Raw genomic sequence first — 56,251 nt, 5'->3', positions numbered from 1 at the left:
CGTTCAACGACCACAAGCAGTGGCGAGGGATCGCAACCCGCTACGACAAGCTCGCCGCCGTCTACCGAGGAGCCGTTGTCCTACGCGCCATCACCATCTGGCTCGCGACTTAGGAGACACGCCCTAGTCGTACCAGGCCAGAAGGGTGGTAACCGTCTGCTGCCCGCCGGCCGCGGCATTCGCGTCTGATGCTTAGCGGGCGGGTCTCGACAGGGGTGTGCCGAGGGTGAGATCTACGCTTCGCGCCGCCTCCCACACGGGGGCCGGCCGTGCACCGATCGCCCCGTCGGCAGCGACGACCGTCAGCACGTAGCGCCCGTTCGCGGGCCGCGGCATCTCGTAGCGACCGTCGTGGTCGCTGCGGGAAGCCAGGACGGTCTCGCCGGTGTTGCGGGTGAGGACGACGAGCGCGTTGCTGACCGCTTGACCCTCGGCGTCGGTGATCGTCCCTGTGAGAGTGAGTCGGTCGCGGAGCACGATCGGCGGTAGGGGAGCTTCGCTGTCGAGGTGGAGCAGTTGTGAGCGAGGTTGCCAGCCGTCCGCGGCGGTCACCACCAGGTAGTCCGCGCTGGCCGGGATGGCGGCTCTGAACCGGCCCTCGGAGTCGGCTTGTCCCCAGTCGACCTGCTTGCCGTCGGGGGCGAGGATCGTGACGACGGCGCGGGAGATCGGGTGGGAGGACGGCGAGAGCACTTGGCCGCGGACGACCTTCGAAGGTCGACCCGTGGTCGCCGTGCCCCCGCGGTCGGCATCGGCCTCGAAGTCGCGCATGCGCAGCATGGGAATGCCGAGTAGCGCTGCGCCGAGAGCGGTGCCAGCGGAGAGCCACAGCAGCAGGGTGATCCCTTGACTGCTGGGCAGGACCTGCCCGCCGACGGCGACGATCGAGGCGCCCGCGACGGCGGCGACACTCGCGCTGGCGGTAGAGGTGCCGAGGGTACGAAGCAGGACGTTGAGCCCGTTCGCCGCAGCGGTCTCGGTGACGGGGACAGCGCGCATGATCAGCATCGGCAGCGCGCCGAACACCATCGCTGTGCCGATGCTCACGACGACAGCGCCGATGACAACCTGGGCCAGGTCATCGCTGAAGAAGACCCGGCCGACGTAGGCGGCGGACATGACTGCGGCACCGCTGAGCATCGTGACCTGGGGGCCGAACCGACGTGTGAGCAAGGCTGACACCGGTGCCATCAGGCCGAAGGCCGCTGCGTTCGGGGTCATCCAGAGACCGGTGGCAAGGATGTCGAGCCCGAGGCCGTAGCCAGACTTGGTCGGTAGCTGGAGGAACAGCATCGTGAGGAGCATGTTGGCGAACATCGCGAACCCGGAAAGAGCGGACGCGGCGTTGACGAGCAGGACAGCGCGGCGCCCGGCCACCCGTAGATCGACCAGAGGGTTCGGCGTGCGGAGCTCCACTGGCCCCCAGACCGCGAGGAGCACGAGCCCGGCAGCCCCCAAGCCGAGGGTTCTCGGCGATCCCCACCCCCATTGGCCTCCCTTGGAGAGCACCAGCAAGACGGCGGTGAGCGCGACTGAGAGGAGTACGGCGCCGCGCACGTCGAAGGTGCCCCGGGTCCGGACCGGCGACTCGGGAAGGACAGCGAGGGTGACGAGTAGCAGCAGGATGCCGACGACGCCGGTGAGCCAGAAGATGGCGTGCCAGTCCAAGTGCTCGGCGATCAGGCCGGACAAGGGTGGGCCGGCGCCAGCGCCGATAGCGAGGGTGGCGCTCATGAGGGCGACGCCGAGGGGGAGGCGCTCGCGCGGCAGCTCGTCGCGCATGATCGCGATGCCCACGGGGATCAGCGCCATGCCGACGCCCTGCAGCGCACGAGCGCCCAGGAGCAGCGGCAGCGCCGTGCTCAAGGCTCCCACCAAAGAGCCGAGCACCGACACCGCCAACGCGATCACCATCATCCGCCGCTTGCCGTACATGTCGGCCAGCCGCGAGATCGTCGGGGTTGCGATCGCCCCGGTCAACAGGGTGGCCGTCACCAACCAGGAGGCGGTGTCCGCCGTGGTGTCGAGGAGGCGGGGCAAGAGAGGCAGCAGCGGCAGGAGCAGGGTTTGCTGCAGCGCGACCACGATGCCGCACAGCGAGAGGGTCGTGACAACCAGAGCCGAGTTGATCGTGGGAGCCTCGGGTTGCGGCTGCGAGGCGCTCAGCGGTACGGCGGTCGGAGCGACCACCCCATCACCTCCGTTGGCCGAGACTCGGTGAAATCGACCCAGCGCCAGTGCGACCATTCGAACGCGTCGGCCTGTCGCCATGGGCAGCCTCGTAGTCCCGACAAGCACTCGGCGAGCTGGCACTCTCAAGCGAGGCCAGACCTCATGACCTCGTGACCCTCAGGTGCTCACTGTAGGCCATCCGCAGAGATTGCCGAAGATTTGTCCGAATATTTGGACGATTATCTGTTCAGAACCCGCGAACTCCCGTAGGGTCGTGGCAGATCAGAACGACAACGATCTGGTCCGATGGGCGCCCACGTAGTGGTCGTTCTGTTGTGGTGCTCGTGGTGTCGGCGGGCACTTCGGTGTCGTGAGTCGAGCGACCGCGAGCCGTCCGACGTAGGGGCTCTCGAAGTCCCGCCGCCTCACGCGTCGCCGTCCACCTGATCCGAAGGAGACCTCTCATGAATGCCTCTCTCAGCATTGCCGTGGTGGGGGGGACCGGACCTCAGGGTCGCGGTCTCGCGTACCGGTTCGCCCTCGCGGGCCACGATGTCGTGCTGGGGTCGCGCGATGCAGGGCGAGCTTCGGAGAAGGCCGACGAGATCAACGACAAGATCGGCTCGCCGGGTGTCGTCGGTGCCGACAATGCTGCGGCGGTCGACAAGGCGTCCGTGGTCCTGCTCGCCGTGCCGTGGGAGGGTCATGCCAACCTGGTCACCGGCCTGGCCGGTGGGCTGGAAGGCAAGATCGTCATCAGCTGTGTGAACCCGTTGGGATTCGACGCGGGCGGGCCGTACGGGCTGGTCCTGGAGGAGTCGGCGGCGCAGGAGACGCAGCGCCTGGTGCCGACGGCCCGGGTGGTGGGTGCCTTCCACCACGTGGCTGCGCTGTCCTTGTGGAAGACCCCCGACCCGCTGCATCACGAGGACGTGCTGGTGTGCGGGGACGACTCGGAAGCCAAGTCCGTCGTGCAGGACCTGGCGGTGTCCGTCACAGGCAAACGCGGCATCGATGCGGGCGCGCTGCGCCTCGCGCGGCAGCTGGAGCCGCTGACCGCAGTGCTGATCAGCATGAACAAGCGGTACAGGACCCGATCGGGTGTCGCGATCACCGGCGTGGACCAGGGCTGACCTGTGGCCACCGATCCCGGCTGGGCAGCACCACCCGCGACCGTATTCGAGCAGTCAGCGTGAGAGGAACGGCGATGCAGATCGGCATCCCCCGCGAGTCCAAGCCCGGGGAAACCCTGGTCGCCGCGACCGCGAAGACCGTGTCGCAGCTGGTTGGCCTCGGCTACGAGGTGGTCGTGGAGACCGGCGCTGGCGAGGCGGCGGACCAGGCCGACGACGCCTTCAAGGGGGCCGGTGCCCGGATCGGCACCTGTGAGGACGCGTGGGAAGCCGACGTCGTGGTGAAAGTCAACGCTCCCACCGACGACGAGATCGAGCGGCTGCACAAGGGTGCGACCGTGATCGCGATGATGGCGCCCGCGCGCAGCCCGGAGCTCGTCGAGAAGCTGCAGGCGCAGGGCGTCACCGCGCTCGCGATGGACGCGGTGCCGCGGATCTCACGCGCGCAGTCGCTGGACGTGCTGTCCTCGATGGCGAACGTCGCCGGCTACCGCGCGGTGGTGGAGTCCGCCCATGAGTTCGGCCGGATGTTCACCGGCCAGGTGACCGCTGCGGGCAAGATCCCGCCGGCAAGGGTGTTCGTGGTGGGTGCGGGCGTGGCAGGCCTCGCGGCGATCGGCGCGGCGTCTGCGATGGGGGCCATCGTCCGCGCCTTCGACGTCCGTCCCGAGGTGGCCGAGCAGGTCGAGTCGATGGGGGCGGCGTTCGCGCAGGTCGAGTTCGAGGCCGAGGTCAGCGCCGACGGCTACGCCAAGGAGATGACGGCCGAGCAGGAGGCCGCGACGGCAGCGATGTACGACGAGGAGGCCCGTCAGGCCGACATCGTGATCACCACCGCGTTGATCCCGGGCAAGCCGGCGCCGAAGCTGATCCGCGCCGAGACGATCGCCAACATGCGTCCGGGCAGCGTGATTGTCGACATGGCCGCGGCCAACGGTGGCAACTGCGAAGGAACCGTCACTGGCGAGCGGACGGTCACCGACAACGGGGTGACGATCCTCGGCTACACGGACCTCCCCGGTCGGCTGCCGGCGCAGACCTCGCAGCTCTACGGCACCAACGTCGTCAACCTGCTCAGGCTGCTGACCCCGGAGAAGGACGGGCAGCTCACCCTCGACATGGACGACGTGGTGCAGCGCGGCCTGACCGCGGTCAAGGACGGCGAGAGCATGTGGCCGCCGCCGCCGGTGCAGGTGTCCGCGCAACCGCAGGTCGCACAGAAGGCGGCGCCGGAGCCGGAGGCACCGAAACCGCCGCCCGACCCGAGGCGGAAGTACGCCGCCGCCGGGCTAGCCGCGGGCCTGTTCGCGCTGGCCGCCGCCTACTCGCCGTCGGAGTTCCTCAACCACTTCACCGTGTTCGTGCTCGCGGTGTTCGTGGGTTACTACGTGATCTCCAACGTGGCGCACGCGCTGCACACGCCGCTGATGTCGGAGACCAACGCGATCTCCGGGATCATCCTCGTCGGCGGGATCCTCCAGGTCGGCAGCGCCAACGCGGTCACAACCGCGCTGGCCGCGGTCGCCGTACTGATCGCGAGCATCAACATCTTCGGCGGCTTCCTGGTGACACTGCGCATGCTCGAGATGTTCCGGAAGGACTGACGACCAATGAGCGACTTCCTGACCTCCGACCGGCTGCCCGGCCTGATCCAGGCGGCGTACATCATCGCGGCGGTCTGCTTCATCGCCGCCCTCGCCGGGCTCTCGAAGCACGAGACGGCCAAGCGCGGCAACATCGCCGGGATGGTGGGGATGGGCATCGCCCTGCTCGCCACCTTCGTGCTCGCCGCGCGGAACGCCGACCTCGGCTACGGCCGCGGGCTCGGCGTGACGCTGGTGATCATCTTGGTGGCGATGGCCGTCGGCGCGGTCGTCGGCGCGTGGAGGGCGCGCACCGTCGAGATGACCGGCATGCCGGAGCTGATCGCGATGCTGCACAGCTTCGTAGGTCTCGCCGCCATTCTCGTGGGCTTCAACTCCTTCCTCGACCACGGCCCTGGTCACGACGCCCTTGGCACCATCCACGACGTCGAGGTCTACGTGGGCGTCTTCATCGGCGCGGTGACCTTCACCGGCTCGATCGTGGCGAACCTGAAGCTCAGCGCGCGGATGAAGTCCTCGCCGCTGATGCTGCCGGGCCGGCACCTGCTCAACCTCGCGATCATCGTGGTCTCGGTGGCCCTCGGTGTCTGGTTCGTCGGCGATGAGGCGACGTTCGGCGACGGCGAGATCGGCGCCGGCATCGTCCCGCTGCTGGTCATGACCGCCCTCGCCTTGCTGCTCGGCTTCCACCTGGTGGCCGCGATCGGCGGCGGCGACATGCCGGTCGTGGTGTCGATGCTCAACAGCTACTCCGGATGGGCCGCGGCCGCGGCCGGCTTCATGCTCGGCAATGACCTGCTGATCGTCATCGGCGCCCTGGTCGGCTCCTCGGGTGCGATCCTGAGCTACATCATGTGCAAGGCGATGAACCGCTCCTTCATCTCGGTCATCGCCGGCGGCTTCGGCCAGGGCGCGACCGCGGTTGACGACACCGACTACGGCGAGCACCGCGAGATCACCGCCGACGAGTGCGCCGAGCTCCTCGCCGACGCGCGATCGGTGATCATCACGCCGGGCTACGGCATGGCGGTGGCGCAGGCTCAGTACCCGGTCGCCGAGCTCACTGCCCAGCTGCGCGCCAGGGGTGTCGACGTGCGGTTCGGGATCCACCCGGTCGCCGGCCGGCTGCCCGGCCACATGAACGTGCTGCTGGCCGAGGCCAAGGTGCCCTACGACATCGTGCTCGAGATGGACGAGATCAACGAGGACTTCCCCGAGATCGACATCGTCCTCGTCATCGGCGCCAATGACACCGTCAACCCCGCCGCTGCTGAGGACCCCACCAGCCCGATCGCCGGCATGCCGGTGCTTGAGGTCTGGCGCGCCCACGAGGTCGTGGTATTCAAGCGGTCCATGGCCACCGGCTACGCCGGCGTCCAGAACCCCCTGTTCTTCCGCGACAACACCCGGATGCTCTTCGGCGACGCCAAGGCCAAGGTCGACGAGATCATCCACCATCTCCCCGCCGGCCGGGGGCATGACGATCACATGAGGCAGCCTCAGGTCTCCAGGTAGCTCGCCAGCTCCCTCAGGAGCAGGTCGTCGGCCGCGGCGCCGCAGAGCGCGGGAGCGACGATCGCCTCCATTCCACGACACCCGAGGACCTCCGCTGCCCCGACCGCGACGGCGGTGGCGATCGCGGTGTCGGTGCCCAGGGGCAGGTGCGGACCGTGTTGCTCGCAGACTTCGAGCGTGCTGTGAACCGACACGTCCGCAGTCCGCAAATGGTCCGCAAGAGGTCCAGCCGCGACCGGCTCTCGCCAACAACCACCGGCCAGCCGGCGAGTGTGTTTGCGCAGGTCAGGCCGCTTCTTCCGGCGGTGACCATCGATGGCCATCAACTGCCCGTCCTCCGCGGCAACGTTCCCCTGGTACTGCCTGGGAAGGTCCGAACGGCAAACTGGATGACTGACACCAGGATCTACAGGGGTACAGCGCCCCCTGCGTCGCGCGACCTCGATTCGGGGGCCGCGTCCCGTCTGTGTCCCGTCTCAGTTCCGTTGACGACCAACGACGCCCAGCGCTTGCAACGGCGCTACACCCCATCTGACCTGCGGTTTCGTCGGATCTCAACGCCAGTCGACGACCGCCGTCAGGCCACGGAACGCCCTGTCACGGCGGAGGCCGCGGGTTCGAGTCCCGTCGGGGTCGCAGGAGACAGGACAAGCCCGGATCATCGATCCGGGCTTGTCCTCGTTTTGCGGACGTCGGTCAGGCGTTGGTCGGTACGCCGCGCTGCTGCTCGTCCGTCAGCCGTGCCTCCTCGACGGCCTGGTGCTCGAGCGCGAGGCGCACCCGGTTCCACTCCTCCGGCGAGGACGCGAGCGACTTGGTGCCGCCCTGGATCCGTTCGATCGCGCGCCGGGCGTAGACCTGCTGCTCGGTGACGGCCCGCTCCGCCCGCCCGCGGCCGAGGAAGCTGACAGCCCAGTGCCCGAGCGCCGTGAGCCGGTTCTTGAAGCCGGTCAGGTAGACGAGGTGCAGGGCGAGCCACATCAGCCAGGCCAGGAATCCCGACACCCGGAGCTTCTTGACGAGCACCACGGCGCTGAACCGGGAGATGGTGGCCATCGAGCCCTTGTCGAAGTACTTGAAGGGCTTGAGCGGGTCCTTGCCGTCGATCCGGCGGGTGATCGTCTTCGCGGAGTACTTGGCGCCCTGGATCGCGACCTGGGCGACACCGGGCAGGTTGTCGAGCGCCATCATGTCGCCGATCACGAAGATCTCCGGGTAGCCCGGCAGCGTCAGGTCCGGGTTGACGCTGATCCGCCCGGCCCGGTCCAGCGGTGCGCCGGTCTGGTCGGAGAGGGTCTGGGTGAGCGCATTCGCCTGGACGCCGGCTGCCCAGACCTTGCAGGCGCTCTCGACCCGCTGCGTCGTACCGTCCTTGAACGCGAGAGTCACGCCGCGCTCATCCAGCTCGGTGACCATCGCCCCCAGCACGACCTCGACGCCGTGCTTCTCCAGCGACTTCTTGGCCACCTCGCCGAGCTTGGACCCGAAGGGCGGCAGCACCTGCGGTGCGGCGTCGACGAGCAGCACCCGGGCCTCGCGGGTGTTGATGGCGCGGAAGTCGTGCCGCAGCACCCGCTGGGCGAGCTCGGCGATCTGGCCGGCCATCTCGACACCGGTGGGACCCGCGCCCACCACGACGAACGTCAGCTGCCGGGTGATCTCGTCCTCGGTCTCGGCGACCTCGGCGAGCTCGAACGTCCCGAAGATCCGGCCGCGCAGCTCCAGCGCGTCGTCGATGCTCTTCATCCCGGGGGCGAACTCGGCGAACTGGTCGTTGCCGAAGTAGGACTGGCCGGCCCCGGCCGCGACCACCAGGGAGTCGTACTTGGTGATGGTCATCCGGCCGCTGATGTGGGAGGTGACGGTCTGCGCGTTGACGTCGATCGCGTCGACGGTGCCCAGGATGACCCGGACGTTCTTCTGGCGCGCGAGGACCTCCCGCGTGGGTGGCGCGATCTCGCCCTGCGACAGGATCCCCGTGGCCACCTGGTAGAGCAGCGGCTGGAAGAGGTGGTGCGTCGTCTTCGAGATGAGGGTGACGTCGACATCGGCGCGTCTGAGCGCCTTCGCGGTGAATAGACCGCCGAATCCCGATCCGATGACGACGACGTGGTGCCTGGCCATGTGAGTCCTTCCGCCGGTGCCTCGATGGCAGTCTGCCGAATTCTCACCGCCCGCGGGGCGTGGCTCGGAGTCTGGCGCGTCACCTGCCAGGATCGGGGGCGAGGAGGCGTGCTGAATGCCCGTGGAGATGAGCCCGGAGGACTTCGAGGCGCTGGTCGAGAACGCGCTGGACGCGATTCCCGACGAGATCGCCGTGCTGGTGCGCAACGTGGTCGTCCTGGTCGAGGAGGAACCGCCCGAGGACGAGCCCGACGACCTGCTCGGCCTCTACGACGGGGTGGCGCTCACCGAGCGCGACCAGTCGTTCCTCCCCGAGCTGCCCGACCGGATCTTCCTCTTCCGGGGCCCGCTGCTCGACATGTGCGAGGACGAGGCCGAGCTCGTCGAGGAGATCCGGATCACCGTGGTGCACGAGATCGCCCACCACTTCGGGATCGACGACGACCGCCTGCACGATCTCGGCTACGCCTAGGCCGCCAGCCAGAAGCCGAGCGCGGCGGCGGCCAGGCCCAGGACGAGCGTGAGGGCGGCGTACGCCGTACCGGCGCGGGCGCCGAGGTCCCGTGTCTGGACGGCGAAGGAGGAGTACGTCGACAGCCCGCCGCAGAAGCCGGTGGCGACCAGGGCGAACGCCGCCCCGTCGACGGACCAGCCGACGCACAGCCCGAGCAGCAGGGAGGCGCCGGTGTTGGCCGCCAGGGTGCCGGTGTGGAACCGCCCGTCGAAGAGCTTGCCGAGCGTGAACCGCAGGGGTACGCCGAACGCCGCGCCGAGCGCCACCCAGAGGACCGTCACAGCTCGTCCTCCTCGGGCAGCGGCGGCGCGTAGCGCCCGACGACCGTGACGACGAGCAGGCAGACAGCCAGCGTCCCCAGCAGGTAGCAGCCTGCGAGCGCGGTGTCCCCGGCGGCGAGCAGCGACCTGCCCTGCTCGCTCGTCGCCGAGAACGTGGTGAAGCCGCCGAGGACGCCCGGGCCGAGCGCGGCCGCCCAGGTGGCGGACCGCCGGGCGATCGGGAGCAGCTCGAGACCGGCGAGGAGCGCGCAGCCGACGACGTTGATCGCGAAGGTGGTCCACGGGAAGCCAGGGCCGTCGGGCGCGAGCTCGCCCGCCCCGTGCCGGAGTACGGCGCCCACCACCCCGCCGGCCGCCACCGCGAACAGGAGTCGCGGCGCAGGGATCACGAACGGATCGTAGGACGCGGGTCCGTGCTGCCGGACCACGGCTGCGGTGCGGCGCCCGCGGCCTGGCGGCGGAACTCGCTGAGGAACCAGATCTGGAAGGACCGCTGCTCGGGGGTGCGCGGCGCGGTGAGCAGCCGCTCGGCGCGGCTGAAGTCGTCGGCGGCGTCGAGCAGGTCGATCAGCTCACCGATCTGGCGGGCCACCAGCGGGGGCATCCGCAGCCGCAGGTCGATCGTCTCCTCGCCGGCCTCGAGCGCGTCGTCCACCTGCTCCCGGCCCATCCCGGACCGCAGCGGCATCTCGAGCGCGTTGAAGTGCTCGGACAGGACCTTCGCCAGCGGGTAGTCGTCCTCGTGCGCGAGCGCGAGGAGCCGGATCTCGCGCCGGAGGTCGCGGTAGTGCCGCTGGAAGCGCGAGAACGCGTGCACCGGCACCCCCTTGATCTGGATCGCGACCTCGCCCATCCGGGTGCGCGCCTCACCGGTGTCCGGCGGCGCCATCAGCTGGAAGTCCGGGCCCGCGTCGTCGGTGAAACCGGCAGCGGGCTCGAACCACACCGTCTTGCCGTCGTCCTCGATGACCGCGCCCCAGGCCGCGGACGCTCGGGCGACGATGTCGAGGCCGCGCCCGAAGCCGCTGAGCTCGGTGACGTCGAAGTCGTCGGCCGCCCCGGAGTCGAACGCGTCGAGGTCGAACGCGTCGAGGTCGATGCCGCCGGCACGCGAGCCGGGCTGCGGCGGCACGACGGACGCGTCGGACACCTCGATCCGGGGGTGCTCGGGGGTGCCCCGCAGCTGGAGCCGGACCGGAGGGTCGGCGTGGAGGAGGGCGTTGGTCACCAGCTCGGAGACGCCGAGCTCCGCGCACTCGGCGAGGTCGTCACGTGCGATGGCCTCACAGGTCCGTACGGCCCACCGGCGCGCCTCTTGCACGCTCCGTGGACCGGAGGTCAGGGTCAGGACCTGCCGGTGCGGCAAAGGGAACCCCTTCCATGTGCCTTGCGATGGGGTGGGTCGGTGGGCCTGCCGAGCCAGGAATCCAGGGTCAAGTACCCCGGTCTTGCGAGGTCAAACATTCAATTTCGACCCAGATTCTGGCACGCCGGCCTGTGATCGAGCAGACAGGCGCGGGGTGGGGTCGGGCTTTTGGGAGCGACCGGTCCGTCACGGGAGAATGGGACCCATGACAGAGGGGACAGCGACCGACACGTCGACGCCGGAGCGGGCGCTGGTCCCGCGCTCGGACCGGCACCAGGTGGTCGTGATCGGGTCCGGCTTCGGGGGCCTGTTCGGCACCAAGGCCCTCAAGAACGCCGACGTCGACGTGACCATGATCGCGAGGACGACCCACCACCTGTTCCAGCCACTGCTGTACCAGGTCGCGACGGGCATCCTCTCCGAGGGCGAGATCGCGCCCCCGACCCGCGAGGTGCTGGCCCGGCAGAAGAACGCCCAGGTGCTGCTCGGCGAGGTCACGGCGATCGATCTCGCGAGCAGGACCGTCACCTCGCAGGTGCTCGGACGCGAGCTGACGACGCCGTACGACTCGCTCATCGTCGCTGCCGGTGCCGGCCAGTCCTACTTCGGCAACGACCACTTCGCGGAGTTCGCTCCCGGCATGAAGAGCATCGACGACGCGCTGGAGCTGCGCGGCCGGATCTTCGGCGCGTTCGAGATGGCCGAGCTCGGCGCCGCCCGCGGCGAGAACGTCGACCACCTGCTGACCTTCGTGGTCGTCGGCGCGGGCCCGACCGGTGTCGAGATGGCCGGCCAGATCGCCGAGCTCGCGCACCGGACCCTGACCCGCGACTTCCGCGCGATCAAGACCCACCAGGCCCGGGTGATCCTGGTCGACGCCGCCCCGCAGGTGCTGCCGCCGTTCGGGGCCAAGCTCGGCGCCTGGACCAAGAAGAAGCTCGAGGACCTCGGGGTCGAGGTGATGCTTGGAGCGCTCGTCTCGGCCGTGGACGAGCGGGGTCTCGTCGTGAAGTACAAGGACGGCAGCGAGGAGCGCATCGCCGCGGTCACCAAGGTGTGGGCCGCCGGCGTCCAGGCGAGCGCGCTCGGCCGCACCCTCTCGGACCAGACCGGTGCACCGCTCGACCGCTCGGGCCGGATCGCGGTCAACCCGGACCTGACCCTGCCCGGCTATCCCGAGGTGTTCGTCGTCGGCGACATGATCGCGCTCGACAACCTCCCCGGCGTCGCCCAGGTCGCGATCCAGGGCGCCAAGTACGCCGCCAAGGAGATCGACGGCCGGCTCAACGGCAAGGCTCCTCAGCGGCCGTTCAAGTACTTCGACAAGGGCTCGATGGCCATCGTCAGCCGCTTCCGCGCGGTCGCCCTCGTGGGCAAGCTGCGGTTGACCGGCTTCCTCGCCTGGCTGATGTGGCTGGCGGTGCACCTCTTCTACATCACCGGCTTCAAGAACCGGCTGACCGCCGTCCTGCACTGGCTGATCTCGTTCCTCGGCCGCGGGCGCTCCGAGCGGACGTCGACCGAGCAGCAGATCTTCGCGCGCGTCGCGCTGCAGCGCCTCGGCCGCGGCGCGGCCGACCTGGTCTCGCAGCCGGGGGAGTACGACGCCGAGGCCGAGCGCCGTCGCCGCGAGGAGCTCGAGCGCCAGGCGCTCGAGGAGGTCCGGCTCACCGACGAGCAGGCTCGCGGCGTCCGGGTCTGACCGGGTCTGACCGGGTCTGACCGGCTCGAGGACTACTCGAGCTCGAACCCGGACTCGGTCGCCTCGGCGGCCGCGCGGAACCGGTCGAGGTTGCGGGCCCACTTCGGCAGGATGAAGACGCCCTCGGCCTCCGCCGTCACCTCGCCGTCGGCCGTCAGCATCCGCCCCTTGCCCCACGTCTTGATGCCGTCGCGCCGGTCTACCCAGGCCTCGCAGCGCAGGTCGCCCAGCGGCGTGCCCTGGCGGTAGACGATGGTCAGCGTGCCGGTCATGCCGGGCCGGCCACTGGTGCTGACCGCGTGGCCGAGCACCTGGTCGAGGATCAGTGCGATCACCCCGCCGTGGGTGAGGCCCGGAGGGCCCTCGTACGCCGCGCCGAGCCTGAAGTCGCTCCACGCCCGGCCGTCGCCGTCGCTCTTGACCTCCAGCGGGGGAGCGATCGGGTTGCGCAGGCCCATCACGGCATTGCCCCAGTTGCGGGCGCGGCTGCCGTCGGCGCGGAACCGCACGCCGTACGCCCCGTCGATCTGCTTCTTCCGAAGTCGCTCGACGATCGCCTCGACCGCGGCCTGGGCAGCGCGGATCTCGTCCTCGTCGACCTCGGTGCGGATGGTGACGTCGACCAGCTCGCGGACCGCGTTGGTGAACGGCGCGTAGAGGGCCGCCTCCCGCGCGATCTCGTCGTCGGTGGCGGTCTCTGCCTGGAACCGGCTCATGCGATCACAGTAGAACAAGTTCTCGCGTAGAAAACGTGATGCGACGAGCGTCACTCGTTGGTCGAATAGGACCATGGCCGCGCTCGTGCTGCCCGACCTCCGGTGGTTCCCCAGCTGGGCCGCGACCGTGACGGACTTCGGCGACGGCGTTATGCACGGGTCCGGCTCCTGGAACCTCGACCACCCGATCGAGCCGACCGAGGCCTCGTGCCGGGAGCTCGTCGACGTGCTGGCCGAGCGGGTCGCGGGCGACCCGGAGATCGGCCGGGTCGCGTCGACGTACTTCTGGATCACGGCGGGTGACGGTGGTCCGGGCGACGAGGTCATCGGCTTCCTCAACCTCCGGCACGACCTCAACGACTGGCTGCTCGAGGAGGGTGGCCACATCGGCTACTCCGTGCGGCCCGCGCGCCGCCGGCAGGGCCACGCGACGCGCGCGCTGGCTCTCGGCGTACGACGAGCGGGCGAGCTCGGCATCGAACGCGTGCTTGTCACGTGCGACACCGACAACGCGGCGTCGGCGCGCACGATCGAGGCGGGCGGCGGCGTCTTCGAGGACGTCCGCAAGGACAAGCGGCGCTACTGGATCACGGTGCCGGTTGCGGCCGCAGGTCCGGGCGGAGCCGGTGCAGCACGGCGGTGAACTCCTCGGGGTCGACGATGCTGCGATCGAGCACGAGGAGCGGCTGGTCGTGCCGTTCGATCAGCACCCGCCAGCTGCGTTGTCCCGGCCGGCCCTCGACCAGCACCGGCGTGTAGGGGCTGGCCAGGTCGATGACCTCGAACCTGCCGTTGCGGATCATCTCCAGCTGGCCGCGGATCACGGCGAGTTCCGTCACGCTGGTGCTGGCGCGGACGCCGAACACCACGAGGGTCAGCAGCGCCAGGAGCGCGACCAGGCCGTAATTGACCGTCGTGCGCTCCTGGGAGAGCCGGTAGCCGGCCGCGACCGTCAGCAGGGCGACGACGATCAGCACTGCCGTGATCGCGTACAGGTAGCCGGACCGCGGCTTGAAGACGGCGTTCGTCGAGCCGGACGCGGTCAGCTCGCCCTCGCGCTCCGGCGTCGAGGCGTACGGCGAGCGCGTGCCCGGCGTCGTCCCGGTCCGCGGCGGGGGCGTGGGGAACCCCTTGTCGGCCGGCGCGGTCGCCCCGTCCGCAGCCGGGTCGACCGGCTCCTTGACGGCGGGCTGGTAGGGGGTCGGCCACTTCGCGGCGACCGGCGGCTCGGGCGCCACGAGCGCGTCGAGCACGTCCTGCCCGGCATCGCGCGTGTTGGGCACGCTCAGGCGCCGTGGATCGACCGTCCCTGGCGGGTCGACCCGGTGCTTGCCACCCCGGACGGGGTCGCCGACCTCGTCGGCGTACGTCGCGCGCTTCTCCAGCCACTTCCGGATGGCGTCGGTGTCCGCGCCGAAATCCATCTCGTCAAGCTCCCCCATGACGAGGCCTCCCTTCCTCCCGGCGTGAATGTACGCCTGTTCGGGCGGCCGCGTGACCGGTTCGCGCCGGTCCGGCGGTAGATTGAGACTGACTCTCAATCGGAGGTGGGAGATGTCCGAGTCCTCGACGCTGCGACCGACGCGTCAGCGGCGCGCGATCACCGAGGCGCTGGCGGGCGCGTCCGACTTCCAGAGCGCCCAGGACATCCACGACTCACTGCGGCAGGCGGGCGAGAAGGTCGGCCTGGCCACCGTCTACCGCACGCTGCAGGCGATGGCCGACGCAGGCGAGGTCGACGTGCTCCAGGGGAGCGGCGGGGAGTCGGCCTACCGCCGTTGCAGCACCCACCACCATCATCACCTGGTCTGCCGGTCGTGTGGCCGGACGGTCGAGGTGACCGGCCCGGCGGTCGAGTCCTGGGCCGAGGCGGTCGCCCGCGACCACGACTTCGCCGAGGTCAGCCACAGCCTCGAGCTGTTCGGCATCTGCGCGGACTGCCGTCAGCAGTAGCGGTGCACGCCGCCCGGCGTGAGGGCGAGATCGCGACGCACGACCGGCCACCGGTCGCCGTACGCCGCGCAGGTGCGGCGGAACGCGCGCCGGCGGTACTCGATGGCCAGCACCTGGTCGCCGTACGACGCCGCGTAGCGCCGGCACTCGCGCCACTGGCCGCACTCCTCCGCGACGGCGAAGTCGAACCCGATCGTCGTCCCGTCCCACTCCGCGAGGTTCTTCTGCCCGACGGGCAGCCCCGCGGCGTGACCGCGGCGGACGAGCAGCCGGGCGTAGGCGAGCGCCTGACGGCGCTTGATCAGCCGGTGGCTGCGGGTGAACGAGTCGAGGTTGTCGAACTCGACGGCGTCGAACCCGTCCGCCGCGCACCGCTCCGTCCACCGCCCGACGATGCGGGCGAGCGCCCGGCGCTTGGCGCGGGTGCGGGTGTCGAGGAGCCACTCGCCCCACACCTCGTCCACCACGGCTCGGCCGTCGTCCTTGAGCACGAGCCGCCAGTGGTGGCGCCGCCAGAACCTCCGGTCGTCGGGCTGCGTCTGGAAGCCGTTGACGTAGCAGACGTTGTACCGGCCGCCGAGCGGCTCGGCCTTCCGGTCGCGTACGACGATCCCGACCCGGTCCGGCAGGCGGTCCCGCGTGCCGCCGAGCTGGTAGTCGACGTCGGAGCTCGGGTCGAACAGCGGACCTGGCACGGCGACGGCCGGGCCGGTGACCGTCATCGCAGTCAGGAGGGCCGCGGCGATCGCCAGGAACCTACGCATCTCGGAAGCGTAGGTCGGTCGGTAGGCCGCGTGGGACTCGAACCCACAACCTAAGGATTAAAAGTCCTCAGCTCTGCCAATTGAGCTAGCGGCCCGTGGTCGCGCGGGCGCACCCCGTGACCGGAGTGAAGTATCGCAGGCCGGGTCAGTCACCGAGCAGCGACTTCATCTGCTCGACCTGGTCCTGCTGGGTGGTCACGACCGCCCGGGCGAGGTCGAGGGCGGGGGAGAAGCGGCCCGCGTCGCTCTCCTCCTCGGCGATCTCGATCGCGCCCTCGTGGTGGGCGACCATGAGCTCGAGCCAGCGCTGCTCGAACTCCGGCCCGTCCAGCTCCTCGAGCGCCTCGAGCTCGGCGTGGTCCGGCATCCCGGGGAGGTCGTCGCCGGGGACCTCCACGACCTCGCCCCGTTCATCGGCGTGCGCGTTCGCGTGGTCCCGGATGGTCTCGGGAGCCGGCTGGTCCCAGTCGGTCAGCCACGTGGTCAGGGACTGGATCTCCGGCCCCTGGGCCGCCAGGATCTCGTCGGCGATCGCGGTGAGCCCGGGCGACACGTTCCTTCCCCGGGTCAGGTCGACCAGGGTCAGCGACAGGGCGTGGTGCTGGACCAGATCCGAGGCGAACGACGCGTCGGCGTCGTTGTAGACGTCGCCGTTGGCGGCCGTGTGGACGGCCGGCTTCGGATCCGGCTCGCTGTCGTCGGAGCAGCCGGTGAGCGCGACCAGGAGGAGTACGGCGGTCGCGACTGGGGCAAGGGTGGTGCGTGCGGACATCCAACGGAGTCTAGGCGTGGGCCGGCGCGCGGTTTCCCGCCGCGTCATGCCGGTGTAGCGCAACCTTCACGCTGTTCCTCGAGATGCCTGCATCCTCAGGGGTTCCAGCGCGGGACAGGCTTGATAGTGTCACTCGTGCAGCGGATGCAAGTTCCTCAAAGGTTTGACGCCTGCGGAGTCTGTGGCCGACGGCATATCTGGTTTGTGGTGCACCAATCACGGGTCGGAGCGACGTGTCATCGCATCTGCTGCGGGTCGCCGAAGTGGCGGCTCTCGCCCCGACAATAGGAGTAACGAGCACAATGGCTCAGGGCACCGTGAAGTGGTTCAGCGCAGAGAAGGGCTTCGGTTTCATCGAGCAGGAGGGCGGCGGCGACGACGTCTTCGTTCACTACTCGGCGATCCAGACCTCCGGCTACAAGTCCCTCGAGGACAACCAGAAGGTCGAGTTCGACGTCACCCAGGGCCCGAAGGGTCCCCAGGCGGAGAACGTTCGCGCTCTCTGATTCGCAACAACTGTCCCGGGGCCTGTGGGCCCCGGGCATCTCGGGAGACATCAGTCTTCGGGCGAGGCCCTGCCGGCAATCGGCAGGGCCTCGTCAAATTTTTCTGGAACTTCAGGTTTCGAGCGTGTTGAGTTGGGCAGTATGAACCGGATGGCACCGGTGTGCCCCGGACACGAAGGAGTGGGGGACGACCAGTCGTCCACACTCGGGAGGCGGAAGTAGTCGTGGCGGACCCGTTCGACGTGGCGCTCGAGGACTCCGACCTGCTCAGGGAGGTCGAGCTGACCACCAACCTGATCATCGCCGCCACCGCCTCGGACGGCCCGCTTCCGGCCGAGGAGATCGACCGGATCCTCGGCGTCGTCCCCGACGACGACGTGGCCTGAGCGGCCGATCAGCAGGTCGCGAAGAGGACCGGCCCGGTCGCCATGTCGGACATGACGTAGTTACCGGGGACCGGCTCGAGCTCCATCGTCACGACCTTCCCCTCCGCGGTCACCTCGCCGAGGTCGAACCGGTCGGGGAACGAGCCGCCCTGGCCGGGGGCCGGACCGGACGCGAGAACCGCACGGGTGTCGGCGTTGGTCCGCGCCTGATCCTCGGACTCGAACGCCATGGCGACGCGGACGTCGCCACCCGGCACGGTCGCGATGGCGTACGCGTGGAGCGGGCTGATCGCGCCGGCGGCGTCGATCAGCTCGGCAGCGCGGACCCGGTCGGAGTCGGCGGCCTCGGTCATGGCCAGCGCGGTGCACACGTAGTCGCCGTCGTAGACCGCCGTCGACAGGGCACCCTCCATCTCGTTCGTGACGCCGGCGACGCTGTCGTCGAGGTCGACGCCCCGTTGGTCGTCGCGCCAGGACTCGACGGACTTGCTCTGGTCGCTGGCCACCAGCACCCGGCGATCCCGGTCGAGTGTGATGAAGGCGAGCTCCTGGGTCACCGTGCCGAGCTGCCCCAGCAGGTCGTGGCCGCCGAGCCAGACGCCGTCGTCGTCGCTGGGCCGCTGGTAGCCGACCTCCTCGATCGTGTCCTCGAGCTGGTCGAGGTCCAGCGACTCCGGCAGGCCGAGGATGAGAACGGCGCCCTCCGTGCTCTGCGCGAAGAGCTCCCAGTCGACGGTGGCGGGGGAGAAGCCGTACTGCTCCTGGAGGACCTGCGCCGACGCGACCAGGGCGGAGGTCGAGGTGAGGTCCGCCGAGAATCCCTCGTCGAGGAACGCCTGGACGTCCGCGGCCTGCGAGCTTGCCGAGAGATCGGCGTCGAGCTCGTCGCGGACACCTGACCAGTCCGTCCACCCGATCCGGGCGCTCGCCTCGGGTGCCAGCCCCAACGCCGTCGCCAACCGCCCGGGCTCCTCGTCGTCGCCGCGCGAGGTGAGCACCCAGGCAAGGGCACCGGCCGCGACCAGCAGGAGCACCACGCCGACAGCGATCAGGCGGCGGCGCGGTTTCAACATGGAAGCGGTGTCTCCTCTCGGGGCCGGTCAGGTGTGACACTAACGCCGTGACCAGGAGCTTGCTCGCGTCGCCCCCGGACATCCGCGCGGCCGGGGTGGTGACGTTCCGGCCGGGCCGGGAGGTGCTGCTCGTGCACCGCCCCAAGTACGACGACTGGTCGTTCCCGAAGGGCAAGCTCGAGCGCTGGGAGCACCCGACCGCGGCAGCGGTCCGTGAGGTCGCCGAGGAGACCGGCCTGCACGTGCGGCTCGGGCCACCGCTGACGCCGCAGCGCTATCCGACGGGTCGCCGGATGAAGGCGGTCGACTACTGGACCGGGCGAGTGGTCGGCGACGACGACGTGAGCCTCTACCGGCCCAACCACGAGATCGACCAGGTCGCCTGGGTCCGCATCGACAAGGCCGAGGGGATGCTCACCTACGCCTACGACCGGCAGACCCTCGCCGAGGCACTGAAGGTACGCCGCCGCACCCACGCGATCGTCGTACTCCGGCACGGACGAGCGCGGTCGCGGAAGACCTGGCGGGAGGACGACCGGCTGCGGCCCCTCCTCAAGACGGGCGCCGTGGAGGCGGACCGTCTCGTACCCCTGCTTGCGGCGTACGACGTGACGCGGGTGATCTCCTCGCCCAGCGTCCGGTGCCTGCAGACGGTTGTGCCGTACTCCGAGACGACCGGCTGGGAGGTCGAGACCCGGCGCCGGCTCAGCGAGGAGCTGGCCACCGCCAAGGGCATCCAGAAGATCGTCGACGACCTGCTCGAGGGCGGCCAGGGTGGCGTGATCTGCACACACCGACCCGTGCTGCCGGTGGTGTACGACGCCCTCGGCCTGCGCAAGGGGCAGCGGGGCGAGGAGCTCGAGACCGCCGAGATGCTGGTGGTGCACGTGCGCAAGGGCGCCGTCGTCGCGGTGGAGCGCCACGGGGTCTGAGCGTGTGACGTGGGTCGCGGGCGCCCCACGATGCTTTCTCCCCTGTTCACCGTGCGTTCAGACGCGTCCGAAGCTTGCGTTACCCGGCGTCCCTAGCGTCGCTGACGTCCGACAACACACGGGGGTGCAGGAACTTGGGTGCCCCCTCATGTCCCGAGAGGCAACACTCTTGAACCCCAACAACTTCCGACGCGGCGCGATGGCAACGCTCACCGCCCTGGCGCTCGCCGGCAGCCTCGCAGCGTGCGGCTCCGACGCGGACGCCGACGGCGAGGCCGCCGAGGCGTCGATCACCTGTCTGACCGTCGAGCAGCTCCACGACCTGTGGGCTCCGGGTTCCGAGATCACCAACTGGAACCAGCTCGACGACTCGTTCCCGGACCAGGAGATCAAGCTGTTCGGCCCCGGCACCGACTCGGGCACCTATGACTACATGGCCGAGACCGTCGCCGACCCCGAGGCCGAGGAGCCCGCGACCCGGGACGACTACGAGGCCTCCGAGGACGACAACGTCCTGGTCGAGGGCGTCGCGAACACCGAAGGTGCCACCGGCTACTTCGGCTACACCTACTACGAGCAGAACAAGAGCCGCCTCGCGGCCCTCGAGATCGACAACGGCGACGGCTGCGTCGCCCCGTCGGCCGAGACCGCGCAGGACGGTTCCTACGCCCCGCTGTCGCGCCCGCTGTTCATCTACGTGAACAAGGCGTCGTACACCGACAACAAGGCCGTCCAGGAGTACGTCGACTTCTACATCGAGAACCTGGCGGCGATCGCCGAGGCCGCTCAGTACATCCCGCTGAGCGAAGAGCTCTACGGCGAGACCCAGTCGGCGCTCGAGGGCCTCGGCGGCTCGGGTGCTACCGGTGCGTCCGGTGACGTCAAGGTCGACGGCTCGTCGACGGTCTACCCGATGAGCGTCGCCGCTCAGGAGCTCCTCAACCAGGAGAACTCGGACGTCAAGGTCACGGTCGGCGAGGCCGGCACCGGTGGCGGGTTCGAGCTGTTCTGCGCCGGCGACACCGACATCTCCGACGCCTCGCGTCCGATCGAGGAGGACGAGATCGCGGCGTGCGAGGACAAGGGCGTCGAGTTCGTCGAGCTCCAGGTCGCGACCGACGCGCTCACTGTCGTCGTCAACCCGAACCTCTGAGGTCTGACGAGTTCATCTCATGAGTGAGGCAACCACACCCGCAGGCCCGTCCCATGGGACGGGCCTGCGGGCTGCCATCGACCTGAGCCACAAGGTGCGCCCAGGCGAGGCGGCCATCAAGGCAGTGCTGCTCACGTCGGCGATCGTCTCTGTCGCGATCACGGTCGGCATCATCGTCACGCTGATCCAGCCGATCATCGACTTCTTCGGCGAGGTCCCTGTCGGCGACTTCTTCGCCACCGAGGGCACCTACGCCGTCCTGCCGCTGGTCATGGGCACCCTTCTCGTGACGGTCATCGCGCTCCTGCTCGCGGTGCCGCTCGGGCTGGGCGCCGCCATGTACCTGTCCGAGTACGCCTCGGCGCGGGCACGAAGGTGGCTCAAGCCGACGGTCGAGCTGCTCGCCGGCGTCCCGTCGGTCGTCTACGGCTTCTTCGCCCTCCAGTTCGTCACCCCGACGCTGCTCCAGGACATCATCGGGCTCGAGGTGAACTTCACGAACTCGCTCGCGGCGGGTCTCGTGCTGGGGGTGATGGTGCTGCCGACCATCGCGTCGTTGGCGGAGGATGCGCTCAGCGCCGTGCCGATGTCGATGCGTCAGGGTTCGCTCGCGATGGGCGCCAACCGGATGCAGACGACGCTGCGGGTGGTCTTTCCGGCCGCGCTGTCCGGCATCGCCGCCGCGGTCGTGCTCGGGATGTCCCGGGCCGTCGGCGAGACGATGATCGTCGCGCTCGCCGCGGGGGCTCAGAAGAAGTTCGACGCCGACGTCCTCACCGGGCACCAGGCGATGACGGGCTACATCGCACAGACCTTCGGCGGTGAGAACCCGGTCGGTTCCACGCCGTACAACATGGCGTTCGCGGTCGCCGGGACCCTCTTCGTCATGACCCTGATCCTCAACATCCTCAGCATGATCGTCGTCCGTCGATTCAGGCAGGCCTACTGATGAGCGCAGCATCCGCAGTCGCGGCCCAGGTCGTCACCAGCACGCTGGCGAGCGGCAGGAGCAAGGACCGCGACCTTCGGTCGATCCTCTTCCTCGGGGCTCTCTGGCTCTCGCTGTTCTTCGGGGTGATCGTGCTGGTCGCGCTCATCGTCGACACCGCGATCAAGGGATCCGGTCGGTTCGACAAGGAGCTGGTCACGAACTACGCCTCGATCATCTTCCCGGAGACGACCGGCTTCAAGGCCGGGATCTTCGGCTCGATCTGGCTGATGGTGTGCACGGCGATCCTGGCGATCCCGCTCGGCGTCATGGCGGCGACGTACCTCGAGGAGTTCGCCGACACCAACCGGTGGTGGAACCGGGTGATCGAGATCAACCTGCAGAACCTGGCCGCAGTGCCTTCGATCGTCTACGGGCTGCTCGCGGTCGCCGTCGTGGCGATCGTCGGGTTCGACGAGAAGGGCGTGCTGATCGGTGGTGCCGTTGCGCTGGCGCTCCTGATCCTTCCGGTCATCATCATCACGACCCGCGAGGCGATCCGCGCCGTACCCCAGGACATCCGCCAGGCGTCGTACGGCCTCGGGGCCACGACCTGGCAGACGACGTGGCGCCAGGTGCTGCCGTCGGCAGTGCCCGGCATCGCGACCGGCACGATTCTCGGCCTGTCCAGGGCGATCGGTGAGGCGGCGCCGCTGATCATCGTCGGCCTCGGCGTCAGTGTGCTGTCCGTGCCCGAGCCCGGTATCGCCGGCCTGTCGGACAGCGCGACCTCGCTGCCGAACCAGATCTACAACCTGGCGAACCAGTCTCGCCCGGAGCTTGCAACCGCCGCCTCGGCGGCGATCATCCTGCTGCTCGTGATGATCCTCGGCATGAACGCCATCGCCATCCTGATCCGCAACAAGTTCACGCGATCCTGGTAAGGGAGCACCCTGACAATGTCCACTCAACCCGCGACGGCCACGACGAGCCCCGACGAGCCGCTCGGCATCTCGCTCTCGATCGACGAAGAGGCCAAGCACAGCGTCATCGGCGAGGTTCCAGCCGAGGCGGTCATGGACACGTACCACCTCAACGTGTTCTACGGGGACTTCCATGCCGTTCACGACGTGAACCTCCAGTTCGGCAAGAACGAGATCACGGCAATGATCGGCCCGTCGGGCTGTGGCAAGTCGACCGTGCTCCGCTGCCTCAACCGCATGAACGACCTGATCCCCGGCGCCCGGGTCGAGGGTGCGATCAACTACCACGGGCAGAACATCTACGCGAAGGGCATCGACCCGATCGCGGTCCGCCAGCACATCGGCATGGTGTTCCAGAAGCCCAACCCGTTCCCCAAGTCGATCTACGACAACATCGCCTACGGCCCGCGGGTCATCGGGATGAAGGTCGACAGCATGGACGACCTGGTGGAAGGTGCCCTGCGCGATGCGGCCCTGTGGGACGAGGTCAAGGACAAGCTGAAGCAGTCCGCGTTCGGCCTCTCCGGCGGACAGCAGCAGCGTCTCTGCATCGCCCGCACCATCGCGACCAAGCCCGACGTGATCCTGATGGACGAGCCCTGCTCGGCGCTCGACCCGATCGCGACGTCGAAGGTCGAGGACCTGATGATGCAGCTGCGCAAGGACTACACGATCATCGTCGTGACCCACAACATGCAGCAGGCGGCGCGGGTGTCGGACCGGACGGCGTTCTTCACCGCGAAGCCGGACGAGACCACGGGCAACCGCACCGGCCTGCTCGTGGAGTTCGACCTGACCAAGCGGCTGTTCTCCAACCCTGAGGACAAGCGCACCGAGGACTACATCTCGGGTCGCTTCGGCTGACCGGGGATGGGCGCACGTTCCGGGCGTCGCCAATCCTCTCGCACCGCACTCGACGGGGTCCCGCCGGTCTCGTCGCGGGAGGCGACTGTCCGCACCTACTTGCACCGGTGGGCTGAGACGGCGGGTGCACAACTGCTGGTCGTCGATCCGGGCCGGGACGAGGCCGGCCTCGCCGACGGCATGGCCGGCCGCGGGATCCACGTCACCTGGGTGTCGTCCACGGTCGACGGGCTGGTCGAGTTCGGCAGGCTCGATCCCCATGCCGTGGTCGTGTCGCCGCAGGCACCGGGGGTGCCCGCGGCCGAGTTCGTCACTGCGATCCGCAGGCACGGTTCGCCGTACGTCGTCGCGGCTCTGGAGCGCAAGTACGCCGCGGAGGTCGGTGTGCTCATGCTGGCCGGTGCGAGCGCCGTGGTCGAACGGCCCTACTCCGCGGCCCACCTGTGGGAGCTGCTCAGCCACTCGCCGCGGTCGCTCGAGGAGCACGCCCGGCTGGTGGTAGGGCCGATCGAGCTCGACGCGGCGGCGTACCGGGTGCTCATCGACGGCCAGCGGATCGCCGATCTGCCGCTCAAGGAGTTCGAGCTCCTCCGCGCCCTCATGCTGCGAGCGCCCGGGGTCGTCACCGACAACGAGCTCCGCGAGGCGCTCTGGGGCTCCGAGGGTGTCCGCCCCAGCGGCAACACCATCGCCATGCACGTGACCCGGCTGCGCCACCGCCTCGGCGACGCCGCCGACGTACGACGGATCCGCGGCCGCGGCTACTCGCTCTCGGTGTAGTCAGCCCAGTTCGCGCTGACGGGCCCAAAGCGGGGTAGTCCCTGACGTTTCGGTTGTCGATCCGGCCTTCCAGCGACGGAAACGTCAGGGACTATGCGGCGTTGCGAGCCTGTGGACAACCCCGATCGCGGGTTCCGTCATGGATCGGGCCGATGCACGCTGGCACGGTGGATCGGTCGACACCGCGCGAGGGCTTGGTGTTTGCCCGTGCGCGTCGACCCCCTCGGGGTGTCTGGCCCGACGCCGGGGCAGGCACGCGGACCGAACTGGCGTCGGACCAGTCAAGGGTTCTACGTCCCGGCGGACGTCGACGGCGAGAACGTCGACCAGCGGATCCTGGAGGCGTCGGTCGTCGTACCTCCCCAGGGAGCGATCACAGGCTGGGCGGCGCTGCGGTGGCAGCGCGGCCGATGGTTCGACGGCACGACCGCGTCCGGCGACAAGCTGCCGGTCCCGATCATGATCAGCACCCACGACATCCGCCCGCAAGCGGGCATCAAGCCGTGTGGTGAAGGGACGCGCCCCGAGAACATCATCGTCGTCGACGGCGTCCGGGTGACGAACCCGGTGTGGTCGACCTCGTTTGCGATGCGCTACGCCGAAACACCCCGTCGTGCTGCGCTCGCCCTGGAGATGGCGGCCTACAACGATCTGGCTTCGGTCGCCGAGCTAGCGGCGATGCTGGGAGAGCAGTCGGGGTGGACCGGCGTACCGAACGCTCGCCTAGGACTGAAGCTCGCCGGCGAGAATGCCTGGTCTCCGGCCGAGGTCTTCCTCAAGCAGGTGTGGGAGCTGGAAGGCGGCTTCCCTCGTCCGCTCCAGAACGTTCCGATTTTCGACCTGAGCGGCCGCCACATCGGGACCCCGGATCTGTTTGACCCTGCGGCGGGCGTGATGGGGGAGTACGACGGGCCCGACCACCTGCGCGCCGACCAGCGGGTCACCGACGTACGACGTGCCGCTGACTTCGCCGACCACCACCTCGAGTGCGTCACGATGCTCGCGGGCGACACCACCGGCCACTTCCTCGCTCGTCTCGATGCGGCGTACCGACGGGCCGGTCGTCGTCGTACTCGCCGGACCTGGACGATCGAACCCCCTGACTGGTGGATCTCGACGCGAACCGTGGAGCAGAGGAGGGCGCTCACCCCAGACCAGCGAGATCGGCTTCTCCGCTACCGGATTGCCTGATCGGTGAAACGCTGACCCGCCAAGAAGGGGATAGTCCCTGACGTTTCTGTCGTCATCCGGCTCGCGCAACGACAGAAACGTCAGGGACTATCGCGCCAGCCGACGGACCCGTCAGAGGCGGGTGATGAGGTGCAGGATCCAGTAGGTCACGGCGGCGACGCTGGCAGCGGCGGGGAATGTGAGCACCCAGGCGGTGAGGATGGTCCGGGCGACGCCCCAGCGGACGGCGGACAGCCGCTTGGTGGCGCCGACGCCCATCACGGCTGAGGTGATGGTGTGGGTGGTCGAGATCGGCGCCTCGTAGACGTAGGCGGTCGTGTAGAGCACGGACGCGGCGACGGTCTCAGCGGCGAAGCCCTGCGGCGGGTCGAGGTGGATGATCCGGCGTCCGAGGGTCCGCATGATCCGCCATCCGCCGGCCCAGGTGCCGAGCGAGATCGCGGCAGCCGCGGAGAAGATCACCCAGATGGGCAGCTGGCCGCCGTCGGCCTCGGTCGCGACGTACCCGCCCGTGACCAGGGCCAGGAAGATCACGCCCATCGTCTTCTGGGCGTCCTGGAGCCCGTGGCCGAGCGCCATTGCTGCGGCGGAGATCGTCTGCGAGATCCGGAACCCGCGGTTGGCCTTGTGCGGGCTGGCGTTCCGGAACACCCAGAGCACGAGGAGCATCACGGCGAAGCCCGCCGCGAACGCGAAGAAGGGCGAGAGGAACATCGGGATCACGACCTTCTCGAGGACCGTGCTCCACGAGACCGTCACGCCGCCCGCGATGGCCGAGCCGACCAGGCCGCCGATGAGGGCGTGGGACGACGACGACGGGAGGCCGTAGTACCAGGTGATCAGGTTCCAGACGATGGCTCCCACCAGCCCTGCCATCACGATCAACAGCCCGTGATTGTTCTGGGGTGGGGAGATCGTGTCGCTCACCGTGTGGGCGACCTTCTGGCCGAGGAACGCGCCGACGAAGTTCATGATCGCGGCGAGCGCGAGGGCGACCCGCGGAGTCAGTGCGCGGGTCGAGACCGACGTGGCGATGGCGTTCGCAGCGTCGTGGAACCCGTTGGTGTAGTCGAAGACGAGCGCGACGACGACGACCGCGATCACGATCGCGAGTGTTACGTCCACAGGGGGCGGCCTTGTCAGCTTTCCTTGACGGCGATCTGCTCGACGATGTTGGCGACCTTCTCGAAGGCGTCGATCGCGCCCTCGAGCGACTCCTCGACGTCCTTGAGCTTGAGCACCTCGATCGTCCTGTACTCGCCGGAGAAGAGGTTGGCCAGCATCCGTCGGTGGTTCTTGTCGCCGGCGTTCTCGAGCCGGTTGATCTCGATCCAGTAGTCCTCGAGCGACTTCATCGACTGCAGGCGCGGCATCGCGTCCGCCGTGAGCTCGGCGCAGCGCTGGATGACGGTGACCTGCTCGGACAGCTCAGCGGGGAGGGTCTCCACCTCGTAGAGCAGGATCAGGTCGACAGCCTCGTCCATCATGTCCATGACGTCGTCGAGGCCGGAACCGAGCGAGTAGATGTCCTCGCGGTCGAACGGCGTCACGAACGTGCTGTTGACCTTGCGCACGATCTCGTGCGTGGTCTCGTCGGCCAGGTGCTCGGCCTCGCGCATGCGCTTGGCGACGTCGGGCTTGTCCGACGAGTCGGACAGCATCTCGGCCAGCAGTTCTGCCCCGAGGACCAGGTGCTGTGCCGATTTCGTGAAGAGGTCGTAGAAGGAGGTATCGACCGGACGCAGACGAAGACGCACATGTACTCCCGTTGAGACGGAGGCGAACGGCCTCATGCTAGGGGGTGAAGTTCACCCATACGCAAACCGCGGTCCGTCAACCGGTGTGTGGCCTGCAGCACGGTGGCAGCGAACGGCGTCGCCGACGCGGGCCGTACGACGGCGCGGATCACGCGTGCCGGCGCCTCCGCTGGGCCTCGATCAGCGCCTCCTGCAGGTGGGACTCGCCGCGATGCCGGACCCACTCGCCGTCCTCGTGGAGCTCCCAGGCGTCGGTCCCGGGCGCGAACGCCTCGTCGAGCAGGCCACTGACCTCGGCCACGCTGTCGGCCGTGGGGAGCCGGACGAGCACCTCGACCCGGCGGTCGAGGTTGCGGTGCATCATGTCGGCTGAGCCGATCCACGTCACCGGGTCGCCGCCGTTGCCGAAGCAGAAGATCCGGCTGTGCTCGAGGAAGCGACCGAGGATCGACCGCACGGTGATGTTCTCCGAGAGACCGGGCACGCCGGGGCGCAGCGCACAGATCCCGCGGATCAGCAGCTCCACCGGGACCCCCTCCCGCGAGGCGAGGTAGAGGCTGTCGATGAGCTGCTCGTCGACGAGCGAGTTCACCTTGAACCGGATCCTTGCCGGGCGGCCGGCGCGGTGGTGCTCGATCTCCGCGTGAATCTGCTCGATGAGGCCGGATCGGACGGAGTCGGGAGCGACCAGGAGCTCGTCGTACTTGGCCTTCCGGGACCACCCGCTCAGGTTGTTGAAGAGATGGGCGACGTCGTCGCCGATCACCTCGTTCGTCGTGAGCAGGCCGATGTCCTCGTACATCCGGGCGGTCTTGCCGTTGTAGTTGCCCGTGCCGATGTGCGTGTAGCGACGGATGCCATCGGGCTCGTCGCGGACGACCATCGCCAGCTTGCAGTGGGTCTTGAGGCCGACCAGGCCGTAGACCACGTGGCAGCCGGCCTGCTCCAGCTTGCGGGCCCAGCGGATGTTCGCCTGCTCGTCGAAACGAGCCTTGATCTCGACCAGCGCCAGGACCTGCTTGCCCGCGTCCGCGGCGTCGATGAGCGCGTCGATGATGGGGGAGTCGCCCGAGGTCCGGTAGACGGTCATCTTGATGGCGAGCACGTGCGGATCGGCGGCCGCCTGCTCGATGAACCGCTGGACCGACGTCGCGAACGAGTCGTACGGGTGATGGAGGAGTACGTCGTGCCGGCGCAGCGCCTTGAACACGTCGACGGGCGCTGCCGACTCGACCTCGGCGAGGACCGGGTGCGTGCTCGGCACGAACGCGGGGTACTTCAGGTCCTCGCGACCGAGGTCGGCGATGCCGTGCAGTCCGCGCAGGTCGAGCGGTCCGGGGAGGCGGACCACCTCCGCCATGCCGATGTCGAGCTCGGACACGAGCAGCTCGAGGACGGACGGCGCGATCGACTCCTCGACCTCGAGCCGGACCGGCGGGCCGAACTTCCGACGCAGCAGCTCCTTCTCCAACGCGGCGAGGAGGTTCTCGGCGTCGTCCTCCTCCACCTCGACGTCCTCGTTGCGGGTGACGCGGAACGTGTGCGCCTCGAGGACCTCCATGCCCGGGAAGAGTCGCGTCAGGTGGGCACCGATCACGTCCTCGAGGGGAACGAACCGGTCGTTGCCGAGGGGAACGAACCGGTCGAAGTTCGACGGCACCTTCACCCGCGCGAAGTGCTGCTTGTTCGTCCGCGGGTTCTGGACGATGACGGCGAGGTTCAGGGACAGGCCGGAGATGTAGGGGAAGGGGTGCGCGGGGTCGACCGCGAGCGGCGTCAGCACCGGGAACACACGGTCCTTGAACAGCCGCTTGCACGCGCGCTGCTCGTCGCGGTCGAGGTCGGCCCACCGCAGCAGCTCGATGCCCTCGGCCGTCAGGGCCGGTGCGACCTGGTCGCGGAAGACCGAGGCGTGCCGCTGGGAGAGGGCGCTCGCCTGCTCCCAGATCGTCTCGAGGACCTCGCGCGGCATCATCCCGGACACCGCGCGGACGGCGAGGCCGGTCGCGATCCTGCGCTTGAGCCCGGCGACCCGGACCATGAAGAACTCGTCGAGGTTGCTGGCGAAGATCGCCAGGAAGCGTGCCCGCTCGAGCAGCGGCAGCTCGGCATCCTCCGCGAGCTCGAGGACGCGGTGGTTGAAGCGGAGCCAGGAGAGCTCCCGGTCGAGGAACCGGTCGTTGTCGTCGGTGATCGCGTCGAGGTCGGCCTGGTCCGCGACGTACGACGGCGCCTCGGCGTCGGCGGGGGCCTCGGTCGCGCCCGCGCCGTTCTGGGACGCGACGTCGACCTGGTCGGGGAGGACTTCCTGGGACATGGTCCGAGTGTGGCACCACCGGGTGAACGGACGGTGGCATGCCGCTACTGTCGCTGGTCGTGAGCCCCCGCACCGCCGTCGAGTCGCGCGCCCTCCGAGCCGCGATGTCCGCGCCGTCCTGGGCACGCCGGCTGATCGCCGGTCGCCCCGTGATGATCGACGGGCAGACCCTGGCCCCTGATCTCCAGATGATGCTGCGCCTGCAGGCGATCGCGCGCCCCAGGGACGAGGAGGTCCCGATCGCCATGATGCGGTCGAACATGGTCCGGGAGGCGGCCATCGTCGGTGGTCAGCAGTCGATCGGTGAGGTGCGGGAACTCGTCGTCGGGGGTCGCCCGGCCCGCCACTACCTGCCGAGCGAGCCGGTGTCCTCGGACCCCGGCCCGCTACTGGTCTACTTCCACGGCGGCGGGTGGATCGAGGGCGACCTCGACACCCACGACGCGCCGTGCCGCCGGCTCGCGGAGCGCTCCGGGGTGCCGGTCCTGGCGCTGACCTACCGGTTGGCGCCCGAGCACCCGTTCCCCGCGGCCCACGACGACGCCGAGGCCGGCTTCCGCTGGGTCGTCGACCATGCCGCCGAGCTGGGTGCCGACCCGCAGCGGATCGGGGTCGGCGGTGACTCGGCCGGTGGCAACCTGGCGGCCGGGGTCGCGCTGGCAGCGGCACGCGACGGCGTACCGCTGGCGTGGCAGGTGCTGCTCTACCCCTGCACCGACCTCGAGCGGGACACCCAGAGCCTGCGACTGTTCGGCGAGGGCTTCTACCTCACGACCGCGTTCATGGACCGCGCCAACGACTACTACGTCCCTCGGCCGGAGGACCGCAGGGACCCGCGGGTGTCGATCGTCCGCGCCGAGATCCCGAGCGACCTGGCTCCGGCGTACGTCGTCACGGCCGGGTTCGACCCCCTTCGCGACGAGGGCGAGACCTACGCCCGGATGCTGGCCGACGCCGGGGTGACCGTCGAGCTCCAGCGGTGCACCGGCCTGATCCACGGCTTCGTCAACATCGTCGGGGTCGGCAGCTCCTCGCGGGCTGCCGTCGACGACGTCGCCGACCGGTTGCGCACGGCGCTCGGCTGACCCGGAGCTCAGCCTGGCTCAGAGGCCGGGGCGGTACTCCCGCAGCTGGCGGACGAACTCGTGGGGCTCGACCATGTCGGCGTCGACGACGAAGTCGTCCAGGCCCTTGCGGTGGAACCGCAGCTGCCAGAAGGCGTCGCCCGGCTGGCCGACCATGTCGACGCGGGTGCCATCCTGGCGGACGTCGAACCGGTACGACGACTCGCCCTTCTTGATGTAGACGACCCCGCGGGTGATGCTGACGTCCACGCCCATGACCCGGGTGCGGCTCGCGGCGTAGGCCAGCCCGACCGTCGTCAGGATCATCGCGAACCCGAATGTCGTGAACAGGTTGCCGTTGATCAGCGCCAGCAGCGCGACCATTCCCGCGACGACCGCGGTCGCGGCGAGGATCATCGACAGCACCCGGGGATCGCTGCCGTCGCGCGCCAGACCGGCGCCGGCCGATCCGTCGTCGGGACCGTCGAAGATCGACATCGGCGACTCGGCAGCGGCCTCGAGGTCGGCGATCCGCGCGTTCGCCGCGGCGAGCTCGGCGGTCAGGTCGGCGACCCGCTGCTCGGCGTCGGCGCAGCGGGCCTCGAGAGCGTCGCGCTCTGCCTGTCTCGGCTCCATCGGGGGCTCGTCTAGAGGTCCGGACGCCATTGGCGCAACGCCTCGACGAAGGTACGGGGGTCGACGGCCTTGTCGTCGATCTCGACCGGCGACATGCTCCGGCGCAGGATCCTCAGCTTCCAGCCGCGCTGGCCGGGGGTGCCGACCTGCTCGAGCTGCGTGCTGGGGCTGGTGAGGTCGAAGGTGCTCGCGTAGTCGCCGAGCACCACCTTGAGGACACCGTGGTCGTCGAGGTGGACCGTGCGGGTGTTGCCGATCGCCCGGAGGGCGTACATCAGCAGCAGGAACGACGCGGCGCTCAGCGTCGCGTTGAGCGGGATGTCGTCGCGCAGGGTGCCGAGCAGGGCGAAGCGCCCGACGGCGGCCGCGCACCCGAGCGCGAACAGGATGGCGATGAGCGGCATCACGCCGCTGCCGCGCTTCGAGTGGTACGGCGTGTGCTTGCCGGTCGTGACCAGAGCGGGCTCGGCAGCGGGGGAGTGGTCCGCGAGCGCGGCGGGCTCCTCGTCGTCCTCGTGGGCCGCCAGGCCCTCGATCTCGTCCTCGTCGGCCGCGAGGTCCTCGTCGAAGTCCTCGTCGAAGTCCTCGTCCTCGGCGAGGTCCTCGTCGTACGTCTCGTCGACCGGCTCTTCGTCGACTAGTGCTTCGTCGACGGGCTCGTCCTCGACCGGTGCTTCGTCGACCGGCTCGTCCTCGACTAGTGCTTCGTCGACGAGCTCGTCCTCGACCGGTGCTTCGTCGACGAGCTCGTCCTCGACCGGTGCTTCGTCGACGGGCTCGTCCTCGACCGGTGCTTCGTCGACCGGCTCGTCCTCGACCGGCTTCTCAGCGGGCACCTCGTCCGCGAGCGGCAGCGAGATGGACGGCTGGGCGAAGACCGGGTGCGTCAGCGGGTCGAAGTCCTCCTCGACGGGCGCGGCGACCTCGACGGTGTCCTGCGCCGGTTCGACCGGCTCGTCAAGCGCGGCGTCGGCGGTTTCGGGGGCTTCGAACGGCGGTGCGTCCTCGGCGGCGTCGGTCTTCGAGGGGTACGGCCGTGCGCCCGGCCACGACCCGGCCCAACGGTCGAGCAGCGACTCGGCTTCGGCGGGGGGTTCGGTCGCGGTCTCGTCCGCAGCAGGTGCCGGGGTGTCTGCCGAAGCCTTGCTGGCGACCCAGCGGTCGAACAGGGTCTTGGGCGGGCCGGTCTCGTCGTCCTCGAGGGTGGGCTCGATGGCGGCGGGCTCGTCGGTGGTCTCGTCCGGAGAGACGTCCTCCGCGGCCACGTCGGCGGCTGCGTCGTCGGCGACACCTGCGTCGCCGGCCGTCCCGCCCAAGCGGTGAGCGCCGGAGGGCGGGGTGACCGGCGCGGTGAGCGCGGTCCAGCGGTCCAGCAGGCTCTCGGCCGGCGTCGGGCCCGCGGCTGCCGGCTCCTCGACCTCGGCAGGTGCCGGCTCCTGGGTGACGGCCTCGGCCGGCTCTTCCGCGGGCAGCTCCCAGCCCGACGACTTCTTGATCGCGGCCCAGCGGTCGAGCAGGCTCTCGGCAGCCGTCGGCCCTGCCGCAGCAGCGGCGTCGGTCGACTCGTCGGTCTCGAGTGCCGCCGGAACGTCCGGCTCGACCTCGACCTCGGCCTCGGCGGCGGCGGCTTCAGCGGCCACAGCGGCCTCGGCGACAGCGGCAGCCTCTTCGACGGCGGCTTCAGCAGCAGCGGCGGCCGCAGCAGCCGCGGCAGCCTCTTCGGCGGCGGCGGCCTCAGCAGCCGCAGCGACCTCGGCGGCTTCAGCAGCCGCCGCGAGCTCGGCGGCCTCGGCAGCCGCGGCGGCCTCAGCGGCTTCAGCGGCCGCCGCGAGCTCGGCGGCCTCAGCTGCTGCTGCAGCGGCTGCCTCAGCGGCAGCCCGCTCCGCGACGGCTTGCCGGGCATCGGCGGCGAGGCGCATCTGCTCCTCGGCGCGGGCCTGGGCGTCAGCGGTGGCCTTCTCCAGCGCGACGGCGCGGGCATGGGCCTCCTCGATCTCGAGCGCGAGCGCGGCCGCGCGGGTCTCCGCGTCGGCCCTGGCCCGCGCCTGCTCCGCCGCGACCTGCTCGGCGGCGACCCGGGCCTGGGCGTGCTCGAGCGCCAGCTGCTCGGCCTTGAGCAGGTCGGCCTGGACGCTCGCGATCGCGGTCTGCTGGGCGATGGCCGATTGCTCGAGCTGGGCGAGCGCCTCGCGGGCCCGGTTCTCGGCGTCGATGCGGGCGCGGCTCGCGTCCTCGGCGATCCGCTCGGCCTCGGCCAGTGCCCGGGTCTGGGCCATCCGCTCGTCGGCCAACGCGGCGGCCGACTGGTGCGCGGCGGCAGCGGCTGCTTGGGCCTCGCGGGCGAGCTCGACCTGCTCGCGGGCGGCCTCCTCGGCGAGTCGCCGCGCTTCGTGGGCCTCCGCAGCCGCGCGTGCCTGCTGGGCGGCGGACTCGTCGGCGGCGAGCCGGGCGGACGTCTGTGCCTCGGCCCGGGCGGACGCCTCCTGGGCGCGGATCTCGGCGGCCTCGGCAGTCTCGAGGGCGATCCGCGCGAGCTCGGCCTGTTCCTGCGCGGCGACCTCGGCGGCGTGGCGTGCTTCGTGGGCGTCGCGCGCGAGCTGGGCGTGCTCGGCCGCTGCTGCCTCGGCGGCCGCCCGATGCTCGACCGCCTCCTGGGCGAGGGCACCGTGCTGCGCTGCGCTCGACGCGGCGTCCTCCGCGAGCAGCCGGGCCCGCTCCTCGGCAGCCTCAGCGGCCTGGAACGCCTGCTGGGCGAGGGCGGCCTGCTGTCGGGCGGACTCCTCGGCCGCGGCGCGCGCGGTGGCGATCTCGGCCGAGCTGCGCTCGGTGGCCTCGCGCTCCTCGAGCATCCGGCGGGCGAACTCCGCGTGCTCGGCCGCGGTCGCCGCTGCCGCCTCGGCGATGGCGCGGGCGCGGTCCTCCGCGGCTGCTCGCTCCTCGTGGGCGCGGCGGGCGAACCCGGCGAACTCCTCGGCGGCTGCCTCGGCCTCCTGCCGGGCCACGGCGGCCTGGGCCGCAAGAGAGGCCTGCTCGCGGGCGTAGGCCTCGGCCTCGATCCGCTCGGCGTGGGCGTCGGCGGCGCGGGCCGCCTGCTCCTCGGCGTGGCGCTCGGCGGCCTCACGTCGCTCGGCCTCGGCGCCGGCGAGCTCGGCGCGCTCGCGCGCGGCCGCCTCGGCCGCCTCGCGGGCGGTGGCGGCCCGGTGGGCGACCTCCTCGGCCTCGGCACGCGCGCGGCTGGCCTGTGCCGCCAGCTCGGCCTGCTCGGTGGCGAGCCGGTCGGCCTCCTCGCGCGCCTTCGCCGAACGCTGGGCGGCCTCCTCGGCCGCGATCCGCTCGGCGGCCTGCTCGGCCGCCGCCATCTCGGCGTCGCGGCGCAGCTGCGCCGCCAAGGTCGCGACCGCCTCGGTGTGGGCGGCGTCGACCTTGGCCGGCTGTACGCCGCCTCCGCCGAAGGCCGGGTCGGCGCCGTGCGCTTCCCGCGGTACGACGACGTCGCCTCGGCGACGCGGCCACAGCTTGCGCTGCGGGGGAGCGTCGGGCAGTGGCTCGGCGAACCCGATGTCGAGCGCGTCGGCGATCACCTTCCGTGCGGCGTCGATGTCGGGTGGCGTGGCCGGCGCGTCCTCGGCGCCGCCCTCGGTACTCGCCGGGGGAGTCACGAACGACGACCAGTCGACGTCCTCGTCACCGTCGGGGGCGAACTCGTCGTACTCCTGGGGCTCCGGCCGTGCTCGGCTCGCTACCCGGACGGCGAGGTCCTCGGGGACGTCGACCGACTCCTCGTCCTCGTCCTCGCTCGGCGGCTCCGCAGCGACCACGTCGGCCTCGACAGCGTCGTCCTCGGAGGCGGCGCTCCGTCGAATGAAGGCGTCGACGTCATCCGCGTCGAGCTCGCCGAGCTCCGGCGCGTCGTCCTCCTTGCGCTTCCAGGGCAGCCGACGGCCACGCCCGCGGCGCGCGCTGTCGAGCCCGCGCTCCTCCTCGGGCGCAGGCTCGTTGTCGGTGGCCGAGCTCATAGGTGTTGATGCTATCCGTGTGTAGGGGTTCCATGTGACGCAGGCGACCCATGGGATGGGCGGTGGTACTGCACGTGGGTGTCTCGCGGCGCATGGGTGAATCCGAGGCCGGAGTACAGCCGGAGTGCGGGCCCGTTGTCGGACTCAACGAACAGATGGACCTCAGCGGTACGCCGTTCGGCGAGATGCCGTAGACCGGCGAGCGTGAGCGCCCTCCCGAGACCGCGCCCGTGCGCCGCGGGGGAGACGCCGAGGACGTAGACCTCGCCGTGGTCCTGGTCGTGCCGCTTCGTCCAGTGGAACCCCATCACCTCGCCCTCGGGATCCACGGCGAGCAGCAGCCCGGCCGGGTCGAACCACGGCTCGGCCATCCGCTCGGCGAGGTCGTCGGCGGACATCGCGCCCTGCTCGGGGTGGGCGGCGAACGCGGCGGCGTTGACCGCGAGCAGCGCCTCGGCGTCGGCCGGGCCGCCGAACTCCCGGATCGTCACGCCCGGAGGCGTCTCCGCCTGCGGCAGGGGTACGGCGGAAGGCCGGCGCATCACCCAGAGCTCGCGTGCCCGGCGGAAGCCCAGACGCTCACCGATCGCGCGTGCCGCGGGATGGTCGCCGTGCGACCACGCCGTGAGCTCGCCGGGCTCGGCCGCAGCCTCGGCAGCCAGCCGCCCGCCGAGACCCCGTCCGCGGGCGTCCGGCGCGACGGCGAGGTCGAGCGCGTTGCGGTAGCGCAACGCGAAGCCCCGGTCCTCGACCCAGGCCGAGGAGTCCGTCAGCCCGTGGTGCTTGAGGCGCAGATGGACCGACTCGTCGACCGGGTCGTGGCCGTCCGCGGCGAGGCAGGCGCGCCGTACCTCTGCGATCACACCGAGCGGGTCCGCGGACGTCATCCCCGGGACACTAGTAAAGGCGTCAGGCGTCGACCGCAGAGGCCTCGGTCGCGTCGGCAGCGGCCTGGTCCTTCGGGCCGTCCTTGGTCGGCAGCACGAAGCGGTAGCCGACGTTGCGGACGGTGCCGATGAGGGTCTCGTTCTCCGGCCCGAGCTTCGCGCGCAGCCGCCGGACGTGGACGTCGACGGTGCGGGTGCCGCCGAAGTAGTCGTAGCCCCAGACCTCCTGGAGCAGCTGCTGGCGCGAGAAGACGCGGCCGGGGTGCTGGGCCAGGAACTTCAGCAGCTCGAACTCCTTGAACGTCAGGTCGAGCACCCGGCCGCCCACCTTGGCGGTGTAGGTCGCGTCGTCGACGACGACCTCGCCGGAGCGGATGACGTGGGCCTCGGGGTCCGCGGCCTCACGGGCCGCGGCCAGGCGGCCGATCGCGAGCTTGATCCGGGCCTCGAGCTCGGCCGGGCCGCAGGTGTGGAGGACGACGTCGTCCATGCCCCAGTCGTGGGACACGACGGCGAGACCGCCCTCGGTCGCCACCAGGATCACCGGCACGTCGGTGCCCGTGGTGCGGATCAGGCGGCACAGGTCGCGCGAGCCGGCCAGGTCCTGCCGGCCGTCGACGAGCACCAGGTCGGACTCGGGCGCCTCGAGCAGCGCGCTGCCCTCGGCGGGCAGGATCTTGACGTTGTGACCGAGGAGCGCGAGGCCGGGCAGGACGTCGGCGGAGGGTTGAAGGGCGCTGGTCAGGAGCAGCAGGGTGCTCATCCGGGTCTCCTCACTGGCACGGACGTGCCATCAAGAGACCGAAACGCAACACTGGGCCTCGGCCGGTTTTCCTGTGAGGGACGATACCGAAACCTGGCCGCCACACGGAAGGGAAGCGACAGTGAGTGAGACGCAGGTCATCCGGGTGCGCTACTGGGCGGCCGCACGATCTGCGGCCGGCATCGCCGAGGAGACCGTAGACGTTGCGGGCCCGGTCACGCTGGCCGAGCTGACGGACGAGGTCGTACGACGCCACGGCAGCTCGCGGCTCGCGGACGTGATCGGCGTCTGCTCGGTGCTCGTGGGCGACCAGCCGGTCGGCAGCCGCGAGCCGGAGACGGTCGTCGTACCTCCGGGGGCGACGGTGGAGTTCCTACCGCCTTTCGCTGGCGGCTGATTGCCTGACCGGAAGCCTCGGCATTCCTGAGGAGCTCACCCGAGGACACCGCGGAAGTAGTCGATCGTCTGCTTCAGGCCCTCTGCGAGCTGCACGTTGGGCTCCCAATCGAGGACCGTCTTGGCCGTGCTGATGTCGGGACTACGTTGCGTCGGATCGTCCTGGGGCAACGGATGCTTCTCGATGGTGCCGGCGGGGTCGACCTCAGCCAGCACCTTCTCCGCGAGCTCCAGCATCGTGAACTCGGCCGGGTTGCCGAGATTGACGGGCCCCGTCACCTCCCTCGGGGAGTCCATGAGCCGAACGAGGCCCTCTACGAGATCGTCGACGTAGCAGAACGAGCGGGTCTGGAGGCCGTCGCCGTAGACCGTCAGCGGCTCACCCCCCAGAGCCTGCACGATGAAGTTCGAAACCACCCGACCATCGTCGGGACGCATGAGCGGCCCGTAGGTGTTGAAGATGCGGGCGACCTTGATCTCGAGGTCGTGCTGCCGGTAGTAGTCGAAGAACAGGGTCTCGGCACATCTCTTGCCCTCGTCGTAGCACGATCGGATGCCCACTGGATTCACCCGCCCCCAGTACGACTCGGGCTGCGGGTGCACCTCGGGGTCGCCGTACACCTCGGAGGTCGACGCCAGCAGGATGCGGGCACCCGTGCGTTTCGCCAGGCCCAGCATGTTGATCGACCCGTGCACCGACGTCTTCGTCGTCTGGACCGGGTCTCGCTGGTAGAAGATCGGCGACGCGGGGCATGCAAGGTGGTAGATCTGGTCCACCTCGACATAGAGCGGGAACGTGACGTCGTGGCGGAGCAGCTCGAAGTTCGGGTGGTCCAGGAGATTCCGGATGTTGTCGCGCGTGCCTGAGTAGAAGTTGTCGGCAACGAGCACGTCGTGTCCGTCGGCGAGGAGTCTGTCGCACAAGTGGGATCCGATGAAGCCGGCGCCGCCGGTGACGAGGATCCGGGTTCGTACCGGAGGGGCGTTGCGGGTCGTCGAGCTGTTCGTCATGGCGTGATCCTGTCAGCACCCATCGCCGATCCCAGCTCCTCGTCGCCAGGGTGTCGGCCGGGTTCGCCGCGAGGGCCCGTGGCTGCGGCCAACCTCTCAGCGCATAGCGCGAGGGCTATCGGCGCCCAGATGTAGCGGCCGCCAAAGGCAGGATCGACGGTTCCGATAAGCGCCGCCGCAAGTGCTGGATAGGCGAGCCACCGGTATGGGGCCGGCACCGTGAGGAGAGGTCGCAGGATAGCGGTCAGGATGATCAGCAGGCCGACGGCTCCAACGAGTCCGATGGCTGCGGCTGTCTGCAGGTAGATGTTGTGTGCCTGCCAGACGTCGGCCCAACCGGCCCCGAAAATCGGGTTGTCGAGGATCCGAACGATGAGCTCGCGAGAGCCCTCGATCCGCTCCTGGGTGGCGTCCTCGGATCGACCGCCGCCGAGGAGACGCCCCAGCGCGGATGATTCGTCGGGATCCTCCGCGGCGCGCGCCACTAGGATCATCGTCGGAACACCGAGCGCTGCCACCGCGAGCGCCGCCCTCGTCGACCGGTCGAACAGTGGGTACAGCACCGTGAGAATCGCTACACAAACGAGTGCGGCACGGCTCCCACTGAGCCAGATTCCGTACCCGCTGACCACCGCCCCGATGATCAGAAGCCATCGGTGCTGGCGGGACACTGTCTGCCAGAGAAACGGCAGTAGGGCGATGCTCAACGCAGAGCACGTACCCAGCGCGTTCGGGTGTGTGGTGAGGCCGTCGTATCGACCGGCCGTGTCGGCGCCTTCGCGTATGCCGGCCGCAACGCTGATGGCGTTACCGATGATGTAGGCCCCGGCGGCCGCGACGACAGTCCGCGACGAGGCCCGCCACCACGTCACCAACACCATCAGCAGGATGACACCTTGAACAGCATCCAAGAGGTATCCGAGCTCGACGCGGGGCGCAGGCTGCACGATTGCCGAAAGGGTCCCGGCGGCCATGAACACGAAGGCCCCAACGGTGAAGAGAGCCGGCAGCCGGAGGTCCAGCGACGCGAATCGCGTGAGGATCAGGAGGAACCCCGTGACGAACAGCGCGTCCGAGAGCTCCAGGAAGCCGAACTGGCTGATGGGGACAACGTCGTTCCACGGAACAGTCGCGAATGCCAGGATCAGTACGCCGCTTCCGGTGCGGGCGACCCCGAACGCCGCAGTCAACATCCCCACGACAAGAGCGCCGGCGACGACGACAAGCGCGGCGATCGACCCGTCAGCCGTCACGATCAGGGTGTACGGAAGGAGCACGGCGAGCACGATCGGAATGGACCAGACCGCGATCGACCTGAGCAGTTGGTGGTCATTCCCCATGTATCGAGTGTCTCATCCCGGCCTTCGCGCAACGGGCCGTCCTGCAGTTCGGTAGCGTGACGTTCCGTGTGCGCCCACGCGTGGAGCTTGACCCCCTATCATCGCTACGCACCGGCCGGATTTCGATGCCATCTCCCGCTCGTCCCGGTAGCCGGTGACCGTACAGCACCCGGGTCATGGCGACGCTGAAGGTCGCCTACGCGTGCGCGTGGTGGCGTCCCGTCGCCACCACGTGGTCTGGCTCGTCAGCCGGAATGATGAGGGCCCTCGACGCGCGCCCGGACGTCGATCTCAGGCGGGTGGACGCCCAGCACGGCATCGGGGCGTCGACGGGCATGGCGGTGCTCGGCCGCCTGCGGGGCTACGGAAATTGGAAGTCCTCGAGTCCCAGCCGACAACTGACCGATGCCAGAGTGCGCCGCCGGGTCGACAGCCTCGACGTCGACGCAGTTGTCGGCGTCGGCGATGTCGAGACCCTTGCCGGGCCTCCTACCTTCTTCTACCAGGACGCGAACCTGTCGGTCCTCCGGGCCCACCGAGACGTGCTCGAGGAGCACGCCCCGGCACTCGTCAGGTTCCCATCGGGGCGGCTCGACCAGCTCGTGGCGGAGCAGCGCGCGGCCTACGCGGCGGCCGCCGGCGTCCTGAGCTTCAGTCAATGGTTCGCCGACTGGCTCGTCGAGCACGACGGGGTACCTCGGGATCGCGTGCACGTGGTCGGCGGCGGTCTCCATGGACCGCCGGCGCAGCGCGCTCTGGAGACACGCGGGCCCGGGGGCAAGAGCGTCTTGTTCGTCGGGCGCGAATTCGTCCGCAAGGGCGGCGACCTGGTGGTGGCGGCAGTCGAGCAGCTGCGGGCGAGCGGCTCCGGAGACTTCACGTTGACCGTCGTGGGTCCGCCGAAGTGGCCTCTTCCGGGTCCGGTGCCCGAATGGGTCGACTTCCGCGGGGAGGTGCCTGCCGGCGAGGTCAGGCAGATGTGGGCGGACCATGACATCTTCGCCATGCCCACCTGGTACGAGCCTTACGGCTTGGTCTTCCTGGAGGCGCGGGCGGCCGGCGTCCCGGCGCTGGGCCGCGCGGCCTACTGCATGCCGGAGCTTGTGCCCGACTCCGCAGGAAAGCTGATCGCCCCAGAAGGCGGCGTGGACGCGGTGGCCGAGCAGCTCCTGGCGATCAGCGAGGACTGCGGCCTCTTCGTCTCGGCTGCAGAAGAGAGCGACGCGGTGCGCGCCGGAAGAACCTGGGAAGCTGTTGCAGATCGTGTGGTACGCAGCATCCGGGACGGCATCGACTGATCTGCCACGTCGCCCACCACGACCCGACCGCCCCCGCTACAGTGTCACGACTCAGGTCGCCCGAGACCTTCGGTTCCCACGATATGTAGGCACATTCTCGATGCTCAAACGAATCGCCCGCCGCCTCAATCATGCCTCAGCGTCGCGCAGCACCCCTCAGGACTTCTTGGCCGAAGTCGGCGACTGGGAGCGAGAAGTCGTGGCACGGGTTCGACCGTTCACCATGACCAGCCCCGAGAGGGTCGTCGCATTAACTGAGGCCGTCCGCTATGCCGTGCGACGCGGCGTGCCTGGGGCCTTTGCCGAGTGTGGCGTCTGGCGCGGTGGCTCAGTGTTGGCGATGGTGCTCACCCTGCAGCGGTTGGGGGTGTCGGACCGCGATATCTACCTCTACGACACGTTCGAAGGTATGACCGAGCCCAGCGAGGTCGATGTCTCTGATTTCGACGCTCCTGCCTCGGTGGAGTGGCGCGAATCGAGGCGCGTTGGGCAGCGAGCCTGGCCCCACTGGTTCCGTGAGGAAACCTTCAACATCGAGATCGTGCGGAGATTGCTGCTCGATACCGGTTATCCGGAGGCACGCCTGCACTTCGTGCAGGGCGCCGTGGAGGAAACGATCCCGCATACCCTCCCGACCGATATCGCTGTGCTTCGTCTGGACACGGACTGGTACGAATCCACGCGCCATGAGATGACGCATCTATACCCGCTCCTCAGTACCGGTGGCGTGTTGATGATCGACGACTACGGGCATTGGAAGGGTTGCCGGAAGGCCATCGACGAGTATTTTGCCAGTGGAACGGCTCCGCCTGTCCTGCTCAACCGCGTTGACTACTCATGCCGGATCGCGGTGAAACCTGAGTCTGTTCGGCCGGGTCATGATTCTCTTCACCACGGGGTGGCGAAATGAGGTATCTGGACAATGCTCTGGACCTCTACAAACATCGAACTGCGATCAGAGCCCTAGCCGAGAACCACCTGACGTTCTCGCAAACGATGGATGCTTCGGTGTGGGGAAGTCTGCCCGCCCGGAGTCGCACGGAGTTGACACGCTTAGCCACTGTGGCGCGGCAGTTCCCGGGACCGTTCATTGAGATCGGCACACAGTTCGGTTTCACCACCCAACTCCTCGCGGAAACCAAGAGATCGGACCAAGAGCTGATCACCGTCGACAACTACTCCTGGCACCCGTTCTCCCTGCCACCAGATCACCACCGCACGTTCACGCACAGCGCACTGCATTACTGCAAGAAACACACCGCTCTGACGATTGTCGACGCCGACAGCAACGAATTCTTCGAGAACTACCGCGGGGTGGCTCCGGCACTGGTCTTCCTCGATGGCGCGCATTCGTACGACGCCGTGGTCCGGGAAATCAGGCATGCCAAACGACTGCGCGCTGCCATTGTCTGCGGCGACGAATACAACGAGTCCTTTCCAGGACTGAAAGAGGCAGTGCATGAAGAGTTCGGCGACGGCGTCACCGTCGAGCACTCCCTCTGGTCGGCGACCGCGGGCTAGCGCAAAGGGGATTCTGTTGTCGCGTGTTGTCTGGCGCATAAGGCGGGAGCTCGGCCTGCCACTGGACCGGATCGAAGCGGCGGTCTACAAGTTCGGCGCTGCCTACCCGGAAGCGACCTTCGTCCAGGTCGGTGCCAACGACGGTGTCGCCCGTGATCCGCTGCGCATCCAGGTGGAGCGGAGGGAATGGCAGGGAATCATGGTCGAGCCCGTGCCCTACGTCTTCAAGAAGCTCGAGGCGCGTTACGGCGATCATCCGCGCGTGCAGCTGGAGATGTCGGCCATCGCCGAACAGCCGGGCGTGATGACGTTCTACCACCTGCGCGAGGCGACGGAGGGCGAGGCTGTCTGGAACTGGTACCACGCCCTCGGGTCCTTCAGACGCGAGGTCGTGCTCAGTCACAAGTCCTTCATCCCCGACATCGAAGACCGTCTGGTCGAGACCCAGGTCCGCTGCACCGACTTCGACTCGCTCTGCAGGCGGGGCGGCCTCACGCACCTCGACCTCCTGCAGATGGACACCGAGGGCTACGACTACCAGATCCTGCGCAGCATCGACCTCGACACCTGGCGCCCGCGACTGGTCATCTACGAGCACCACCATCTCTCGCCCGGGGACCGACAGGCCGCACGCGACCTGCTGACGAGCGCGGGATACCTGACCTTCGAGCACGGGCTCGACACCGCCGCCTTGGACGCGACCCGCCTCGGCTCCTCCGACCGAGCCCTTCACAAGCTGTTCGTGACCACTCCCGATCGTCCAGCTCCGCGCTCCGCCGAGCGCGCCGATTGACCGGCTGGCACCCATCGTGCCGGTGACGTCCCGTCCGCAAAGGATCACGACATGACCGCCCTCGATCTCGCATGCGCGGCCGACCTGAAGTACCTACCGCACTGCGCCGCCATGCTGAGCTCGGTCTTCGCCACCACCAAGGGCGTGGATATTACCGTCCACTTCACTCATTTCCCGACCTTTCCTCCCGAGGAGCTGTCGGTGCTGTCGGAGTTCGTCAGGGGCGCGGGAGCGCGGCTGAACACGCTGTGTGTGGAGGACGAAGTCCTCGCCACCCTGCCGAGCACCGATGCTCTTCCCTCGGTCGTCTGGCAGCGCGTTCTCCTGCCCCAGCTCCTGCCCGACCTCGACAAGATCCTGTACCTGGACAGCGACGTGATCGCGCTCGGCTCGGTCGAGCCCCTGTGGAGCCTGGACATCGATGACTGCTACGTCGCAGCCGTGAGCAACCCGATGCACGAGGAGATGGCGGACTGGCCGGAGAGGATCGGTCTGCCGGACTCGGCGGCGTACTTCAACAGCGGAGTCCTGCTGATGAACCTCGCGCTCCTCCGCGAGGACCAATGCTCCGAACGCATCATCCGGCACGCCGTCGAGCACCCCGAGCAGGTGCACTGGGGCGATCAGTGCTCCATGAACGTCGTGCTCCACGCGCGCCGCTACCCGCTGCACCCGAAGTGGAACGTAATGAACAACTTCGTGACCTACGGACGTGGCGAGGGGCTGTTCGAGGACGCCGACCTGGCTGAGGCGCTGGCGGATCCGCAGATCGTGCACTTCGAAGGTCTGCCTGAGAGCAAACCGTGGCACTACCGCTCCGAGCACCCCTACCGTGCGTCCTACCTGGCACACCGCGGGCGGACGCCGTGGCCACTGATGTCACTCGAGGGGCGCAATGCCATCAACATCGTCAAGAAGCGCATACCGCGCAGCGTGCTCGCCGGTCTCAGGCGGCTTCGGCAGACCGCGAGGGACCACAGGTCCCGCTGAGGGGACAGCGATCAGGCAGGGCGGACCCTCGCAGCGTCGTGCGCGCTACGGTGGCGCCATGTCACCGTGGCAGGCGGTCGCCCGCTGGTCCCTGCGGGAGCACCGGTGCGTGGCGTGAACGTCGTCGGCACCCTCCGCGCGCGCTGTCGTCGCGTGACGCGGCGTTCGCCGTGGGCCTATGCGCTCGTCGTCCGCGCCCGACGGGCCCGCGGCCTCGACGCGAGGCTGGCGGACCGCGGTACGAAGATCTGTGTCGAGGGCTATCCGTCGACGGGCAACACGCTCGCGACGTTCGTCATCCTGCGGTGCTGGCCGGACGTCGGTCCGGCTCAGATCGCGTCGCACAGACACAGCCCCGCTGCCGTCAAGAGCGCCGTCCGACGCGGCGTCCCGACGATCGTGCTGGTGCGCGAACCGGTCGCGGCCATCGCGTCGAACGTGGTGCGGTTCGGCCAGTCGGTCGAGATGGCCGCTGACGACTACATCGACTTCCACGGTGCGGTCGTGCGGGAGCTCGCGGGGGGCGCGTCGATAGCGGTCGTCGACTTCGAGACGCTCATGAAACACACCGAGGAGTACGCCCGAGTCGCCGCCCGCCTGATGGGCCGTAGCCTCGACCCGGAGCGCCTAGCCGCGGCCAAGCTGGAGTTCAGCGAAAAGGTGCGCGAGTCGATGGACATTCTCGGGCGTCGCCCCAGCGACTGGGCACTCCCGCATCCTGAGAAGGACCACCTCAAGGACCAGGTTGCCGAGAAGCTGGTCGCCGACCACCGCCGCCTCGAGCGCGCCGGCCGTGCGCACGCCGAGGTGCGGCGTCTCGCCGGGCTCGACGCGCGTCCAGGACCGATCACGCCGACGAGCTCTTCGCACGAAGTAGAGTGCAGCCGCACCGAGTCGACGGATTGAGCGTGACGGACCCAGGAGGAATCAGCTGATGCGACTGGCTCACGCTCACGCTCCGCGACGCGCTCCTGTGTCGACCGGGTCGCCAGGCCTCCTCCGCCGGGCACGACCCTGAGCGACTGGAAACCGGCGGCCGACCACTCTCCCTCGGAGGCGATCAGGGGCGGCGCCGTCGTCGCGTTGTCGAGGATCGGTCGGCAGGTCATCACTCTGTGCATCACCATCCTGCTGGCACGACTGCTGACACCCGCGGAGTTCGGCGCGGTTGCCGTCATCACCGCTCTCGTGGCGCTGGGCCTGGTCCTGCAGCAGGCAGGCCTGTCCAGCGCGACGGTGCAGCGGGAGCGGGTCAGCACCCAGGCCATCAGCACGATGTTCTGGATCAACGCCGCGTTCGGGCTGACGCTGACCGTCCTGTTCGCCGTCCTGGCCGATCCGATCGCGTCCTTCCTCAAGCACCCCGAGCTGGAGGTGCTGTGCCAGGCGACCTCCGTGACATTCGTGCTGAACGGCCTGACGGTCCAGCACCGTGCCCTCCTGCAGCGGTCGATGCGCTTCGGGACCACGGCGCGCATCGACATCGGTTCGGCCCTGTGCGGCGGCCTCTGCGCCATCGCCGTGGCCGTCGCGGGCTACGGCTACTGGGCCCTGGTCGCTCAGGTCCTGGTCAGCGACGCGCTGGCCCTCCTGATGCTGCTGCCTTCGGTGCGGTGGTCGCTCACACGTCCCGTGCTCACCGGCGAAGTGCGGGAGATGGTGGCCTTCGGCGGTTCGCTGCTGGGGTTCAGCCTCGTCGTCACGGCCGCCAACAACCTCCATGTGGTCCTGCTCGGGCGCGGCGCCGGGACCACGGCGGTCGGCATCTACACCCGCGCCTACGCGCTGGCCAGCGTGCCGCAGAACCTCTTGCAGGGCGCGGCGGCCTACGTCGCCCTGCCCAAGCTCGCTAGAGCTCATCGCGACGAGGAAGGCTTGGCGGACTTCTACTACGGCAGCGTGCAGCTGTTGTGCCTCGTGGCGCTCCCCGTTGCGCTGGCGTTCGCCCTGTTCGGTGACCAGATCGCACTGATCGTGTACGGCGCGCAGTGGGGCGACGTCGCAGAGGTCCTGCGGATCTTCGCCGTCGGTCTCGCGGTGACGCCGCTTCTGCACAGCACGGGACCGGTACTGCTGGCACGCGGCGAGCCGCACCGGATGTTTCGCTGGGGCGTCTTCGGTGCCTGCGTGATCCTGGCCGGCACGTTGGTCGGTCTGCGTTGGGGGATCACCGGCGTCGCCTGCGGCTGGTCGACGACCACCGTGTTGTTGCTGCTGCCGTGCCTCGTCTACTGCCTCCGCGGCACCGGGCTCACCGTCCGCGGGCTCGGTCGCGCGGTCGGCGGGATCTATGGCGCCGCCGCGTGCGCGTTGCCGGCGGGGTGGCTTGCGCGCCACACCTTGGCCGACCTTCCCTCGTTGGTGGCGCTACCGCTGGGATTGGGGTTCACCCTGCTCGTCTACATCGGTCTTTGCTACGTTGCCTTCGGTCAGCAGGCCTTGATCCAGAAGGTGATCCGGCGGCTGCTGCCAAGACCCGGACGGACCGCCGAGTGAGCCCATCGCCGATGCACGTCGCCTGCACCAGCAACGACCGTTACCTACCGCACGTGGCGACGCTGATGCAGTCGCTCGCGGCGTCGAACCTCCCCCGTGCGATCACGCTGCACCTGCTGCACGACGACACGGTGACGCCGCAGATGCAAGGGCAGCTGCACGAGGACGCCACGCGCCTCGGCATCGGCCTGACCTTGCGACAGCCGGATGCGGCGCTCCTCCAGACCCTCCCCCCGTCCGGCAGCCACTACCCCCCGCTGATCTGGTACCGCATCTTCCTGCCGGACCTGCTCGTCGAGGTCGACCGCGTGCTGTACCTCGACGCCGACACCCTGGTCCTGCAGGACCTGCGGCCCCTCTGGTCGCTCGATCTCGACCAGGTCCTGCTCGCTGCCGTGGCCCAGCCTGCCGAGCCTTCGCACAGCCAGCCCGCCCTGGCTCGGCTCGGGCTGCCGCCAGATGCCGATTACCTCAACTCCGGGGTGCTGCTGATGGACCTGCGAAGAATGCGCGAGGAGCACTTCTCGCGCCAGATGATCGACACCGGACAGGCGCAGGCGGAGGAGTGGAAGGACTCCGCGCATTTCCGGCTTCCCGACCAGGACGCCTTCAATCTCGTCTGCGCCGGACGCTGGCTGAAGCTGCATCCCAGGTGGAACTGCCTGGCCTCCCTGTTCCTCTCCAACGGGCTCGAGGATCTCGCCCAGGGCGACGCTCTCGAGCTCGGAGAAGCAGTCGCGTCACCCGCCATCGTGCACTTCGAAGGATCGGGTTACGCCAAGCCCTGGAACTACCGCTGCGTGCACCCGCTGCGCCATCTGTATCGGGCGTACCGCAGGCGCACGCCCTGGCCGCTCGAGCAGCTCGAGGACGCCGACCTCGCGGCGCGGGTACTCCGACCGCTGCCGCCGCGAGTCCAGCTCAAGATCGCCCGGCTGAAGCAGCGCGCACGTCGGAAAGGACACTGAAGACCGTGAAGCTGCTGAACCTGGGTTGCGGGGAGAAGACGAGTGACCGTCCCGGCGTGGTCAACGTCGACTGGTCGGCAATGCTGCGGTTGCGCACCCATCCGATGCGCCGGGTGTTGGTTCCGGTGTTCCTCCACGGCGACCGGCTCGCACGTTACCGCTCCCTGCCCGACAACATCCTGGTGCACAACCTGGCCGACGGGATTCCGTTCGAGTCCGGGTCGGTCGACGCCGTGTACCACTCCCACACCCTCGAGCACCTCGACCGGGACGTCGCCGAGGACTTCGTGAGAGAGGTGCTGCGCGTGCTCAAGCCGGGAGGCATCCACCGCATCGTCGTCCCCGACCTCGAGCTGTTGTGCCGCAACTACGTCGCACACCTCGACACCTGTGACGCCGACCCGCTCCAACTGCACGCACACGACGGCTACGTGGCCGCCATGCTGGAGCAGTCCGTTCGCAGGGAGGCGCACGGCACCAGCCAGCAACGGCCCCTGAGACGGCGGGTAGAGCACCGGTTGCTGGGCGATGCCCGTCGTCGGGGACAGACGCACCAGTGGATGTACGACCGGGTGAACCTGAGCGCCCTGCTGCTGGCGGCCGGCTACGGCGAGGTCCACCAGCACAGCCACGACAGCAGCCTCATCTCCGACTGGAACGACTACGGGCTCGACCTGGACGCTGAGGGGAGGGAGTACCGGCCCGGCTCTCTCTACATGGAGGCAGTCAAGTGATCCGAGCAGCAGATACGCGTGCACTCCCGGTGCACTTGCCAACCAGGTCGGAGGGTTAGCACGTTGGCTCCTCCCGCCGCTCCAGTCGCACTGTTCGTCTTCAACCGACCCGACCTCACGGAGCAGGTCTTCGAGGTCATCCGCGCTGCCAAGCCGCCGGTGCTGCTCGTGTCGGCCGACGGCCCGCGGCCAGACCGTCCCGAGGACGAACGGCTGTGCCGCGAGACCCGCGAGATCGTGCATGACGTCGACTGGCCGTGCGACGTGCATTGGAACCTCCGAGAGGTGAATCTCGGCTGTGGCCCTGCGATGTCGCAGGGCATCAGCTGGGTCTTCGACCACGTCGACCGCGCGATCATCCTGGAAGACGACTGTGTCCCCGACCCCACGTTCTTCCCTTTCTGCGACGAACTGCTCGAACGCTACAAGGACGACTCCCGCATCCTCCAGATCGCCGGGTCCAACCTCGCTGCCCCAGCGGCGACGTTCGGTGACGACAGCTACTCGTTCGCCTCCTTCCCGCTGGTCTGGGGCTGGGCGACGTGGCGACGGGCTTGGGCGCACTACGACTTCGGCATGCGCTCGTGGCCGGCGTTCCGCGACAGCGGCATGCTCGCCGGGCTGCACAACAGCCGTCGACGGCAGTCCCAGCTGCGCCGCGAGTGGGACCACATCCACGCCGGCAACGGCACGTGGGACCACCAGTGGCAGTACACCGTCATGAGCCAGCACGGGCTGTCGGTCTACCCGGCCACCAACCTGGTGTCCAACCTGGGTTTCCGCGCCGACGCCACCCAGACCACCGCGCCCGGGTCCATGGCGGAGATACCTGCGCGGGCCATCGCACTTCCCCTCGCGCATCCGCCACTCGTCGCGCACAACCCGCGGTTGGAGAGCCTCCTGGACCGCGAGGTGCTCCGCGCGATAGGCACGGCGGTCACCGTCCTGCGCAAGGTGCTCCCTTCCAAGCGAGCCCGTCGGGCACTGCGCCGGGTCCTGCTGCCCACGGCGCGTCACGGACCCGGGTCGGGTCGGTCCTGAGGCAGACAGGCCGAAGGCGGCCGTCCGTGGGGCCTCAGCAGCGTTCGAAGAGAAACATGTTGTCGCGCACGCCGATGAGTGCCTGAACCTGCGGGTCGTCGAAGACCGGCTCCTGTGCGACCAGCTTGAAACCGAGCTGGTCCAGCAGGGGAGCGTAGTCGCGACGACGGTGGTCGACCTCGAGGGAGAGGAACGCAGCCGGGTTGTTCGGCACGATCATGAGATGACGGACTTCGAGGTCCACGAGCCGCTGCAACCACCACTCGACGGCGGCGTAAGTGCACTCGGAGAAGCTGTGGACGTTGATCGCGAGGTTGTAGTCGGGATTGCTCTCGAACGTGGTTGTCAGCTCGTCGAGCGGAACCACGGAGACTCGCTCCTCCAGCCCCCGCTCTGCCAGGTAGAACTCGCACAGGAAGGTGGACTCGGGTACGGCGTCGACGCACGTGAAGGACTGGATCCGCGGTTGCGCCTCCAGCATCCGGTGAGCCAAGCGACCGTAGCCGGCGCCGATGTCGAGCACGCGGAGATCGTCGCGCTGCACCACGCCCACGTGCTTGTCCAGGAAGTTGATCTCCACCACCGAGTCAAGCAGGTCGCGGCTGACGGGGCCTGTCCCCTCGTACTCATAGGTCGAGCAGCCGAACGCACCGTCCTCCGTCAGCGTGCCGAGCAGGCCCAGGCGGTCCTTCCGCCTGACTGCCTCGGTGAAGAGGTAGAACTTGAGGTTCGTCGCCTCGAAGCTGGCGCTGCCGTAGTCCCAGACGTAGGCGCTGTGACCGCGGAAGTTGCGAAGGTCGACTCCGCCCCAGCCGATGTCGGTCGTGCCCCTCCTGGTCTTCCGCGCCCCCCAGACCGAATGGATCGCGACCGGGAGATCGACCTCGCTGTACCGCCGACGCAGCTCCTGGAGCCGGTCGAGACTCGGACCGAAGACGGAGTCGAGGCTCTCGCGATCGTCGCGCCGCTCGATGGCCGCCCGTTCCTCGGCGGTGAGTCGATAGAGGGCGTAGCCGCGGTGGCGGAGTGCCCGCTGGAGCCCGCGCTTGAGGCGGATAGGTGGGTTCACTGACACTCCGAAGGTAGCCGATGGCCGGAGGAAAGTAGCACAGCGCGGTCAGCGCCGCGCCCGCATCACGTGCGTAAGATGTGCCGCGATGTCATCGCCAAGCCGCGAGGGGGAGCCTGCCTCCACCGCTCGTTCCGCACTGCTCCTGCTCAACAGCGTGGCCGACACTTCAGGCGGGAGCCTTCGCGCGGCAGTCAACATCGCCGAAGCAATGGCCGGCGGCGGTGTCGACGTGACGTTCAGCGCGCCCGTCGTGCGCGGGGGCGAGCACCGAACCATCGATCTCATGGACCAGCGTGTGTCGAGGCGGATGTTCCTGGCGTCGCCTCCCGTGGCACGTTTCGGCGGGTCGCTCCGCCAACTGGTGTGGTTGTCGCGCAAGGTGCGGGACTTCGACGAGGTGCAGGTGCACAGTCTGTTCTCGCTCTCCGCGGTGTACGCAGTGGTCCTCTGCCCGCTGTGGCGAGTGCCGGTGCTCCTGTGGCCGCACGGCTCCCTCGACCCGTCCGATCTTCGGAAGCACGAACTCTTAAAGCGCCTGATCGGCCCCCTTGTCACGCGAAGAATCCTCGATCGGTGCGCCGCGCTGCTCTTTACGGCGACTCGTGAGTCCAGAATCGCCGTCACGTACGGTTCGGCCACGCCACACGAAGTGATTGCGCTTCCCGTTGCGCCGCTGCGGGTGGAAGGAGCGAGTCCGGCTTTCTGGCGAAAGCGGCACGGCATTCCGCCGGAGGCCCCGGTCGTGCTCTTCCTCGGTCGGATCGACCCCAAGAAGCGGCTGCCTCTGCTCATCGAGACGCTCTCGCTGCTCGAATGCCGCGACGCTCACCTAGCCGTCGTCGGTGACGGACCCGATTCGGAGCGAGCTCTCGCGGTCGAGACGGCGCGACGGTGCGGCGTGACCGACCGCGTTCACTGGACGGGTTGGTTGGAAGGCGAGGATCGCGTGGAGGCCTTCGCCGCCGCGGCGGTCTTCGCCTTGTTGTCCGAATACGAAAACTTCGGACTGTCGGCCATCGAGGCGCTGTCGGCCGGGTGTCCGACGGTGATCAGCGACGGGGTATTCCTTGCTGAGGACCTGGTCCGCGCTGGTGCAGCAGTCGCTGTCCCGCGCGACGCGCATCTCGCCGCGAAGGCGATCGATGAGCTCCTCAACTCTCCGGAGCAGGCGGCAGCACTCGGCGAGCGCGCTCGCGAGCTTGTCGCCCGCGAGTTCGAACCGGCTGCCGTCGCGGCGGCGCTGCGCGATACGTCCGAAAGGAGCATGGTGACCGCAACGAAGAAGCCCACCCGTGACGACGTCATCGCGCGGCTGTATCCCGAGGTCGTCGCAGGCGGCTACATCCGGCAGGACGGCTTCATCGACTTCTACATCCGCGTTCAATCGCTGCTGACCCCCGACAGTGTGGTTCTCGACTTCGGAGCTGGGCGAGGCGGGTGGAACGACCCTGATACGCCCTCGGTGTTTCGTGAGGTGCGCGACCTGCGGAGCAAAGCTGCCAGGGTGGTCGGTGTAGATGTGGATCCGGTCGTCTTGGACAACACGTCGCTCGACGAGGCCCACCAGATCGACCCGGCCGGACGGATACCGTTCGACGACGAGACGTTCGACCTAGTGCTCGCTGATTACGTGTTCGAGCACGTGGATCGTGGTGATGCTCCCTCCGTCGCAGCCGAGCTGGGACGCCTGCTCAAGCCGGGCGGGTGGCTCTGCGCGCGGACCCCTAACAAGCTGGGGCTCATCGCCATCGCCGCGAGAATCGTCCCTAACCGTCTGCACGTCTCCACACTTCGCCACCTCCAACCAGGTCGGCCCGCTGAAGACGTTTTTCCAACCCGATATGCCATGAACACCAAACGTGATCTTCGTCGACTGTTCCCCGCGCCGGAATGGACGTTGGTGACCTATGGACACCCCGGTATCCAGCAGTACGCCGGCGCGTCGGCACTCATGTGGCGTATTGCCGCGGGGGTCGATCGCCTGACCCCACCCCCCATGGCGCCGACCCTCATGGTGTTCGCCCGAAAGAACCTTGGATGACTGACCGTCCGACCGCGACCGCAGTGTGCCGTCCATGACAAAGCGCGCCTTCATCACGGGCATCACTGGCCAAGACGGCTCCTATCTTGCTGAGCTGCTCCTCGGCAAGGGCTATGAGGTGCACGGTCTGGTGCGGCGACACTCGACCCTGAACCGCAGTCGGATCGACCAGATTACCGATCCGGCTCTCCATCTCCACTACGGCGACATGACGGACGGAGTCAGCCTGGTCAACCTGGTCCGGTTGATCGAGCCGCATGAGGTCTACAACCTCGGAGCCCAGAGCCACGTCAAGGTCTCCTTCGAAATGCCTGAGTACACGGCATCGACCGACGCAGTCGGGACCCTGCGCCTCCTCGAGGCGATCCGAGCGGCCGGCCTGGACTGCCGCTTCTACCAGGCGTCAACGTCGGAGATGTTTGGAGCGACACCGCCGCCGCAGGACGAGTCGAGTGCCTTTTACCCGCGGTCTCCCTACGGCGCCGCGAAGCTCTACTCACACTGGGTGACGGTCAACTACCGCGAGGCCTATGACATCTTCGCCGTCTCAGGGATCCTCTTCAATCACGAGTCGCCGCGGCGCGGAGAGAGCTTCGTGACCCGCAAGATCTCCTTGGGGGTGGCCTCCATCAAGTTGGGGGTCACCGACCACCTCACCCTCGGCAACCTTGACGCGGTGCGTGACTGGGGATACGCCAAGGAGTACGTCGAGGGCATGTGGCGCATGCTCCAACATGACGAACCGCAAGACTATGTGCTCGCAACTGGAGTAGGCACGACCGTGCGGCAATTCTGCGAGTACGCGTTCGCGCGGATCGGCCTCGACTGGCGCGATCACGTGAGGTACGACATGAGCTACGAGCGGCCGACCGAGGTGGATGCCCTCATCGGGGACGCGTCGAAGGCTCGGAGAGTCCTCGGATGGGAGCCCCAGGTCACAGTCAAAGAGCTCGCTGCGCTCATGGTCGATGCCGACGTCGAGCAGCTCGGCCGGCTGGTGCGGCACCGCCGCGAGGATGCCTCCGGATGAGTCGTCGCAACTCGACCGCACTCATCACCGGAGCCACGGGGCAGGACGGCGTCTACCTGGTCCAGTTGCTCCGAGCGGAGGGTGTCAGGGTGGTCGGCACTCACCGGCCCGGTTCACCTGCGGCGCACGCGATGTCGCCGTACTTGGGCGGCGTGACGTTGGTGCCATTGGATCTGCGCGATCACCGTGGCTTCACTGATCTGGTCAGAGACCTACGTCCCGATGAGGTCTACAACCTCGCTGCGTTCTCATCGGTGGGCGCGAGCTGGGATGATCCGGAGACGGCTATGGAGCTCAATGCAAGAGCACCAGCCGCGATGCTGAAGGCACTCGAACTCCTTCCGGCTACTCGCTTTCTCCAAGCGGGTTCGGCAGAGGAGACCGGCCCAGCAGCTACGAGTCCGTACGCACTGGGCAAGGCGCAGGCGCGCGAGGCGGTCGTGCTCGCGCGAGATCAGGGCCGCTACTGTGTCGATGCAGTGCTGCACATGCATGAGAGTCCGTTGCGCCGCCCTACATTCGTGGTGCGCAAGATCACCCGCGCGGCTGTCGAAATCGCCCTGGGACTACGGGATCGGCTAGCCCTCGGTCGGGTCGATATTCGTCGGGACTGGGGTGCCGCCGCAGATCATGTGCGGGCCATGCCGCTCATGCTCCGTGCCGACCAGGCGGCAGACCACGTCGTCGCCACCGGCGCAGTGCACAGCCTGCGTGACGTGGTCGACATGGCGTTCGAGGCTGCCGGCGTGGGCAACCCCTGGGACCGCATCGATATCAACGCCGCCCGCGCACGCCCGATGGACGCACGCGAACTAGTCGGCGACCCCCGCCCGATCCGTGAGGCTCTTGGTTGGCAGGCGATTACCACCCTCGAGCGGACCATTGCACACATGGTCGAGGTGGACCGACGACGATTGCAGTCGGGCGTCGAAGAGGACCAGACCTACCTGGCGTTGTCCTCGAGCGGCCGGACCGCGATGCAGTGACGACGTCAGGCGGGTGACGGTCGGTTGCACATGTGGCGCGTTGGCGAGTTACAGTCGACGGCTGCCCTTCGCCTGAGGCGAGGCCTTCTCCTTGCGACGACTCGCGCTGTCGGCCGGCGCCGTCTCCTCGTAGTAATAGTAGTAGTAGGAGCCGATCGAGCGCTTTGCCACCATGTTGACGACGATTCCGTAGACCTTGCCGCCAATCTGGGACAACCGGTTCAGGGCTTCGGCAACTTGGTCTCGCGTCGTCTGCCCATGTCGGACCACGAGGACGGCACCGTCCGCGATGGTCGTCAACACGGAGGCGTCTGCCACGGGCAACAGGGGCGGCGCGTCGATGATGATCATGTCGTAGGACTGCCTCAGCCGCAGGATCAAGTCGCGCGTCACCCGTGATTGCAAGATCTCAGTCGGGTTGGGTGGCTTCGCTCCGCTCGCGAGCACGTGGAGCCCACTGGGATCGTGTACCTGGATCGCGTCCTCGATATCCGTCTTTCCGACAAGAGCCGTGGTCAGGCCGATAGCCGGGTCGACGCCTAGCATGGCTGCAACCCGGGGACGGCGCAGGTCGGCGTCGATGATGAGCACGGTACGACCGGTCTGGGCGAGCGCGACCGCCAGGTTCGTGGATGTCATCGTCTTGCCCTCGCCCGGCACCGCGCTGGTGACCACCAGCACCCGCGCGTGGTGGTCGATGTCGATGAACTGGAGATTGGTTCGAAGCAGGCGGAACGCCTCGGTCCGCGCGGCGAAACCGCTGAGGTCGGTCAGCAGCGGGGCCTGCCGGATGTCGCTGTCGAAGCCGATGCTGACGAGGACGGGCGCGTCGGTGACCTCGGCGATGTGGTCGGCCGTGCGCACAGTGCGGTCGAGCAGTTCCCGTGAGACTGCCAGCGCTAGCCCTATCAACAGTCCGATCAGCCCGCCGGCAAGCAGGTTGATGGCCCAGTTCGGGCTGACCGGTGTCCCGTTGTACTCCGGCGGGTCCGTGATGTGAACGGCGACCTGCGGCTCGCCGCCGCCGCCGACGGTCTCCAGCTCTTCGGTATAGACCTGTAACTCATTCGTGACGACATCGGCAATCTTCTGCGCGTCGTAGGGATCCTCGTCCGAGACCGTGATGGTGATCAGGGACGTCTCCTCGACAACCTCGGTCGAGATTCGGCTCGACAGCTGGGCCGGCGTCATATCCAGGTCGAGCACCTCGATGACCCGCTCTGCCAGTTCAGCGCTCTTCGCGAGACTTGCGTAGGACTGCGCACGCGTGGTGAGGAAGTAACTCACCGCGGAGGCGTCGGTGGCGTTTCGAGTGTTGACCGAGAGGAAGACCTTTGCCGTGGATTCGTAGGTCGGCGTCTGTGCGAGCGAGATCCCGGACGCTGCGCCGACGGAAAGCAGGAACATCAGCACGACACCCAACCAATGTCGACGCAGGACCTGCAAGAACTGCTTGAAATCCACGGCACCTCATCTTCGACGACCGACTGCTAACGCCAAACGAAGAACGCCGCGACTTCCTCGCACGTCACGCACGACCCCTCAACGAGCATCCTAGCCTCGGCATTTCGTCGGTGACCCGGCGACACCTGGGCTGAAAGCACGGAAGTGCCCGTCCTGCTTGGGATTCTTGTTCTTGCGACAGTCCAAGAAGCCCCAGCGGAAAGGCACTCCGTAAGTGA

53 protein-coding genes and 2 tRNA genes are annotated in these 56,251 nt (G+C 68.9%); 32 read left to right on the top strand and 23 right to left on the bottom strand.

Annotated elements, in window-relative coordinates:
• Positions 1–192: 192 nt before the first annotated feature.
• Positions 193–2,190 (bottom strand): MFS transporter, encoded by a 1,998-nt coding sequence (locus D0Z08_RS29440; RefSeq protein ID WP_182481574.1) that lies wholly within the window; start codon positions 2,188–2,190, stop codon positions 193–195.
• 446 nt (positions 2,191–2,636) lie between these two features.
• Between D0Z08_RS29440 and npdG the strand changes: the two genes are divergently transcribed.
• From npdG to pntB, 3 genes are all read left to right on the top strand, one after another.
• The gene (gene npdG, locus D0Z08_RS29435; protein ID WP_118928854.1) at positions 2,637–3,305 is read left to right on the top strand and encodes an NADPH-dependent F420 reductase; all 669 of its coding nucleotides are present in this window, start codon (positions 2,637–2,639) and stop codon (positions 3,303–3,305) included.
• Between the two features lie 74 nt (positions 3,306–3,379).
• Positions 3,380–4,909 (top strand): Re/Si-specific NAD(P)(+) transhydrogenase subunit alpha, encoded by a 1,530-nt coding sequence (locus tag D0Z08_RS29430; protein WP_118928853.1) that lies wholly within the window; start codon positions 3,380–3,382, stop codon positions 4,907–4,909.
• A gap of 6 nt (positions 4,910–4,915) precedes the next feature.
• Entirely contained in the window at positions 4,916–6,424 is a 1,509-nt protein-coding gene (gene pntB / locus D0Z08_RS29425; RefSeq protein WP_118928852.1) for a Re/Si-specific NAD(P)(+) transhydrogenase subunit beta, read from the top strand.
• Here the strand turns inward: pntB and D0Z08_RS33240 are convergent.
• A complete protein-coding gene (locus tag D0Z08_RS33240) occupies positions 6,409–6,618 on the bottom strand; it encodes a creatininase family protein (protein WP_245994635.1) in 210 nt (69 codons plus the stop codon). The two genes, pntB and D0Z08_RS33240, sit on opposite strands and share 16 nt — an antisense overlap.
• A 372-nt stretch (positions 6,619–6,990) precedes the next feature.
• On the opposite strand from D0Z08_RS33240, the gene D0Z08_RS32455 reads away from it, so the two are divergent.
• Positions 6,991–7,060: transfer RNA gene (locus D0Z08_RS32455), tRNA-Asp, on the top strand.
• Positions 7,061–7,120: 60 nt separating this feature from the next.
• Here the strand turns inward: D0Z08_RS32455 and D0Z08_RS29415 are convergent.
• Positions 7,121–8,548, bottom strand: coding sequence for an NAD(P)/FAD-dependent oxidoreductase (locus D0Z08_RS29415; protein ID WP_118928851.1), 1,428 nt, complete (start codon positions 8,546–8,548; stop codon positions 7,121–7,123).
• A 115-nt stretch (positions 8,549–8,663) separates the two neighbouring features.
• Here D0Z08_RS29415 and D0Z08_RS29410 point away from each other — a divergent pair, with 115 nt between their 5' ends.
• The gene (locus tag D0Z08_RS29410) at positions 8,664–9,020 is read left to right on the top strand and encodes a metallopeptidase family protein (protein ID WP_118928850.1); all 357 of its coding nucleotides are present in this window, start codon (positions 8,664–8,666) and stop codon (positions 9,018–9,020) included.
• On the opposite strand, the gene D0Z08_RS29405 is transcribed toward D0Z08_RS29410, so the two are convergent.
• Genes D0Z08_RS29405 through D0Z08_RS29395 form a run of 3 tightly spaced genes read right to left on the bottom strand, consistent with a single transcriptional unit; the run spans position 9,017 to position 10,709 of the window.
• Positions 9,017–9,343 carry a CrcB family protein gene (locus D0Z08_RS29405; protein ID WP_118928849.1) on the bottom strand — a complete coding sequence of 109 codons (327 nt, stop codon included), beginning with the start codon at positions 9,341–9,343 and terminating at the stop codon, positions 9,017–9,019. The genes D0Z08_RS29410 and D0Z08_RS29405 overlap by 4 nt on opposite strands.
• Entirely contained in the window at positions 9,340–9,732 is a 393-nt protein-coding gene (locus D0Z08_RS29400; protein ID WP_220454440.1) for a fluoride efflux transporter FluC, read from the bottom strand. Before D0Z08_RS29400 ends, D0Z08_RS29405 begins: the two co-directional genes overlap by 4 nt.
• Positions 9,729–10,709: an ATP-binding protein gene (locus D0Z08_RS29395; protein ID WP_118928847.1), complete on the bottom strand. Its 981-nt coding sequence runs from the start codon at positions 10,707–10,709 to the stop codon at positions 9,729–9,731. Before D0Z08_RS29395 ends, D0Z08_RS29400 begins: the two co-directional genes overlap by 4 nt.
• Positions 10,710–10,914: 205 nt before the next feature.
• On the opposite strand from D0Z08_RS29395, the gene D0Z08_RS29390 reads away from it, so the two are divergent.
• The gene (locus tag D0Z08_RS29390) at positions 10,915–12,411 is read left to right on the top strand and encodes an NAD(P)/FAD-dependent oxidoreductase (protein WP_118928846.1); all 1,497 of its coding nucleotides are present in this window, start codon (positions 10,915–10,917) and stop codon (positions 12,409–12,411) included.
• A gap of 32 nt (positions 12,412–12,443) precedes the next feature.
• On the opposite strand, the gene D0Z08_RS29385 is transcribed toward D0Z08_RS29390, so the two are convergent.
• Positions 12,444–13,127 (bottom strand): PaaI family thioesterase, encoded by a 684-nt coding sequence (locus D0Z08_RS29385; RefSeq protein ID WP_118928845.1) that lies wholly within the window; start codon positions 13,125–13,127, stop codon positions 12,444–12,446.
• A gap of 73 nt (positions 13,128–13,200) precedes the next feature.
• On the opposite strand from D0Z08_RS29385, the gene D0Z08_RS29380 reads away from it, so the two are divergent.
• Positions 13,201–13,770 (top strand): GNAT family N-acetyltransferase, encoded by a 570-nt coding sequence (locus tag D0Z08_RS29380; RefSeq protein WP_118928844.1) that lies wholly within the window; start codon positions 13,201–13,203, stop codon positions 13,768–13,770.
• On the opposite strand, the gene D0Z08_RS29375 is transcribed toward D0Z08_RS29380, so the two are convergent.
• Positions 13,715–14,569: a hypothetical protein gene (locus D0Z08_RS29375; protein WP_118928843.1), complete on the bottom strand. Its 855-nt coding sequence runs from the start codon at positions 14,567–14,569 to the stop codon at positions 13,715–13,717. The genes D0Z08_RS29380 and D0Z08_RS29375 overlap by 56 nt on opposite strands.
• A gap of 112 nt (positions 14,570–14,681) precedes the next feature.
• Here D0Z08_RS29375 and D0Z08_RS29370 point away from each other — a divergent pair, with 112 nt between their 5' ends.
• The gene (locus D0Z08_RS29370) at positions 14,682–15,080 is read left to right on the top strand and encodes a Fur family transcriptional regulator (protein WP_118928842.1); all 399 of its coding nucleotides are present in this window, start codon (positions 14,682–14,684) and stop codon (positions 15,078–15,080) included.
• Here the strand turns inward: D0Z08_RS29370 and D0Z08_RS29365 are convergent.
• The 3 genes from D0Z08_RS29365 to D0Z08_RS29355 form a co-directional block, all read right to left on the bottom strand.
• On the bottom strand, positions 15,071–15,844 hold the full coding sequence (locus tag D0Z08_RS29365) for an endo alpha-1,4 polygalactosaminidase (RefSeq protein WP_118928841.1): 774 nt from the start codon (positions 15,842–15,844) through the stop codon (positions 15,071–15,073). The two genes, D0Z08_RS29370 and D0Z08_RS29365, sit on opposite strands and share 10 nt — an antisense overlap.
• A gap of 22 nt (positions 15,845–15,866) precedes the next feature.
• Positions 15,867–15,939 (bottom strand) — tRNA-Lys (locus D0Z08_RS29360).
• Between the two features lie 50 nt (positions 15,940–15,989).
• Entirely contained in the window at positions 15,990–16,616 is a 627-nt protein-coding gene (locus D0Z08_RS29355) for a DUF305 domain-containing protein (protein ID WP_182481573.1), read from the bottom strand.
• 302 nt (positions 16,617–16,918) lie between these two features.
• On the opposite strand from D0Z08_RS29355, the gene D0Z08_RS29350 reads away from it, so the two are divergent.
• Complete coding sequence (locus D0Z08_RS29350) at positions 16,919–17,122, top strand: cold-shock protein (RefSeq protein WP_118928839.1); 204 nt, start codon at positions 16,919–16,921, stop codon at positions 17,120–17,122.
• Positions 17,123–17,346: 224 nt separating this feature from the next.
• Positions 17,347–17,508 carry a hypothetical protein gene (locus tag D0Z08_RS32450; protein ID WP_182481572.1) on the top strand — a complete coding sequence of 54 codons (162 nt, stop codon included), beginning with the start codon at positions 17,347–17,349 and terminating at the stop codon, positions 17,506–17,508.
• 8 nt (positions 17,509–17,516) lie between these two features.
• Here D0Z08_RS32450 and D0Z08_RS29345 read toward each other — a convergent pair whose 3' ends face one another.
• Positions 17,517–18,581 carry a hypothetical protein gene (locus D0Z08_RS29345; RefSeq protein ID WP_118928838.1) on the bottom strand — a complete coding sequence of 355 codons (1,065 nt, stop codon included), beginning with the start codon at positions 18,579–18,581 and terminating at the stop codon, positions 17,517–17,519.
• A gap of 47 nt (positions 18,582–18,628) precedes the next feature.
• Between D0Z08_RS29345 and D0Z08_RS29340 the strand changes: the two genes are divergently transcribed.
• The 7 genes from D0Z08_RS29340 (at position 18,629) to D0Z08_RS29310 (ending at position 25,412) form a co-directional block, all read left to right on the top strand.
• A complete protein-coding gene (locus D0Z08_RS29340) occupies positions 18,629–19,513 on the top strand; it encodes an NUDIX hydrolase (RefSeq protein ID WP_245994634.1) in 885 nt (294 codons plus the stop codon).
• Positions 19,514–19,712: 199 nt separating this feature from the next.
• Complete coding sequence (locus tag D0Z08_RS29335) at positions 19,713–20,666, top strand: substrate-binding domain-containing protein (protein WP_245994632.1); 954 nt, start codon at positions 19,713–19,715, stop codon at positions 20,664–20,666.
• A 19-nt stretch (positions 20,667–20,685) separates the two neighbouring features.
• On the top strand, positions 20,686–21,615 hold the full coding sequence (gene pstC, locus D0Z08_RS29330; RefSeq protein WP_118928836.1) for a phosphate ABC transporter permease subunit PstC: 930 nt from the start codon (positions 20,686–20,688) through the stop codon (positions 21,613–21,615).
• A complete protein-coding gene (gene pstA, locus D0Z08_RS29325) occupies positions 21,615–22,538 on the top strand; it encodes a phosphate ABC transporter permease PstA (RefSeq protein WP_118928835.1) in 924 nt (307 codons plus the stop codon). The genes pstC and pstA overlap by 1 nt, the downstream gene beginning before the upstream one ends.
• A 132-nt stretch (positions 22,539–22,670) precedes the next feature.
• Positions 22,671–23,441: a phosphate ABC transporter ATP-binding protein PstB gene (pstB, locus tag D0Z08_RS29320; RefSeq protein WP_220454442.1), complete on the top strand. Its 771-nt coding sequence runs from the start codon at positions 22,671–22,673 to the stop codon at positions 23,439–23,441.
• Positions 23,442–23,447: 6 nt separating this feature from the next.
• Positions 23,448–24,221 (top strand): winged helix-turn-helix transcriptional regulator, encoded by a 774-nt coding sequence (locus D0Z08_RS29315; RefSeq protein WP_118928833.1) that lies wholly within the window; start codon positions 23,448–23,450, stop codon positions 24,219–24,221.
• A 207-nt stretch (positions 24,222–24,428) separates the two neighbouring features.
• Complete coding sequence (locus D0Z08_RS29310; RefSeq protein WP_118928832.1) at positions 24,429–25,412, top strand: hypothetical protein; 984 nt, start codon at positions 24,429–24,431, stop codon at positions 25,410–25,412.
• Between the two features lie 111 nt (positions 25,413–25,523).
• Here the strand turns inward: D0Z08_RS29310 and D0Z08_RS29305 are convergent, their stop codons facing one another.
• The 3 genes from D0Z08_RS29305 to D0Z08_RS29295 all read right to left on the bottom strand — a co-directional run bounded on the left by D0Z08_RS29305 (position 25,524) and on the right by D0Z08_RS29295 (position 29,486).
• Complete coding sequence (locus tag D0Z08_RS29305; protein ID WP_118928831.1) at positions 25,524–26,537, bottom strand: inorganic phosphate transporter; 1,014 nt, start codon at positions 26,535–26,537, stop codon at positions 25,524–25,526.
• A 14-nt stretch (positions 26,538–26,551) separates the two neighbouring features.
• Positions 26,552–27,169, bottom strand: coding sequence for a DUF47 domain-containing protein (locus tag D0Z08_RS29300; protein ID WP_118928830.1), 618 nt, complete (start codon positions 27,167–27,169; stop codon positions 26,552–26,554).
• 148 nt (positions 27,170–27,317) lie between these two features.
• A complete protein-coding gene (locus D0Z08_RS29295) occupies positions 27,318–29,486 on the bottom strand; it encodes an RNA degradosome polyphosphate kinase (RefSeq protein ID WP_118928829.1) in 2,169 nt (722 codons plus the stop codon).
• A gap of 59 nt (positions 29,487–29,545) precedes the next feature.
• On the opposite strand from D0Z08_RS29295, the gene D0Z08_RS29290 reads away from it, so the two are divergent.
• The gene (locus D0Z08_RS29290) at positions 29,546–30,571 is read left to right on the top strand and encodes an alpha/beta hydrolase (protein WP_245994631.1); all 1,026 of its coding nucleotides are present in this window, start codon (positions 29,546–29,548) and stop codon (positions 30,569–30,571) included.
• A gap of 18 nt (positions 30,572–30,589) precedes the next feature.
• On the opposite strand, the gene D0Z08_RS29285 is transcribed toward D0Z08_RS29290, so the two are convergent.
• The 4 genes from D0Z08_RS29285 to D0Z08_RS29270 are packed head-to-tail and all read right to left on the bottom strand — an operon-like array spanning position 30,590 to position 36,852.
• Positions 30,590–31,186, bottom strand: a complete 597-nt coding sequence (locus D0Z08_RS29285; RefSeq protein ID WP_118928827.1) for a hypothetical protein — start codon at positions 31,184–31,186, stop codon at positions 30,590–30,592.
• An 11-nt stretch (positions 31,187–31,197) separates the two neighbouring features.
• Complete coding sequence (locus D0Z08_RS29280; RefSeq protein ID WP_118928826.1) at positions 31,198–35,202, bottom strand: hypothetical protein; 4,005 nt, start codon at positions 35,200–35,202, stop codon at positions 31,198–31,200.
• An 11-nt stretch (positions 35,203–35,213) separates the two neighbouring features.
• A complete protein-coding gene (gene mshD / locus D0Z08_RS29275) occupies positions 35,214–36,089 on the bottom strand; it encodes a mycothiol synthase (RefSeq protein ID WP_118928825.1) in 876 nt (291 codons plus the stop codon).
• Between the two features lie 22 nt (positions 36,090–36,111).
• Positions 36,112–36,852: a response regulator transcription factor gene (locus D0Z08_RS29270; protein WP_118928824.1), complete on the bottom strand. Its 741-nt coding sequence runs from the start codon at positions 36,850–36,852 to the stop codon at positions 36,112–36,114.
• 121 nt (positions 36,853–36,973) lie between these two features.
• On the opposite strand from D0Z08_RS29270, the gene D0Z08_RS29265 reads away from it, so the two are divergent.
• A complete protein-coding gene (locus D0Z08_RS29265) occupies positions 36,974–37,249 on the top strand; it encodes a MoaD/ThiS family protein (RefSeq protein WP_118928823.1) in 276 nt (91 codons plus the stop codon).
• A 35-nt stretch (positions 37,250–37,284) separates the two neighbouring features.
• Here the strand turns inward: D0Z08_RS29265 and D0Z08_RS29260 are convergent, their stop codons facing one another.
• Together D0Z08_RS29260 and D0Z08_RS29255 are read right to left on the bottom strand one after the other, a co-directional pair.
• The gene (locus tag D0Z08_RS29260; RefSeq protein ID WP_118928822.1) at positions 37,285–38,259 is read right to left on the bottom strand and encodes a UDP-glucuronic acid decarboxylase family protein; all 975 of its coding nucleotides are present in this window, start codon (positions 38,257–38,259) and stop codon (positions 37,285–37,287) included.
• A complete protein-coding gene (locus D0Z08_RS29255; protein WP_118928821.1) occupies positions 38,256–39,599 on the bottom strand; it encodes an O-antigen ligase family protein in 1,344 nt (447 codons plus the stop codon). Before D0Z08_RS29255 ends, D0Z08_RS29260 begins: the two co-directional genes overlap by 4 nt.
• A 176-nt stretch (positions 39,600–39,775) precedes the next feature.
• Between D0Z08_RS29255 and D0Z08_RS29250 the strand changes: the two genes are divergently transcribed.
• The 10 genes from D0Z08_RS29250 to D0Z08_RS29205 all read left to right on the top strand — a co-directional run bounded on the left by D0Z08_RS29250 (position 39,776) and on the right by D0Z08_RS29205 (position 49,440).
• Entirely contained in the window at positions 39,776–40,897 is a 1,122-nt protein-coding gene (locus tag D0Z08_RS29250; RefSeq protein WP_118928820.1) for a glycosyltransferase family 4 protein, read from the top strand.
• 100 nt (positions 40,898–40,997) lie between these two features.
• Positions 40,998–41,807 (top strand): TylF/MycF/NovP-related O-methyltransferase, encoded by an 810-nt coding sequence (locus tag D0Z08_RS29245; RefSeq protein ID WP_118928819.1) that lies wholly within the window; start codon positions 40,998–41,000, stop codon positions 41,805–41,807.
• Complete coding sequence (locus D0Z08_RS29240; protein ID WP_118928818.1) at positions 41,804–42,418, top strand: class I SAM-dependent methyltransferase; 615 nt, start codon at positions 41,804–41,806, stop codon at positions 42,416–42,418. Before D0Z08_RS29245 ends, D0Z08_RS29240 begins: the two co-directional genes overlap by 4 nt.
• Positions 42,419–42,434: 16 nt before the next feature.
• Positions 42,435–43,211, top strand: a complete 777-nt coding sequence (locus D0Z08_RS29235; protein ID WP_182481571.1) for an FkbM family methyltransferase — start codon at positions 42,435–42,437, stop codon at positions 43,209–43,211.
• 51 nt (positions 43,212–43,262) lie between these two features.
• A complete protein-coding gene (locus D0Z08_RS29230; RefSeq protein WP_118928816.1) occupies positions 43,263–44,201 on the top strand; it encodes a glycosyltransferase family 8 protein in 939 nt (312 codons plus the stop codon).
• 105 nt (positions 44,202–44,306) lie between these two features.
• Positions 44,307–45,107, top strand: coding sequence for a hypothetical protein (locus D0Z08_RS29225; RefSeq protein ID WP_147381579.1), 801 nt, complete (start codon positions 44,307–44,309; stop codon positions 45,105–45,107).
• Positions 45,108–45,215: 108 nt separating this feature from the next.
• Entirely contained in the window at positions 45,216–46,697 is a 1,482-nt protein-coding gene (locus D0Z08_RS29220) for a lipopolysaccharide biosynthesis protein (protein ID WP_118928814.1), read from the top strand.
• An 11-nt stretch (positions 46,698–46,708) separates the two neighbouring features.
• The gene (locus D0Z08_RS29215; RefSeq protein WP_118928813.1) at positions 46,709–47,665 is read left to right on the top strand and encodes a glycosyltransferase family 8 protein; all 957 of its coding nucleotides are present in this window, start codon (positions 46,709–46,711) and stop codon (positions 47,663–47,665) included.
• A gap of 5 nt (positions 47,666–47,670) precedes the next feature.
• Positions 47,671–48,399, top strand: a complete 729-nt coding sequence (locus tag D0Z08_RS29210; RefSeq protein ID WP_118928812.1) for a class I SAM-dependent methyltransferase — start codon at positions 47,671–47,673, stop codon at positions 48,397–48,399.
• Between the two features lie 63 nt (positions 48,400–48,462).
• A complete protein-coding gene (locus tag D0Z08_RS29205; protein ID WP_118928811.1) occupies positions 48,463–49,440 on the top strand; it encodes a glycosyltransferase family protein in 978 nt (325 codons plus the stop codon).
• 34 nt (positions 49,441–49,474) lie between these two features.
• Here the strand turns inward: D0Z08_RS29205 and D0Z08_RS29200 are convergent, their stop codons facing one another.
• Positions 49,475–50,509, bottom strand: a complete 1,035-nt coding sequence (locus D0Z08_RS29200; protein ID WP_182481568.1) for a putative sugar O-methyltransferase — start codon at positions 50,507–50,509, stop codon at positions 49,475–49,477.
• Between the two features lie 88 nt (positions 50,510–50,597).
• Here D0Z08_RS29200 and D0Z08_RS29195 point away from each other — a divergent pair, with 88 nt between their 5' ends.
• From D0Z08_RS29195 to D0Z08_RS29185, 3 genes are read left to right on the top strand one after another with little or no spacing between them, the layout of a single operon-like run.
• Positions 50,598–52,553 (top strand): glycosyltransferase, encoded by a 1,956-nt coding sequence (locus D0Z08_RS29195; protein WP_118928809.1) that lies wholly within the window; start codon positions 50,598–50,600, stop codon positions 52,551–52,553.
• A gap of 34 nt (positions 52,554–52,587) precedes the next feature.
• Entirely contained in the window at positions 52,588–53,583 is a 996-nt protein-coding gene (gene gmd, locus D0Z08_RS29190) for a GDP-mannose 4,6-dehydratase (protein WP_118928808.1), read from the top strand.
• Entirely contained in the window at positions 53,580–54,569 is a 990-nt protein-coding gene (locus D0Z08_RS29185) for a GDP-mannose 4,6-dehydratase (protein ID WP_182481567.1), read from the top strand. Before gmd ends, D0Z08_RS29185 begins: the two co-directional genes overlap by 4 nt.
• 48 nt (positions 54,570–54,617) lie before the next feature.
• On the opposite strand, the gene D0Z08_RS29180 is transcribed toward D0Z08_RS29185, so the two are convergent.
• Positions 54,618–56,033 carry a tyrosine-protein kinase domain-containing protein gene (locus D0Z08_RS29180; RefSeq protein ID WP_118928806.1) on the bottom strand — a complete coding sequence of 472 codons (1,416 nt, stop codon included), beginning with the start codon at positions 56,031–56,033 and terminating at the stop codon, positions 54,618–54,620.
• Positions 56,034–56,251 lie beyond the last annotated feature (218 nt).

The organism is Nocardioides immobilis (assembly GCF_003515065.1).
In the GTDB taxonomy this organism is placed as follows: domain Bacteria; phylum Actinomycetota; class Actinomycetes; order Propionibacteriales; family Nocardioidaceae; genus Nocardioides; species Nocardioides immobilis.
The sequence above is the reverse complement of the archived record's forward strand: the minus strand, read 5'-3'. Positions and strand labels throughout refer to the sequence as shown.

Bases quoted from the DNA above. Each gene is read 5' to 3' on its own strand.
- npdG (WP_118928854.1), top strand. From the start codon at position 2,637: ATGAATGCCTCTCTCAGCATTGCCGTGGTGGGGGGGACCGGACCTCAG.
- D0Z08_RS29430 (WP_118928853.1), top strand. From the start codon at position 3,380: ATGCAGATCGGCATCCCCCGCGAGTCCAAGCCCGGGGAAACCCTGGTC.
- pntB (WP_118928852.1), top strand. From the start codon at position 4,916: ATGAGCGACTTCCTGACCTCCGACCGGCTGCCCGGCCTGATCCAGGCG.
- D0Z08_RS29415 (WP_118928851.1), bottom strand. From the start codon at position 8,548: ATGGCCAGGCACCACGTCGTCGTCATCGGATCGGGATTCGGCGGTCTA.
- D0Z08_RS29410 (WP_118928850.1), top strand. From the start codon at position 8,664: ATGCCCGTGGAGATGAGCCCGGAGGACTTCGAGGCGCTGGTCGAGAAC.
- D0Z08_RS29390 (WP_118928846.1), top strand. From the start codon at position 10,915: ATGACAGAGGGGACAGCGACCGACACGTCGACGCCGGAGCGGGCGCTG.
- D0Z08_RS29385 (WP_118928845.1), bottom strand. From the start codon at position 13,127: ATGAGCCGGTTCCAGGCAGAGACCGCCACCGACGACGAGATCGCGCGG.
- D0Z08_RS29380 (WP_118928844.1), top strand. From the start codon at position 13,201: ATGGCCGCGCTCGTGCTGCCCGACCTCCGGTGGTTCCCCAGCTGGGCC.
- D0Z08_RS29375 (WP_118928843.1), bottom strand. From the start codon at position 14,569: ATGGGGGAGCTTGACGAGATGGATTTCGGCGCGGACACCGACGCCATC.
- D0Z08_RS29370 (WP_118928842.1), top strand. From the start codon at position 14,682: ATGTCCGAGTCCTCGACGCTGCGACCGACGCGTCAGCGGCGCGCGATC.
- D0Z08_RS29365 (WP_118928841.1), bottom strand. From the start codon at position 15,844: ATGCGTAGGTTCCTGGCGATCGCCGCGGCCCTCCTGACTGCGATGACG.
- D0Z08_RS29355 (WP_182481573.1), bottom strand. From the start codon at position 16,616: ATGTCCGCACGCACCACCCTTGCCCCAGTCGCGACCGCCGTACTCCTC.
- D0Z08_RS29350 (WP_118928839.1), top strand. From the start codon at position 16,919: ATGGCTCAGGGCACCGTGAAGTGGTTCAGCGCAGAGAAGGGCTTCGGT.
- D0Z08_RS29345 (WP_118928838.1), bottom strand. From the start codon at position 18,581: ATGTTGAAACCGCGCCGCCGCCTGATCGCTGTCGGCGTGGTGCTCCTG.
- D0Z08_RS29335 (WP_245994632.1), top strand. From the start codon at position 19,713: ATGGCAACGCTCACCGCCCTGGCGCTCGCCGGCAGCCTCGCAGCGTGC.
- pstC (WP_118928836.1), top strand. From the start codon at position 20,686: ATGAGTGAGGCAACCACACCCGCAGGCCCGTCCCATGGGACGGGCCTG.
- pstA (WP_118928835.1), top strand. From the start codon at position 21,615: ATGAGCGCAGCATCCGCAGTCGCGGCCCAGGTCGTCACCAGCACGCTG.
- pstB (WP_220454442.1), top strand. From the start codon at position 22,671: ATGGACACGTACCACCTCAACGTGTTCTACGGGGACTTCCATGCCGTT.
- D0Z08_RS29315 (WP_118928833.1), top strand. From the start codon at position 23,448: ATGGGCGCACGTTCCGGGCGTCGCCAATCCTCTCGCACCGCACTCGAC.
- D0Z08_RS29295 (WP_118928829.1), bottom strand. From the start codon at position 29,486: ATGTCCCAGGAAGTCCTCCCCGACCAGGTCGACGTCGCGTCCCAGAAC.
- D0Z08_RS29285 (WP_118928827.1), bottom strand. From the start codon at position 31,186: ATGGAGCCGAGACAGGCAGAGCGCGACGCTCTCGAGGCCCGCTGCGCC.
- D0Z08_RS29280 (WP_118928826.1), bottom strand. From the start codon at position 35,202: ATGAGCTCGGCCACCGACAACGAGCCTGCGCCCGAGGAGGAGCGCGGG.
- mshD (WP_118928825.1), bottom strand. From the start codon at position 36,089: ATGACGTCCGCGGACCCGCTCGGTGTGATCGCAGAGGTACGGCGCGCC.
- D0Z08_RS29270 (WP_118928824.1), bottom strand. From the start codon at position 36,852: ATGAGCACCCTGCTGCTCCTGACCAGCGCCCTTCAACCCTCCGCCGAC.
- D0Z08_RS29260 (WP_118928822.1), bottom strand. From the start codon at position 38,259: ATGACGAACAGCTCGACGACCCGCAACGCCCCTCCGGTACGAACCCGG.
- D0Z08_RS29255 (WP_118928821.1), bottom strand. From the start codon at position 39,599: ATGGGGAATGACCACCAACTGCTCAGGTCGATCGCGGTCTGGTCCATT.
- D0Z08_RS29250 (WP_118928820.1), top strand. From the start codon at position 39,776: ATGGCGACGCTGAAGGTCGCCTACGCGTGCGCGTGGTGGCGTCCCGTC.
- D0Z08_RS29245 (WP_118928819.1), top strand. From the start codon at position 40,998: ATGCTCAAACGAATCGCCCGCCGCCTCAATCATGCCTCAGCGTCGCGC.
- D0Z08_RS29240 (WP_118928818.1), top strand. From the start codon at position 41,804: ATGAGGTATCTGGACAATGCTCTGGACCTCTACAAACATCGAACTGCG.
- D0Z08_RS29230 (WP_118928816.1), top strand. From the start codon at position 43,263: ATGACCGCCCTCGATCTCGCATGCGCGGCCGACCTGAAGTACCTACCG.
- D0Z08_RS29215 (WP_118928813.1), top strand. From the start codon at position 46,709: ATGCACGTCGCCTGCACCAGCAACGACCGTTACCTACCGCACGTGGCG.
- D0Z08_RS29195 (WP_118928809.1), top strand. From the start codon at position 50,598: ATGTCATCGCCAAGCCGCGAGGGGGAGCCTGCCTCCACCGCTCGTTCC.
- gmd (WP_118928808.1), top strand. From the start codon at position 52,588: ATGACAAAGCGCGCCTTCATCACGGGCATCACTGGCCAAGACGGCTCC.
- D0Z08_RS29185 (WP_182481567.1), top strand. From the start codon at position 53,580: ATGAGTCGTCGCAACTCGACCGCACTCATCACCGGAGCCACGGGGCAG.